The organism is Shewanella sp. VB17, from assembly GCF_013248905.1.
Taxonomy (GTDB): Bacteria; Pseudomonadota; Gammaproteobacteria; order Enterobacterales; family Shewanellaceae; genus Shewanella.
The window spans coordinates 3,803,783-3,861,453 of record NZ_JABRVS010000001.1; the positions used below are offsets into that span (position 1 = coordinate 3,803,783).

General features: G+C 42.1%; 42 protein-coding genes (2 of these 42 running past the window's edge). 17 read left to right on the forward strand and 25 right to left on the reverse strand.

What is annotated here, in order from left to right:
* From HQQ94_RS16440 to HQQ94_RS16500, 14 genes are all read right to left on the reverse strand, one after another.
* Positions 1 to 767 carry the beginning of a prolyl oligopeptidase family serine peptidase gene (locus HQQ94_RS16440; protein WP_173295426.1) on the reverse strand. The gene continues 1,264 nt to the left of window position 1, outside the view, so 767 of the gene's 2,031 nt are visible here — the first part of the coding sequence; the start codon lies at positions 765 to 767; its stop codon lies off the left edge, out of view.
* A 36-nt stretch (positions 768 to 803) separates the two neighbouring features.
* The gene (locus HQQ94_RS22670; protein WP_254304085.1) at positions 804 to 1,034 is read right to left on the reverse strand and encodes a hypothetical protein; all 231 of its coding nucleotides are present in this window, start codon (positions 1,032 to 1,034) and stop codon (positions 804 to 806) included.
* 126 nt (positions 1,035 to 1,160) lie between these two features.
* Positions 1,161 to 1,919, reverse strand: coding sequence for an SDR family oxidoreductase (locus tag HQQ94_RS16445; protein ID WP_173295427.1), 759 nt, complete (start codon positions 1,917 to 1,919; stop codon positions 1,161 to 1,163).
* 4 nt (positions 1,920 to 1,923) lie between these two features.
* Positions 1,924 to 2,841, reverse strand: a complete 918-nt coding sequence (mmsB, locus tag HQQ94_RS16450) for a 3-hydroxyisobutyrate dehydrogenase (RefSeq protein ID WP_173295428.1) — start codon at positions 2,839 to 2,841, stop codon at positions 1,924 to 1,926.
* 28 nt (positions 2,842 to 2,869) lie between these two features.
* Positions 2,870 to 4,015 (reverse strand): enoyl-CoA hydratase/isomerase family protein, encoded by a 1,146-nt coding sequence (locus HQQ94_RS16455; RefSeq protein WP_173295429.1) that lies wholly within the window; start codon positions 4,013 to 4,015, stop codon positions 2,870 to 2,872.
* Positions 4,015 to 4,788 carry an enoyl-CoA hydratase gene (locus HQQ94_RS16460; RefSeq protein ID WP_173295430.1) on the reverse strand — a complete coding sequence of 258 codons (774 nt, stop codon included), beginning with the start codon at positions 4,786 to 4,788 and terminating at the stop codon, positions 4,015 to 4,017. The genes HQQ94_RS16455 and HQQ94_RS16460 overlap by 1 nt, the downstream gene beginning before the upstream one ends.
* Positions 4,789 to 4,822: 34 nt before the next feature.
* Positions 4,823 to 5,980: an acyl-CoA dehydrogenase family protein gene (locus HQQ94_RS16465; RefSeq protein WP_173295431.1), complete on the reverse strand. Its 1,158-nt coding sequence runs from the start codon at positions 5,978 to 5,980 to the stop codon at positions 4,823 to 4,825.
* A gap of 40 nt (positions 5,981 to 6,020) precedes the next feature.
* Entirely contained in the window at positions 6,021 to 7,526 is a 1,506-nt protein-coding gene (locus tag HQQ94_RS16470) for a CoA-acylating methylmalonate-semialdehyde dehydrogenase (protein WP_173295432.1), read from the reverse strand.
* 83 nt (positions 7,527 to 7,609) lie between these two features.
* Entirely contained in the window at positions 7,610 to 8,800 is a 1,191-nt protein-coding gene (locus HQQ94_RS16475; RefSeq protein WP_173295433.1) for an acetyl-CoA C-acyltransferase, read from the reverse strand.
* Between the two features lie 272 nt (positions 8,801 to 9,072).
* On the reverse strand, positions 9,073 to 11,403 hold the full coding sequence (locus tag HQQ94_RS16480) for an immune inhibitor A domain-containing protein (RefSeq protein WP_173295434.1): 2,331 nt from the start codon (positions 11,401 to 11,403) through the stop codon (positions 9,073 to 9,075).
* A gap of 324 nt (positions 11,404 to 11,727) precedes the next feature.
* Positions 11,728 to 12,672 carry a homoserine O-succinyltransferase gene (metA, locus tag HQQ94_RS16485; RefSeq protein WP_173295435.1) on the reverse strand — a complete coding sequence of 315 codons (945 nt, stop codon included), beginning with the start codon at positions 12,670 to 12,672 and terminating at the stop codon, positions 11,728 to 11,730.
* A 94-nt stretch (positions 12,673 to 12,766) separates the two neighbouring features.
* Positions 12,767 to 13,183, reverse strand: a complete 417-nt coding sequence (locus HQQ94_RS16490; RefSeq protein ID WP_173295436.1) for a YbaY family lipoprotein — start codon at positions 13,181 to 13,183, stop codon at positions 12,767 to 12,769.
* Positions 13,184 to 13,382: 199 nt separating this feature from the next.
* Positions 13,383 to 14,030, reverse strand: coding sequence for an outer membrane protein OmpW (ompW, locus tag HQQ94_RS16495; protein ID WP_173296681.1), 648 nt, complete (start codon positions 14,028 to 14,030; stop codon positions 13,383 to 13,385).
* 224 nt (positions 14,031 to 14,254) lie between these two features.
* Positions 14,255 to 14,839 (reverse strand): nucleotidyltransferase family protein, encoded by a 585-nt coding sequence (locus HQQ94_RS16500; protein ID WP_309247254.1) that lies wholly within the window; start codon positions 14,837 to 14,839, stop codon positions 14,255 to 14,257.
* Positions 14,840 to 15,014: 175 nt separating this feature from the next.
* Here HQQ94_RS16500 and HQQ94_RS16505 point away from each other — a divergent pair, with 175 nt between their 5' ends.
* Together HQQ94_RS16505 and HQQ94_RS16510 are read left to right on the forward strand one after the other, a co-directional pair.
* Positions 15,015 to 15,458 (forward strand): CesT family type III secretion system chaperone, encoded by a 444-nt coding sequence (locus HQQ94_RS16505; protein ID WP_173295438.1) that lies wholly within the window; start codon positions 15,015 to 15,017, stop codon positions 15,456 to 15,458.
* Positions 15,455 to 16,585 (forward strand): hypothetical protein, encoded by a 1,131-nt coding sequence (locus HQQ94_RS16510; RefSeq protein WP_173295439.1) that lies wholly within the window; start codon positions 15,455 to 15,457, stop codon positions 16,583 to 16,585. Before HQQ94_RS16505 ends, HQQ94_RS16510 begins: the two co-directional genes overlap by 4 nt.
* Positions 16,586 to 16,687: 102 nt before the next feature.
* On the opposite strand, the gene HQQ94_RS16515 is transcribed toward HQQ94_RS16510, so the two are convergent.
* Positions 16,688 to 17,077: a YbaY family lipoprotein gene (locus HQQ94_RS16515; RefSeq protein ID WP_173295440.1), complete on the reverse strand. Its 390-nt coding sequence runs from the start codon at positions 17,075 to 17,077 to the stop codon at positions 16,688 to 16,690.
* 33 nt (positions 17,078 to 17,110) lie between these two features.
* A complete protein-coding gene (tesB, locus tag HQQ94_RS16520) occupies positions 17,111 to 17,983 on the reverse strand; it encodes an acyl-CoA thioesterase II (RefSeq protein WP_173295441.1) in 873 nt (290 codons plus the stop codon).
* 253 nt (positions 17,984 to 18,236) lie between these two features.
* On the opposite strand from tesB, the gene HQQ94_RS16525 reads away from it, so the two are divergent.
* Together HQQ94_RS16525 and HQQ94_RS16530 are read left to right on the forward strand one after the other, a co-directional pair.
* Entirely contained in the window at positions 18,237 to 19,109 is an 873-nt protein-coding gene (locus HQQ94_RS16525) for a 1,4-dihydroxy-2-naphthoate polyprenyltransferase (RefSeq protein WP_173295442.1), read from the forward strand.
* Positions 19,110 to 19,211: 102 nt separating this feature from the next.
* On the forward strand, positions 19,212 to 19,472 hold the full coding sequence (locus tag HQQ94_RS16530; protein WP_173295443.1) for a DUF3624 domain-containing protein: 261 nt from the start codon (positions 19,212 to 19,214) through the stop codon (positions 19,470 to 19,472).
* A gap of 48 nt (positions 19,473 to 19,520) precedes the next feature.
* Here HQQ94_RS16530 and HQQ94_RS16535 read toward each other — a convergent pair whose 3' ends face one another.
* From HQQ94_RS16535 to HQQ94_RS16545, 3 genes are all read right to left on the reverse strand, one after another.
* Positions 19,521 to 20,354, reverse strand: a complete 834-nt coding sequence (locus tag HQQ94_RS16535) for a class I SAM-dependent methyltransferase (RefSeq protein ID WP_173295444.1) — start codon at positions 20,352 to 20,354, stop codon at positions 19,521 to 19,523.
* Positions 20,355 to 20,443: 89 nt separating this feature from the next.
* Positions 20,444 to 21,175 carry an ABC transporter substrate-binding protein gene (locus HQQ94_RS16540; protein ID WP_173295445.1) on the reverse strand — a complete coding sequence of 244 codons (732 nt, stop codon included), beginning with the start codon at positions 21,173 to 21,175 and terminating at the stop codon, positions 20,444 to 20,446.
* A 393-nt stretch (positions 21,176 to 21,568) separates the two neighbouring features.
* Complete coding sequence (locus HQQ94_RS16545) at positions 21,569 to 22,114, reverse strand: hypothetical protein (protein ID WP_173295446.1); 546 nt, start codon at positions 22,112 to 22,114, stop codon at positions 21,569 to 21,571.
* A 641-nt stretch (positions 22,115 to 22,755) separates the two neighbouring features.
* On the opposite strand from HQQ94_RS16545, the gene HQQ94_RS16550 reads away from it, so the two are divergent.
* On the forward strand, positions 22,756 to 24,300 hold the full coding sequence (locus HQQ94_RS16550) for a winged helix-turn-helix domain-containing protein (protein ID WP_217274050.1): 1,545 nt from the start codon (positions 22,756 to 22,758) through the stop codon (positions 24,298 to 24,300).
* A 107-nt stretch (positions 24,301 to 24,407) separates the two neighbouring features.
* Here HQQ94_RS16550 and HQQ94_RS16555 read toward each other — a convergent pair whose 3' ends face one another.
* Positions 24,408 to 25,154, reverse strand: a complete 747-nt coding sequence (locus tag HQQ94_RS16555) for an ABC transporter substrate-binding protein (protein WP_173295448.1) — start codon at positions 25,152 to 25,154, stop codon at positions 24,408 to 24,410.
* A 610-nt stretch (positions 25,155 to 25,764) separates the two neighbouring features.
* Here HQQ94_RS16555 and HQQ94_RS16560 point away from each other — a divergent pair.
* The 5 genes from HQQ94_RS16560 (at position 25,765) to pfaD (ending at position 44,313) form a co-directional block, all read left to right on the forward strand.
* Positions 25,765 to 26,631, forward strand: a complete 867-nt coding sequence (locus tag HQQ94_RS16560) for a transcriptional regulator (RefSeq protein WP_173295449.1) — start codon at positions 25,765 to 25,767, stop codon at positions 26,629 to 26,631.
* Entirely contained in the window at positions 26,631 to 34,496 is a 7,866-nt protein-coding gene (locus HQQ94_RS16565) for a type I polyketide synthase (RefSeq protein ID WP_173295450.1), read from the forward strand. The genes HQQ94_RS16560 and HQQ94_RS16565 overlap by 1 nt, the downstream gene beginning before the upstream one ends.
* On the forward strand, positions 34,496 to 36,760 hold the full coding sequence (locus HQQ94_RS16570) for a PfaB family protein (RefSeq protein ID WP_309247255.1): 2,265 nt from the start codon (positions 34,496 to 34,498) through the stop codon (positions 36,758 to 36,760). Before HQQ94_RS16565 ends, HQQ94_RS16570 begins: the two co-directional genes overlap by 1 nt.
* Positions 36,757 to 42,558: a beta-ketoacyl synthase N-terminal-like domain-containing protein gene (locus HQQ94_RS16575; protein WP_173295451.1), complete on the forward strand. Its 5,802-nt coding sequence runs from the start codon at positions 36,757 to 36,759 to the stop codon at positions 42,556 to 42,558. Before HQQ94_RS16570 ends, HQQ94_RS16575 begins: the two co-directional genes overlap by 4 nt.
* A gap of 126 nt (positions 42,559 to 42,684) precedes the next feature.
* Positions 42,685 to 44,313, forward strand: coding sequence for an eicosapentaenoate synthase subunit PfaD (gene pfaD / locus HQQ94_RS16580; RefSeq protein ID WP_173295452.1), 1,629 nt, complete (start codon positions 42,685 to 42,687; stop codon positions 44,311 to 44,313).
* 1,340 nt (positions 44,314 to 45,653) lie between these two features.
* Here pfaD and HQQ94_RS16585 read toward each other — a convergent pair.
* Together HQQ94_RS16585 and HQQ94_RS16590 are read right to left on the reverse strand one after the other, a co-directional pair.
* Positions 45,654 to 46,403 carry an SDR family NAD(P)-dependent oxidoreductase gene (locus HQQ94_RS16585; protein ID WP_173295453.1) on the reverse strand — a complete coding sequence of 250 codons (750 nt, stop codon included), beginning with the start codon at positions 46,401 to 46,403 and terminating at the stop codon, positions 45,654 to 45,656.
* 99 nt (positions 46,404 to 46,502) lie between these two features.
* Positions 46,503 to 46,907, reverse strand: a complete 405-nt coding sequence (locus tag HQQ94_RS16590) for a DUF4440 domain-containing protein (RefSeq protein WP_173295454.1) — start codon at positions 46,905 to 46,907, stop codon at positions 46,503 to 46,505.
* Between the two features lie 292 nt (positions 46,908 to 47,199).
* Here HQQ94_RS16590 and HQQ94_RS16595 point away from each other — a divergent pair, with 292 nt between their 5' ends.
* Positions 47,200 to 47,802, forward strand: a complete 603-nt coding sequence (locus tag HQQ94_RS16595) for a TetR/AcrR family transcriptional regulator (protein ID WP_217274051.1) — start codon at positions 47,200 to 47,202, stop codon at positions 47,800 to 47,802.
* A gap of 116 nt (positions 47,803 to 47,918) precedes the next feature.
* Entirely contained in the window at positions 47,919 to 48,047 is a 129-nt protein-coding gene (locus HQQ94_RS22895; RefSeq protein WP_302051854.1) for a hypothetical protein, read from the forward strand.
* A 1,463-nt stretch (positions 48,048 to 49,510) separates the two neighbouring features.
* Here HQQ94_RS22895 and HQQ94_RS16600 read toward each other — a convergent pair.
* From HQQ94_RS16600 to HQQ94_RS16610, 3 genes are all read right to left on the reverse strand, one after another.
* A complete protein-coding gene (locus HQQ94_RS16600) occupies positions 49,511 to 50,263 on the reverse strand; it encodes a hypothetical protein (RefSeq protein ID WP_173295455.1) in 753 nt (250 codons plus the stop codon).
* 520 nt (positions 50,264 to 50,783) lie between these two features.
* On the reverse strand, positions 50,784 to 51,701 hold the full coding sequence (locus tag HQQ94_RS16605) for an IS5 family transposase (RefSeq protein WP_173293111.1): 918 nt from the start codon (positions 51,699 to 51,701) through the stop codon (positions 50,784 to 50,786).
* Positions 51,702 to 52,175: 474 nt separating this feature from the next.
* Complete coding sequence (locus tag HQQ94_RS16610) at positions 52,176 to 52,808, reverse strand: class I SAM-dependent methyltransferase (protein ID WP_173295456.1); 633 nt, start codon at positions 52,806 to 52,808, stop codon at positions 52,176 to 52,178.
* A 228-nt stretch (positions 52,809 to 53,036) separates the two neighbouring features.
* Here HQQ94_RS16610 and HQQ94_RS16615 point away from each other — a divergent pair, with 228 nt between their 5' ends.
* The 5 genes from HQQ94_RS16615 to HQQ94_RS16635 form a co-directional block, all read left to right on the forward strand.
* Positions 53,037 to 54,329 (forward strand): motility associated factor glycosyltransferase family protein, encoded by a 1,293-nt coding sequence (locus tag HQQ94_RS16615; RefSeq protein ID WP_173295457.1) that lies wholly within the window; start codon positions 53,037 to 53,039, stop codon positions 54,327 to 54,329.
* Positions 54,326 to 54,598, forward strand: a complete 273-nt coding sequence (locus HQQ94_RS16620) for a hypothetical protein (protein WP_173295458.1) — start codon at positions 54,326 to 54,328, stop codon at positions 54,596 to 54,598. The genes HQQ94_RS16615 and HQQ94_RS16620 overlap by 4 nt, the downstream gene beginning before the upstream one ends.
* A gap of 209 nt (positions 54,599 to 54,807) precedes the next feature.
* A complete protein-coding gene (locus HQQ94_RS16625; RefSeq protein WP_173295459.1) occupies positions 54,808 to 55,812 on the forward strand; it encodes an NAD-dependent epimerase in 1,005 nt (334 codons plus the stop codon).
* Between the two features lie 265 nt (positions 55,813 to 56,077).
* A complete protein-coding gene (locus HQQ94_RS16630; RefSeq protein WP_173295460.1) occupies positions 56,078 to 56,956 on the forward strand; it encodes an N-acetylneuraminate synthase family protein in 879 nt (292 codons plus the stop codon).
* 36 nt (positions 56,957 to 56,992) lie between these two features.
* A protein-coding gene (locus HQQ94_RS16635; RefSeq protein ID WP_173295461.1) for a transketolase crosses the window boundary here: on the forward strand, positions 56,993 to 57,671 show its 5' portion. Its footprint extends 158 nt past the window's final position; the window shows 679 of its 837 coding nt (coding positions 1-679); it begins with the start codon at positions 56,993 to 56,995; its stop codon lies beyond the right edge, outside the window.

Here is a 57,671-nt window from a genome sequence, read left to right on the forward strand (position 1 = left end):
GCGCCCTGCAGCTCAGGAATTAAGCGTTTAGGCTGCAAAATACCTCCCTTGGGATCAAGTGTGCCTATCCACAGTTCAGTGTTATCCCACGGCATATTAGGATGTTGCCAGCTAATCCAAGCCAATTGTGAATTATCGGGAGACACACGCGGTGAGGAATAAAAATCACGACCGGAGGTTAGCACTTCCCCACCATTGGCAAAATTTAAATTCAGCGCGACTAAACTAGAAACAGGCTCACCCTCACCACGGTGATCTTCTCTGATGCAAATAATACGCGAACCTTTAGAATAAGTGACACAGTCAGCGTGACGAGTCCCTGCACTGGTCAGAGGAACAGGTGCCTGATTTGGGGCTATTCTATACAGAAGTTGATCATCGGCTTTAGAAACAAACAAACTAGAACCAATACCAAGAAAAGGTGAGCCTCCGTATCCATTAACAGTCGATTTAACATCAAAATCAGCCTTCACCACATCAACAATATTATGGTCACTATCAAGGCGCTTAATACCCACTTTCCCACCGAGTTCAGCTTGAGACTGAATAAAATAGAGTCCACCATTGACACTTTGTAGCTCGCCAAATTTATCTGCAGGCATCACGACATCTTGAGCGGTGATAGGAGAGCGCCAGCTACCATAAACCGCTATCTGACGACCACTTGTCTGGTCAATTTCTTGTTGAGGTGCTGCAGGCTCACAAGCTGTCAATAGTGATAGTATTACGACACATATGAGATATAGCATCAATAAAGGGGGTTTCATCACGCTCACCTTACGTTTCTTCCTTTTTATATTACCCTATTTCCTCCGAAAAGACCGCCGTTTAAACCAGTCAATAACAGATACTTGCCTATGTGTAGGCAAACCAAAAAAAATGCACACCCAAGGAGCCAATAAAGCATACCAAGGGATCACAGAGGTATTCAGTCCACTAAACAACAGAAAAAAGAAGCCTACATAAATAATAATGACACCTAAAACCCCCACCAATAGCAGTAAGTATTTATTCATTTTATCTAACCAAATCATATTATTCTAGGTTTCATAATAATACATAGCCATTCAATTCAACGGATAATATTACATGACTTTCAGATCAAAAAAACGAGCCTAAGCTCGTTTTTATCGATAGCCTGTATTTATTTAATCTACTTGTTAAATGCGGATCCCCCCATCGACTTCAAATACACGGCCATTGACATAGTCATTTTCAATGATAAATTTAACCGTTGATGAGATTTCATTGGGTTGACCTAGTCGTCCAACTGGCACCATTTTTTCTAAACGTTCAAGCATTTCTGGCTTCATGGCAGCCGTCATATCAGTTTCAATGATCCCCGGCGCAACGGCGGCACTGCGGATATTGTAACGAGCGAGCTCTTTTGCCCAACCAACCGCCATGGCAGCAACCCCCGCTTTAGACGCTGAATAATTAGTCTGACCAACATTACCTGCTTTCGCTAAGCTAGAAATATTAATGATCACTCCTTCTTGCTTAGATTCGATCATGGCAGCTGCTGCTTCACGACCACAAAGAAAAGTACCGGTAAGGTTGACGTTAATCACGGCTTGAAACTGCTCAAATGACATACGGTCCGTTACCTTCCCCTCTTTGGCCTTAACCAACATGCCATCGAACAAGATACCCGCATTGTTAATCAACACATTAATTTTACCAAAATCTTCCATAATAAAACCAAAACCGGCCACCACATCTTCTTCATCGGTAATGTCAAACGCATACCCCTGAACTTCAGCTCTATCACCGAGATCGGCACAAGCACGTTCAAGTTTTTCTTGATCCACATCGATAAGCGCCAACTTAGCACCCGCTTCAGCTAAGTCCAGCGCCATCGCTAAACCAAGTCCGCCTGCCCCACCAGTGATGACGACAACCTTATCTTTTAAATCCATCGAATTACCCTTTGTTTTTAATCTGTTGAAAATTAGTAAACTGTTCAAAAATACTGGAGAAATCTCGTGATCCATGACCTTGCTTTGCATGATTCACATATAAACTGCGCGCTAATGATCCCATTGGCGTACTGGAATTTGACCGCAATGCCGCCTCTTGAGATAAACCGAGATCTTTCACCATTAAATCCACCATAAATCCACCTTGATAATCATTGGATGACGGTGCCATTGGCATGACATTGGGGCAAGGATTGTATTTCTCTAATGCCCAATTGCCGCCACTGCTTACTTTCATGATTTCAGATAGTACGTTAGGATCCAAGCCATGAGCAATCCCCATTTGCAAAGACTCACTCGTGCCAAGCATTAACACTGACAGCAGCATATTATTGCATATTTTAGCTATCTGACCTGCACCAGCAGCACCAGCATGAAAAATATTGGCCCCCATGTGCCCTAGCACTTCTTTTGCTTGTTCAAAAGCACTGTTTGTCCCCCCACAAATAAACGTCAGCGTGCCAGCCTCTGCACCAGCTGTTCCTCCAGATACGGGAGCATCGACACATTCTAGCCCTTTTTCAGTCGCAACCTTTGCCACTAACTGAGCACTTGTGGCATCAATGGTAGAGCAGTCTATCAGTAAGGTTCCTTCAGCCACCACCTCAATCAAGCCTTTGTTTTCATCATCTCCAAGATAAAGTGCACGCACATGCTCACCTGCTGGCAACATAGTGATCACCACATCAACACCTGCTACAGCATCACATGCACTGCTCGATGACAAGGCCCCAAGATCAGTCAGCGACCTCATCGCTTGAGGCACGAGATCGAACACTCGCACTGTTAATCCTGCCTTAACCAAATTGGCGGCCATGGGCGCCCCCATATGCCCTAACCCAATAAATGCAACACTTGCCATCTCACACTTCCTATCTTAAAAGTTTGATTTAAAACACCTTTAATGGATGATCATTCTCTTCCCATGGTGATGCGAACATTTTATCAATCAAGGCCTGTGGAACATCTGTAACACTTTGGTAACGCCAGTTAGGCTGCCTATCTTTATCAATAAGTAACGCCCGTACGCCTTCTGAAAAATCCCCCACTGAGCAGCAATTAACACTCAAACCAAGTTCCAATGTAAACACCTCGGTTAAACTCAAATCTGTACCTAACGTGGCTTGTCGAAAGATGAGATGCCAACTGATGGGGCTGCCGGACAAGAAGGTCTCCATTGGGCGAGCTAACCAAGAATCAGTAAAATCTGCCGTACTCACTCGTTCAACAATGTCACTTAAGGATCCCGCCATCAGGTCAGAAATCATGGCTTGCTCTGTCGCTAATTGAGAGTCAGATATGGTAATCATGACATTTTGCTCAAGTTGAACAAGTTCTTGAGTAAGTAGATCATGATTCACATTTGCATCACTACTCCATGGTAAAGTGGCCATGTGATCTAACATCGGCTCCTTGTCATCACTATTAAGATAATGATTGCCTATCCCCACATATTTGGCATCTGCAGCATTCATATTGTAGGCCGTTAAACCGAGAAACAAGCCGGTTTTCCCTGGCATACGGTTTAAAAAGTAGCTGCCACCTACATCAGGGTAAAGTCCAATACTGACTTCTGGCATCGCGATACGAGAGCGCTCTGTCACGACTCGATGGCTAGCACCGGCCATTAAACCAAGTCCACCGCCCATCACAATACCGTCCCCCCAGACCATCACAGGCTTACAAAAACTGTGCAGCAAGTAATCAAGTTGGTACTCATGTTTGAAAAAATCCACGGCCTCTTGAGTTAACTCCCCGACATTGTTCATCGATGCGTCGTAAATAGCACGGACATCACCACCAGCACAGAAACCTTTCTCACCAGCCCCATCGAGCATAACAAGCGCGATATCATCGTCTAGTTGCCACGCTTTTAATTGCTGTATCATCGCTTGAACCATCTCAAGATTAAGCGAATTTAGCGCCTTTTCAACGTTCAATGTAACGACACCAATTTGCTTACCAGACACAGTACCTAATGTTTGAAATACCACATGGTTGTTATTGACATTTTGCTTATACATTTGTGTATTCATTATGCGTTTTTCCAATTAGCACTGCGTTTATCCAGAAAAGCATTGACCCCTTCGGCCTGATCTTCTGTATCAAATAAGCCAACAAACAGCTCTCTTTCTAGTGGTAAGGCATGTGCCCTAGGCATATGCCGTCCAGCGTTAATAAGCTGCTTACAGACAGCTACACTGCTTGGGCTTTGCTTAGCCACTTTGACCGCCAATGCCATCGCAGCACTTAGAGATTGACCCGTCTCAACGACCTCTTCAACCAATCCCAAAGATTCAGCTTTATTAGCATCAAGTCGCTCTGCGCATAAAATCATCCGCTTTGCCCAGCCCTCACCAACCAAGGCGGTTAAATTTTGCGTCCCACCAGCACAGGGCAATAACCCCACAGAGGCTTCAGGCAAAGCCATTACAGCTTGAACCTCGGCGATACGAATATCGCACGCCAACGCCACCTCTAAGCCCCCCCCCATGGCATAGCCGTTGATGGCCGCAATAGAGACACCGCGAAATTGACTTAACGCCTCAAATGCCTCGCCGAAATGATTAGCCATCGAAGCGGCAACCCCCTTGTCGCCATCGGCAAACAAGCTAAGGTCGGCGCCAGCTGAGAAAAATTTTTCCCCTTCTCCGGTGATCACCAAGGCATAAATATCCTTGTTATCATTAAGCTCAGCTACCTTGTTTTTTAGTGCTTGTAAACTCTTTTCTGTCCACGTATTGGCTGGCGGATTGTTCATGGTCAATATGGCCGTATTGCCTTCGAGACGTTGTGTTATTTCTGTCATGAATACTTCCTTAACGAATAAACTTCTGTGCTATTTAACGTATTTGTCCCGCTTCGTCATTGAGTAGACGACGCGCAATAATCAAACGCATAATCTCATTGGTTCCCTCTAAAATCTGATGCACACGCACATCACGTACATGCCGTTCCAGAGGGTACTCACGGATATATCCGTAACCACCATGCAGTTGCAATGCTGCATCGCATACTTGAAAGCCAACATCGGTAGCAAAGCGTTTTGCCATCGCACAATAGGCTGTTGCCTCTGGATCTTGTTCATCAAGTTTAAAGGCCGCCAAACGCACCAACTGCCTTGCAGCCACCAGCTCAGTGGCCATATCTGCTAACTTAAATTGCAAGGCTTGAAACGCCGCAATGGGTTTACCAAATTGCTTACGCTCTGTCATATATTGGGTCGCGCGATCGAGGGCTGACTGCGCTGTGCCAATCGAGCAAGTCGCAATATTAATGCGGCCTCCATCCAACCCCTTCATGGCAAAAGTAAAACCTTGTCCCTCTTCGCCTAACAGGTTTTCCAGCGGAACACGCACTTGAGTAAACGTAATTTCGCGAGTAGGCTGAGCGTTCCAGCCCATCTTATCTTCGGCTTTACCGTAAGTGACGCCCACGGCATCTGCAGGAACTGCAATAGCAGAGATCCCTTTTGCTCCCTCTTCACCGGTTCGGCACATCACGACTAAAAGCTCTGTCGCACCCGCACCAGAAATAAACATCTTAGTGCCAGAAATAACGTATTCACCGCCTTCTTTCACCGCTTTGGTCTTCAGCGCGGCAGCATCACTGCCCGCTCCCGCTTCAGTTAAGCAATAAGATGCTAGCATCTGCCCGGTCGTTAACGGCTCAGACCATTGACTTCTTAACGCTTTTGTTCCAAAACTGGTCACCATCCAGGTCGCCATATTATGAATCGTCAACATGGCTGTTGTCGCCGTACACCCCATAGAAAGCTGTTCAAAAATAATCGATGAATCGAGACGACTCAAGCCCATGCCCCCTTCACTTTCTGGTGAATAAAGAGAGCAAAAACCTAGCTCTCCCGCGCGCTGAATGACCTCTTTGGGAAAATGATGATCGATGTCCCACTGCGCGGCAAATGGCGCAAACTCATCACGAGCAAACTGCTGAGCTAAATCGGCAAACTGACGTTGGTCATCATTCAGATTAAAATCCATCTGCGATCTCCTTGAATACGTTATGGCTATCTCAAGCCCATTATTTTAAGGCTATGGTCATATTGGGCACTGGATGTTCAGCTTCCGAGATCTGCGATTCAAACCACCGTGAGGTAATGGTCTTAGTTTCAGTGTAAAACCGCACTGCTTGCTTACCATAGGCATGTTGATCACCGTAAAAACTGCCTTTCCACCCCGTAAACGAGAAAAAGGGTAAGGGCACTGGGATCGGGACATTAATGCCCACTTGACCAACCTCAATGTCATGCTGATACTTACGCGCCGCAGCGCCACTGGCAGTAAAAATAGAGGTACCGTTCCCGTAAGGACTATTATTAACCAGTTCAATCGCCTCCTCCAAAGTATCCATTTCCATGCAACACAGCACTGGTCCAAAAATCTCTTCTTTATAGATACTCATTTGCGTGGTGACCTGAGTAAACATAGTCGGTCCAATCCAATTTCCAGCCTCAAAACCCGGGACGGTAAACGTCGAACCATCGAGTAAACATTCAGCACCTTCAGATTTACCTTGCTCAATGAGTGACAATACTCGTGCTTTAGCTGCTGGACTTATCACAGGGCCATAAGCCGCGTTCTTGTCATCCCAAAGACCTGGTCTAACCTTGGCAATGGCCTCTTTAAGCGCTGGGATCCACTCTTTCGCTGAACCGACAAAAATAGCCACAGAGAGTGCCATACAACGTTGGCCTGCAGCGCCAACAGAGGCACCAACTAAATTATTAATCACCTGCTGTTTATTGGCATCAGGCATAATAACGCAATGGTTTTTAGCACCAGCAAACGCCTGTACTCGCTTCAAATTATCGGTGCCAGTTTTGTAAATATATTGGCCAACTGCCACTGAGCCAACAAACGAAATCGCTTTGATATCTTTATGATTAAGCAGCACATCAACCGCTACTTTGTCGCCGTGGATAAGCTGAAGTACACCTTTAGGCGCACCTGCTTGTTCAAACAGTTCCACCAGACGTTGTGGGGTCATGGGATCTTGCTCTGAGGGTTTAAGCACAAAGGTATTACCGCATGCAATGGACAATGGGAACATCCACAGTGGGATCATCGCAGGGAAATTAAAGGGAGTGATCCCTGCGCACACCCCAAGCGGTTGAGTGTAACTGTAGGTATCAATATTACGCGCCACATTTTCAACGGTTTCACCCATCATCAAAGTCGCAATATTACACGCATGTTCAGCCACTTCGATACCACGCCATACATCACCTTTGGCATCATCAAATGTCTTACCCGTTTCCTGCGCCAAGATAGTCGCCAGCTCATCATGATGCGCTTTAAGTAGATGTTGATAATTAAACATCACCCTAGCACGTTCAGATACTGGTACCTCTTTCCAACTCCTAAAAGCCTGTTTAGCACTGGCTACTGCACGTTCAACCTCTGAAACCGTTGCCGCATTGATCACTGCAATCTCTTGATTGTTTGCAGGGTTAGTCACCCAAATTTTCTGCAATCCTTGGCCTTCAATAAACTGGCCATCGATATAGTGTTTCACCTGAGTTGTCATATCACTTCCCATTAAAACCTGTTAATACTGAATTAACATATTCACAAAAAAATTAAACGCGTTTGTTCACTTTTTTGTCAATATTAAATCTCTATTGCCATTGCCGTTGCTTCTCCACCACCGATACACAGTGAGGCAATACCTCGCTTTGCACCACGCGCATGGAGTGCATGGATTAGGGTCACTAACACCCGAGCACCAGAACAACCGATGGGATGACCCAGCGCACAGGCGCCACCATTAACATTCACCTTAGTCGCATCGAGACCAAGCTCTGAAATAGCTAACATGGTCACCATGGCAAACGCTTCATTTATTTCAAAAATATCCACATCACCAATACACCAATTCACCTTATCAAGTAACCTATTCATCGCTCCCACAGGCGCTGTAGTGAACAAAGAAGGTTCTTGAGCATAAGTGGCATGGCCTTTAATTGTCGCCAGTACCGGTAAATTAAGTTTGCTGGCTTGCTGAGCTGTCATTAACATCAGCGCCGCTGCACCATCAGAAATTGAACTGGAATTGGCAGCGGTAATCGTGCCTTCTTTAGCAAAAGCGGGGCGCAATGTTGGAATTTTATCTGGACGAGCATTACCCGGCTGCTCATCAGTATCAACCAAGGTATCACCGCGGCGACTTTCAACAGTCACAGGAATGATCTCATCCCTAAACGCACCCGTTGCAATCGCTTTATTGGCTTTTTCAAGCGAACTTAGCGAGAACGCATCCATCTGTTCACGAGTGAGTTTAAACGTGTCCGCGGTATGTTGTGCAAACGTTCCCATGGCGGCTCCCGTATAGGCATCTTCAAGGCCATCAAGGAACATATGATCAATCACCTTGCCATGGCCCATTCGCATACCACCACGGGCCTTATCTAACAAATAAGGTGCCTGGCTCATATTTTCCATACCACCTGCAATAACAATCTCTGCGCTGCCTGCTTTAATCAGATCATGAGCCAACATGACGGTTTTCATGCCTGATCCACAGACCTTGTTTACCGTTGTAGTGCCAACAGACAGAGGTAACCCCGCACCTAATACCGCTTGTCGAGCTGGCGCCTGACCTAAGCCAGCTGGAAGCACACACCCCATCATCACTTCGTCAACAACGACTGGAGATATGCCAGTTTTGTCTATTAAGCTTTTGATGGCAATGGCTGCCAATTGGGGAGATGAAACGGTCGACAAAGCACCTTGAAAACTCCCGATTGGGGTTCGTTTAGCGGCGACTATCACAATGTCTTGGCTTAATTCCTCTGTATTCATATCTACTCCATTTTATTGATTTATTCCAGCCAGATAAGCGAGGTCAAACTAAGGAACCCGAACTGTAATAATGTCATTATCTTTTTAAACAACCTCACTGTGACGTTTACGCTAACGTAAAGCAATAGCGCAGACTTAAATTTTATTACTGTCATGATCCGCTTCTGTCACTTAGAATTTACACTGAAATAATTAAATAAAAATCGAAAAAATTAAGCACCTGTTCAGGTGCTTAAGACAAAAAAAGCCGTGGGATCCCACAGCCAGATAAGTTAACGATAGATTTGGATCGCACCTACACTTCTATCTTCACTTTGGTTAATCACCCGTATTTTTAACCCGTAATTGGTGACATTTCTACCAGAATCAGGAATATCTCTACCGATATAACGTTTACGATCATTGAACATCCGCTGCCCTTTAACATGATTATCTCTAAGGGAAATACCATATAACTCTTCAAGATCTAAGAACATTTTTTCATGTCTATCGATACTAAAAGTGGCATCATGGATCTGGTAACGGCTTGAAGCTACTTCACCGTCACTCCATTTTAGCGTTCGCTGATCTGCATCAACAATCCCTAAAAAGCCATCTCCTGGGTGTATTCCGACCCAATTATCTGCATACTTACCATCAACATACCAGATCAACATCCCTTCTTCATAAACCAGGGTCTCACCCTTGCCGTTAATATAAGCTAAGGCACTGTCGACACCATGATGTGTCCGCCATTCAAGTAAATAATAATGATCGGTATAGTTAATACCTGAGTCTGCAGCAAAACCTGAAAAGGTAAATATTTCGCTATTGGGTTCATCAGCATTGGCAACTAACAATTCGATACCATCGGCTTCAACACTAAAATCATCAATATATAGTCCAGAATTAGAGGTACCTGCATCAGATTCATAAACAAACGCAAGATTGAAGGCTTGACCAGCAAATGCACTCAGATCAAACTCAGCATCAATCCATCCATTTGATTTTCCGGTGATCCCATTGCCTTTATTAATTCCTTGAGGATCATCATTAGTGGTTATATTCCCCTCAACATACACATTACCCGCAGCGGTAGTCACCATCAGATAGCCGTAATCATAATCAGACTCGATATCATACCAAGCCTTAAACTTAGCCACTGCAGAACTTGCAGCGGTTAAATCAACCAGCGTTGACATCTGATTGGTAAGATCATTCGCTGAGCCACTGAAATAAGCATGAGAACCACTGACAGGTGTCGTCACTCGTGATTCTTTAGGCGGAAGATTAACTCGGATGGCATCATGATTGGTGCCTTTACTCGATGCTTGATCCAAAAGCCCTTGTACACCAGAATCAGTAATGTCATCAAACTCAACCGTGGCACTTTGCAGCCAATTTCCCCCCATGCTTTTCTGCAACTGCTCCTTTGCATAAGCACTAAAACCTGTCGGCTCTGTACCGCCTAATTTTCCAGTCCAGCTCCCGGCTGACATTAATGACCACGCGGAAACAGGCTCTCCTCGCCCACTATATTTAGTATCATATTCATCGGGCAAACCTAAATCATGACCATATTCATGACTTATCACACCAACCGCGCTATCAATGGGCGCGATGGTGTAATCATACACCGCCATTTCTCCGCCCCAATTAGGTACATTTGACGTAGAACCTGGTATTGGAAAAACATTACCTAAATTCCAACGGTGAGCCCAGATAGCATCTTCTCCAACCTGACCACCTCCTGCTTCTTCACCCACACTTGAATGGAAAATCATGACGTGATCGACCACCCCATCAGCTTCCCAATAATTACCGTCCCCATCAAGATCATATCGATCTTCAATATCAAACTGAGAAAGATCGACAGTCGTGTCTGCAGCCGCTGCTGTTAATGCCTCACGTACTAAGGCTCTTGCATCGCCATCGATATTATTACCATAAAAAGCTGCAGGTTGACTTGCCATATACCAGCCAGCCACATCACCGGAGACTGAGTAGCTTCCCCCTGATTGGATCTGATAGTTTTGTCTGAAAGAATGAGCATGGAACCCATTTGGCGCTAACCAGCCGTCATCACCAAAGAGGATCTGACGATAATGGTTTTGGTTGTAATCTTCATAATACATCCCCGAGTCTTCAGGTTGAATAGAGTTATGCGGAAAATCTGGAAACTCCATTAAGATCGCTAACACTCTCCCTTCACGAGTCATGCCATTATACGCTTCTAATTCTATGTTCTCTGGACGATGTCCGCGTCCTCTACCTAACGTTTTATGCTGCTGTCCTTTAACATATCTAGGCTTCTTACTGTTGGCTTTAAGCTCTCTATTTTTAGCAAATTCAGTGCTCACTTGCTCATCGAGTTCTACAGCCTTTAGCGCCTCCTCCTGCTGACGGATTTTCAAGTAACTTCTCAGTGCGACTTCCGCTTCTTTAATCGACGCTCCCTGAGAGATCTTGCCCGATTTTTGTAGCATCTGTATTAATTTTTGCTCATCGGCAATCACAATATCAAATGCACCAGCATAGGTACTTGGAGTATATTCAGCAGCAATAGCACTACTGGACAATCCAGCTAATACCAAGGCAAGTGGTAACAACGTCCTTTCAACCATATAAACCCCTTAATTTCAATTAGTTATAATTTATTGGCTATTTTTTATAATAATTATTTATTACTTTGCAATGTCGTTATTTTCACAAAGCAAGAGACTGAGACTAACTGACCGAATAAGGAGTAAACAACCAAGTAAACACAGTGCAAACTAAAGGGCTAAGCTTAAAGTGCTAGTCACTCAAACTGTTGTTAGCAAATAACCTAGAAATATAGGATTTAGTCTTATTAGAGAAGTAACTGAGTTTAAGGCCATTAATTGAGGATATTAATAAGCCACCTACTGGTGGCTTAACGGTAGAGATGAATGCTGATATTGAACAATCTAGTTATCATTCTCCCAAGGCGTGATCCCTGTCATATCATCTAAATTATAAGGCGTAAGCTGATAAACATAATAATTGAGCCAATTACTGACTAACAAGCTACCATGACCATGCCAGCGAGCGATTGGAATGAGGTCTGGATTATCTTGAGTAAAATAATTTTGCGGCACTTCCGGATCCATGCCTTCAGCCAAATCGCGACAATATTCATCTTTTAACGTCGACTTTTGATATTCTGGATGACCCATTACAAACAAATTACGGTTATTACGGCTCAAGATCATGTAGGCCCCCGCCTCTTCAGATTCAGTAAGCACTTTCAAATCAGGGTGGCATTTAAGCTCATTGATATTCATTTCAGCAAAACGTGAGTGAGGTGCAAAAAATTCATCGTCGAACCCCCTTAACAAAGGAAAGTGTTGACTGGTACGGCGATGAAGAAAAACACCTGTTCGTTTCTTATTAAGCAGCTTTCGGTTTAAACCGTAAAGATGAAATAGCGCAGCATGGGCAGCCCAGCATAAAAAAAGCACCGAAGTGACATGTTGCTGTGACCAATCAATAATTTCACAAATATGGTCCCAATAACTGACATCTTCAAATTCAATTTGACCTAACGGTGCACCAGTAATAATCAAGCCATCATAATTTTTTTGCCGTACGGTCTCAAAATCACGATAAAAATCATTCATATGATCAGTAGAAGTGTGTTTTGATTCCTTGTCATGGATCCTTAACAGATCAACATCAACCTGCAGAGGTGTGTTTCCAAGTAATCTTAATAGTTGAGTTTCTGTTTCAATTTTATTCGGCATCAGATTCAAGATAAGCACCTTCATGGGGCGAATATCTTGATTAGCTGCCCGAGTTTCGGACATGACAAAAATGTTTTCAGATTCTAAAATCTCTGCAGCAGGCAGATCATCTGGGATTTTAACTGGCATACTGCGCCTCTTCCATTATCTATTCATTATATTCTATCAATTCAAGCCTACAATTTAGATACGAAATTGGCACATTATGGTTAATCTAGTTCACCTAATGACCGACTTTTTGTACCAAAACAGACATAGGAACACTTGAGTCCAAATCTATCTTGTATGCTTGAGCGTTAATAAACATCAGTTTGCCATTAAGACTAATTTTGGCACCAATGTGATAAGTATGCCCCTCTTCAAACTGATCCCGGTTGATCAAAAATTGAAATGGTGCAGGTGTTGTCACATCGCCTCTTTCTATTTCAGCAATAACAACAGCAGGCACATCCATCAGCGACACGTCCTTAACTTGAACCGTTAATACAGCTTCAGGTGGTAGAGCAATGCGCTCTTTAAACCAAACCTCTCCCTGAATTTCGATCCCAGCATTGGGCGTAGCACAAGCTGAAAGCAAACTCACTGACACCAATCCTATTACCCACATTAATGGGGAAACTGGCTTTAACCATTTTTTCATATTCTTAATTCCTAATCATACATCAAGACTTCTAGATGTCTACATGTCTACTGCTAATAATTACCCTATAATACTACTTCATTCTGAGCATAAACTCTTATTTCTCTTCACCAATTAGTTCTTGATATCAAAATATATGATATCACTTAGCAATAAAAAAGGAGCCGACGGCTCCATTTTTCTGCTTTTATTCAATGTATTAGAATATATAACCTACACTAACCATATAAACCCATGGATCAATATCAGTGGCTATTTTTTGAGGGCTATCACTTAAATTAAAGGTCACATCGGTACTGATCTTTGCATACCAAACCGATGCATTAACAAGCCAGTTGCTATTCACTTGATAATCAATACCCACCTGAGCTGCAAGGCCCCAAGAATTTGTAAGACTTAAGTCAGACAGACCTGCTTCTTTTCCACTTTGAGTAAACTCATTATCGTAAAAATTCGTGAAATTAACACCAACGCCAACATAAGGACGTAATGTCTCGTCTGCTGAACCAAAATAATACTGAGCCACTAATGTCGGTGGTAATTGCTTAGTTTCAGCAATCTTACCAAGTGAGCCTAATGAAATATCATGGCTAAATGGTGACGCCGCAAGTAATTCAATACCGATATTATCAGTCAACATATAACCAAAATTCAAACCAAGCTGAGTATCATTAGACACGCCAAATTCTGCAATTCCTGCAACAACTGGACTAGATTCGTTTGGAGTAACAGTGGCAACACCGACACGAACAATCACATCACCCGCTTGGTGAGCGAACGCTGAAGCGGTAAAACCAACAGAAAATAAGGCCGAAGTCATTAAACCAACAATTAGATTTTTTTTCATCATACAACTCCATCAATACAACATAAAATGTCGCTATTATTAACATTACAATGATGCGTATCCTGCCTGATCACAGCAGCTTATTTATTGATCCAAATCAACGGAGGTTATAACTCATCATGTTGTCGAGAGTCTGATTTGATCTATCTCACACTTTTTAAAGGAGACGATATAAAAAGAAGGAACAGATAATTGATGACAACAGTCATTACTGAGGATAAACGTTACTCATCTACATTAAGTTTAGGGTAATCCCTTAACCAAGCTTTCTTACTAAGACGTGCCTCAAATACAGCACGTAGGCGCTTAGGATTGGGAGTCAACTGAAGATTAAACAGTGATTCAAGGCCAAAAGCCGAGACAAGTTGCAATTCATTTTCCTCAGCAAATGCTAAGCTCACCCCAATAGCCGTCTCCTGCTCTGGCCAATAACTCATGGCATCTAGCGATGAATGATAGGGCTTATCCCCATTACGCATGTGCATTCTAGCTTGATTTTTAACAGACCAAAGTAAATCTGGGGCTAACTCTCTTAGCTTTAGTTCATAAAGCTTATCGGTTTCGGTTGATAGGTCAGTTGACTCAAAATAAATCACGTCAATGTCATTAAGCGGAGTACATGATGTCATCTTATGTAACCTATCCCACACGAGATTTCTCACAAATCCTGCAGCAATCATCCCCTGAGGTAAATTCAAGCTGTTAACAAGGCTAAGTGCTCGCATTCTCACTGGATCTTGACGTATCCAAGCAATCAGTAATGCTTCATTGCTCACTAAGGTTTGTTCATCATTGCCATAATAAGACACATTTACCTCCAACTGAAACAAGAACAAATGATCAACATGCATTATAAATCACTTATTTTTCAAGAACAGTTATAAAGCTAAAATATATTGACCGTGAATGATATTTGTTCAAACCAATAATTGTTAAGTTACTAATCAAACAATAAGAGATAGCTATAAACTCAGGAGAAATACATTGCGAAGCAACAACGGAGAGCTTGAAATACAAACTTGGTTAACCGCAATCAACCCGAATCTTGTACTCAACAATGGTGTTTGTAACTTCGATGAACCGAGTCTAAACGTACAAGTGGGGATCAGTATCGATGACAACACTAAACTAATCACTTTTTGTAGCCCGAACATTACACTCAACGCCGACAATAAATCATTTTTACTGGAAAAAGCCCTTCTTGTTAATGCAGAAGGCAATAAGATGGAAGGCTGCTGGCTGAGCTTAATCGACAACGAGCTTTTATTAACCCATGTAAGGGACACAAATACACTCGATCAAGTCAACCTGGCCAACTTAATCAACAATTTCACATTAAAAAGCCATGAGTTACAACAAGAGCTCACAGCAGAGGTAGATCTTAACAATCAAAGCAGTAACCATTTAACTTCTGGAGTTTTAGTATGATCCCTTCATCCATAAATCAAGCGCAACCATTGAATATTTATGCCACTTCAGGCTCAACGCACAATCAACCACCAACAGGCAGAACGAGAAATTTTACGCAAAGTCTTGCTCCAGGACGACCAATCACAGCCTCATCTCAACAAGCAGCTAGCGTCAGAGACACACTTTCTGGTTCCAAGCACATTACGGTAAATAGTGGTGGTAACAAAGTGACAATTAACCTAGTTTATCTTGGTGATAATGAATTGGGCGCATTAGATAAATTCAATGTTCACTCTTGGAGATCCTTAGGACATGAAGTCAACATTCATATCCACCCTTTTACTGAAGGCCTGGTACGTTCAGAACAAAGTTTAGGATTAGCAAAAGGAGATGCTAATATCTTATCACTCAAAGATACCCTAAAAGCCGATGTTGAGATCACTGATGCGAACAGCCCTCAAAAAAAAATGTCTGAGGCTCGAGGATTATTAAATGATTGGTTAAATGCCATTCCCAAGCAGGGAAAGCCAACCAGAGAACACATCTTTAACATGGTTGACCTTACAAAATCTTATCTTGGCGCAACACAAAAAGGGATTGTGCTCGATATGAAAGTTGGCCCTAGTCCTCACTTGCAAGCGTATACAGAAAGTTTTAAAGATAATTTAGTCAGTTATACTCGAGGTGGTAACACTGCTGAACTACCTGAAAATCAAGCCATAGGAACAATGCAAGAGTCAGACGTTCTTCGTTCAAAGTATGCAGAAAACTTCAACAATAAAATCAAAATATTTGTATCAGAAGGCACTCCAAACCATAATGATGCTTGGTTTAATAAACTGACGGGTTATCACGGTAAATCTTATAGCCAGAGTAAACAATGGATTGATGTCGCAACAAAGACACCTAACAAAGAACCAATCGAAAAAAATTATCCTGTTAATGAACCAGGCAGTGTTGGGCACGGGCCTTTCCGTGTTTATAAACACCCAAGTGATCAAACTAATAAAGGGATGACTCTCACTAAACCAGCAGATGTCTATTCACTAAGCCAGGACACTTTGAATAAAGAGCTAAAAAATATTGGTGCTGATCCGTATTTCTATGATAAAGCCTCTGAGGCGGCAAATAAGTTGCCTCGTTAATACAGCTAATCATCTAGAAGAAAGAGCGCATAACAAATATTACTAGCATAGATAAAGGAGCCTAAACTCCTTTATCTTTTGGCCATTCTCAAAAGCGAAACTTTATGGCACCGCTTTCATTAAGACGGCTGCAGTGAATTCATCATTGTTGATCACTGGGAAGTGGTCATAAGTTTGATAAAGCAGCTTACCTTTATGTTGGATCATGGCAACAACACCGTAATTAACATCATCTTTAATCTTATCAGGAGAAAGAAAAAACTTAAAAGGGACTGGTGCTCGTGCAATATCAAAACTCTTCTGTGCTAAAATTGAATTTCTGGTATCCAAATCAACGATTGCAATCGTAATTGAACAACCTTGAGGTAAAACGACCTTTTCCAAATACCCTGCAGCTCCATTAACAATCACATGAGGCGTTTCTTCCACTGTTACACATGCCGTCATGAATAAACAAAACACGAGTAATGTACTTTTTATAACCTTAATCATCCAGCATTCCTTTCGATAATTTGACTGTCACACTTATGTGTTCGTTGTGTTTTTCATTCTGATCAAACCTTCCTGAGTTGCCGAAGCAACCAGTTGTCCTTGTTGATTAAAAAACTGCCCCTTAACAAATCCTCTTCCCCCACCAGCATTAGGACTCTCATTACTATAAAGTAACCAATCATTCAAATTCAACGGACGATGAAACCACATTGCATGATCTATCGTCGCCATGCGCATACCGGGCGTTAAATACGAAACACCATGAGGCTGGGCTGCCGTCACAAGAAAATTAAAATCTGATGCATACGCCAGTAAATACTCATTCACTGAATGCTCACTAGGCACACAACCATTCGCACGGATCCAAATATGTTGTTTCGCTTCTCGTGCCCGAGGATTAAATGGATTTTCGGGATTAACTAAGCGCATTTCGATGGGAGCATCAGCCATAAATTTTTCTAACATTTTTGGCGGTACTTTATCCCTTAGTGTCATGGCGAGTTCTTGCTGATTTAATAAACCATCAGGTCCTGGTACATTCGGCATCAAAGCTTGATGCTCAAATCCAATTTCATGCTCCTGAAATGAGCAAGTCATATAAAAAATGGGGCGACCTTTCTGAATAGCTTTAACGTGTCTGGCACTAAAACTTCCGCCATCTCGCATAATCTCAACATCATAGATAATAGGCTGTTTCTCATCACCAGCACGTAAAAAGTAAGAGTGAAGAGAATGCACTTGACGCGTCGGTAAAACAGTCTGTTTAGCCGCACTTAATGCTTGACCCATCACCTGACCACCGAAGACGTGACCAAAACCTAAATCTTGGCTTTGCCCACGAAATAACCCCACCTCTATTTGCTCCAGCGAAAGCAGTGATAATAGATCATCTAATACTTGACTCATTTGACCTCTAAATCCCAATTCATCAGTCTAATAGCTTAACTCAAATAGCGAGTAACAGGCTAGATATTTACGATTTCCATAGGTCTATTATCAGTAAAGCAATCATCCTTTTGAATGATAATAGAGAAGAGGAACAATTCACACGCTTACATCAGTTATTTTACCTACTGCATTCCATGACTTAATGCTAGTTAATGAGTATAATGTGAGATCTATCATGTTCTGAAGCAACCTAAATAAATCGACTCACTCAATGAATCCTTGGATACTGGCCATCAGGCCTCGCACTTTGCCAGCAGCAATTGGACCACTTTTAATTGGTAATATACTGGCATTTCAATTGCCGAAATTTAGCTTAGTCATTGCCGGCACCTCGATGCTGTGTGCCATCATATTGCAGATCTCCGTTAATTTAGCCAATGACTACTTTGACTTCGAAAACGGCATCGATACCAAAGAACGTCTCGGTCCAATTCGCGTCACTCAAGGTGGACTTTTGTCCTCAACCAAAATACGTAATGCCATGATACTGTGCTTAATGCTGGCATTGATTGTTGGATCGTATTTAATTTGGCATGGAGGCTGGCCTATTGCCATACTCGCTGCCCTGTCAATCTTAGCAGCCGTTAGTTACAGTGGTGGCCCTTACCCACTGGCCTCTCACGGGCTTGGTGAAGTCACTGTGTTTATTTTTTTTGGTCTAGTTGCTGTGATCGGTAGTTACTATTTGCAAGCAGGAGAGACTCATTTATCAGCTTGGATTTTAGGCTGCGCCATTGGCTTTCTTAATGCAGCTATCATGCTAGTTAATAATACTCGGGATATGTTAACAGACACTAAAACGGGTAAACGAACATTGGCCGTTCGTGTTGGCGAGGGGCAATCTAGACTCCTTTATCAAACTTTTTTATTCCTGCCTTTTGCTTTTATTATCGGCGGTTTTTTACTTGGTTTTTTACCTGGACTGCCCGTTTTACTGGCGAGTTTATCACTCATCGTCGCGCGCAAGCTCAATGTCGATTTCAGTAACGCCTCAGGTGCTGAACTCAACCCTTTGTTAGCACGCACTGCCATGTTAACCATAATATTCAGCGTTTTATTTAGTATTGGTTTACTATTCACCTAAAATTAATTCATACCACATTACATCGTCATGCAAAAATGACAATGACGGCTCACTCAGACAAAAAGATGACAATGACGGCTCACTCAGACAAAAAGATGATATATGGCATGTAAAAGATGCAATAGCTCAATGTTCAAGCAAAAAATAGGTCGCTGTAAAACCTGTATGTGGCAACTAACCGTTTTGTCACTTATCAGCTGGTCCATTTGGTGGTTTTTATACCGAGATTCACCACAAGCAGTGAACTCTATTGCATTGCTTTTTTTCTGCTGCACATTTTCAGGCTTACTCTGCCTGCATTTGCTGGTATTCAGCTACAATCACCTTATGGCTTTACTCAACAAACACAGTAAACCGACATAATTCACCGTCGTCATCGCATTAATTTCATTATTAAAATCAAATTTTTAACTATAATTTATGAACAAATAGTTCAATGGGAGCAATTACATTATCCCGTATTTTTTTCAGCATATTATTTATTTTATCACCACTATTTGTCCCCATCACGGTATGTAGGCTCAATGGCGCAACCCCACCCTTGGTCAAATTCCTATGTGTTAATGCTGTAAAAAACTCCAACGCGAAATCACGTCGATTATTCACATGAAGAACAGAAAACCCTGCCTGTGTTAGGGTTAACTGATATTCATCAAGCGAACTTAAATAACTGCAGCTCACATCCGTAGCCCAAGGAAGCGGATAAATCAGTTCTCCACTGCCCGCCAACATAATGTCATAAATGGCAAAGCGGCTCCCAGGTTTGAGAACACGATAAATTTCATTGAACAAACCCGCTTTATCTTGGATATTCATGCCAACATGACACAAAGTGGCACCGTCAAACTTTTTGTCTTCAAACGGCATCGACAATGCACTGCCATGATGCAGGGTCACCTGTTTATCTAATCCGACCCATTGACATAAATGTTTACCCGTTTCGATATATTCAGCACTGAGATCAATTCCTGTCACGCGATTATTAAATTTATTGGCTGTATATCGCGCCGTTCCCCCCAAGCCACAGCCCACATCCAAAATCTCTTGGTCTGCAGCAAAGTTAACTTGAGACAGCAGGTGTTCAGTGGCCATACGGCCACCCACATGAAACTCATCAACAGCGGAAAGATCTGCTAATGTAAGCCTATCCATTACATTTCCCTGCTGGATTAACGCCACTTTAATGGCTTCAAGCAGCCCGCCATGACTGTAATGCTGAGATACTAAATCTTCGCTAATCATCATGCTCTCTTATCATTTAACCAATACTCAACAACGGCTAGCATGTCAGCTAAACTTAATATGCTCAATAGTGATTTACAGCTAAACCAAAATCACTCATTTCCTCTCACTTCATCAATGGCTTTTTGTAGTCTATCAACAATTTTTTGATCTGTTTTCAAGCTAAACGCATAGAACAGTTCTGACTCAGACAAGGTATAAATCGATTCAAAGTTATTTGGATCAAGATTATTACGCTCAAAAAATAATTTGGCAGTGTTTTCTTCGTAAGCCCAAAGATCAATACGTTCACGATCTAACATTTTAGCCAAGGAGTTCGCGTAAGGGGAAGTTAAAATATTAGTATTATACCCAAGTAATTCACGTACGAGCTGTATACCAATATCGTCGAGGATCCCACCAATAAAATAATTAGTTAGTTCACAGGTGAACCCAACTCGGATCTTTCTGCTTTTTTTTGCTATCAGTACCACTTTTGTTTTACTAATAGGCCCTGCCCATCTAAATAATGATTCTCTCGCTGGTGTTCTCGTCATTGAGAACAACATGGTATTTTCATCTTTTTCTAATTGCCGATATGATCTAGGCCAAGGTTGGACCTTAATATAAGAAGGATTCAGTTTTATTCCAGCTTTCTTATAGGCCGCTACCAGCAAATCAACGGCAATACCTTTCAATTCCCCATCTTCACTTAAGTAATTATATGGCGGATAATCCTCTGCTAGGACAACTAGCTTTTCTAAACTTACAGCGATAATTTTCTGCGTAAAAAATAGTGAAAACATACAAAACCAGAATACTATAAATACATTTTTATTATGCATAATCTACCTTATTCATTAATTTAACGATTCGATTTCGGTTTCTACAATAACCTCAATACCACCTGTAACAGATTAAGTATTCACGGTTTAATATGTAAACTAAAGGCTTAATAATATGTAGATTCATCTAAAAGATAGACTATTTAGGACTCTCTGACTAAAAGAACGATATTTTCCTGCTACAGTTATGCCTGCGTCATCCAGACAAAGTCTATGACATCATTTTTACACTGATATTGGTATATGGATTTCTAACGAATGATTAGCTTTAAGCCCACGACTGGAAATGTCACAACGGCTAAAATGTACAAACATGAAATTCTACTAATGATACGCACTATGTAACTTAAGGAGCTATCTACACTTGTACCCAACTTGATATTAAAGCCTTGATCATTGTATTAATAAGATCAATTTTTTTATTTTATCTTTAGCATTGCTATTATTGGGTTGCAATTCGAGCACTTTTTGATCCCCTTTAATCGCTTTAGGGTAATTTCCAAGATGCCAATCCCCTTCAGATAAACTAGCATAGGTGTTGTAACTCAATTGAAATAAGTACACATTGAGTTTAAAAACATCTAAAGCCTGTTTGGTTTTCCCTTGACTAATAAGCGAATATCCCCACAGATTTATTTCATCTTCGCTAAAAGAGAGACGCAGTTCTCTTGTCAAAGCTTCAGTCATTTCAATAGCGTGCTTATAACCTTTAGTTTCAAGGTTTTTCGATAGTTTTTTTATATTTTTCGATAGACAGAAGCCATTTTCCTTTTTCATTGCTGGAATATATAATCCAGCAATGTCATCGACGAATTGCGAAGGCAATGCCCCGACTAACTTTGTCAGTACCACTGTGGAAATGTCATCTTGCGTGTAAACAAACACACCTGCTCGATTACCTCCAACAGCAAAAATTGCAGGGTGATCATCTCTTATCATTATAGGCCAACCAAGCGAATAACCAATTCGCTAACTCAATTGCGGTAAAACTCATGCCAGCGGCTGTTTGTAACAGTGGCGAAACGTCTCTTTTTTGATGTGTGAAAGCTCAGATCCATCGTAGATTTCATAACGTCGAGCGGAATGCTTAACAACGTTATTGGGGTTGATTAGTGATAAATTTAAAATTTTTTGACTTGTTCATTCATCACATTGATAGCACGAGCAACATAATAGTTCCAATTACATTTATAAAAAATCATTACGCAACCATATTAAACACCTACTTAATTAAAACCTTAAAAGTCACGACATAAAGATACAGGTGGAACAATAAAGATACCTAAAAAAAACAAAGTACCAACCTATCATCTAATAAAGCTATATTAACAATATTTTTAAAATGCATAATCTTCAAAAATCGACCAAATCAACATAAAAAACCAGCTATAATAGCTTCTATCATTGACATTTTATTGTAAAATCACATTTCAATAGTGATAATGGACGCCGAATTTTCAACGTTAATTTGTAAGAAAATCATTAAAGAAATTTAAATACAACATCTTAGGAGTGAAATGACAAAGGTAAAATATCAAATCGATAACTGGATTTTCATCCCCCATGAAAATAAGCTCATATTGGGAGAGCAAGAGACACTTATCGATAATCGTTTATCAAATCTTTTATTATTTCTTTGTCAACATCCAATGACGATTCTAAGCCGTGACGAACTCATTAACGAAGTTTGGAAGGGATTAATACTCACAGATCAAGTGATCACTCAAGCAATTTTTGAATTAAGAAAAATTTTAAAAACCAACCAAAAACACCTTCATGGGTATATTATTACCATCCCTAAGCGTGGCTATAAACTCGACATAAAAGTCCAAATAATACCTCAACCAATCAATCAAGCGCTACATTTGGAAGATAATTATACGGATAAGGACACTATATGTACGCAAATAAACCAGTACAACATAGAAAATAAGGCTGTAAGTCAAGATGAAATCACCAATGACACACTAAACAAGATAACAGATGAAACCGAACAAAGCTCTCCAAATACACATAACAGTGCAAGCTTCATTAAGATAAGTCATCAGCCAAAAAAAACAGTTAAATTAATCTGGTCAATTGTCATTATCGCCGTCATTTCAAGTACCATCTTGTTGATATTTATTAGTCAATTTTCATTCTTAAAAATTAATCAACCACTAAACAACAATATCACTACACCCAGCACTGATTTTATTTATAATACGTTAGAGCCAAGATCAATTAATGCAATAATTAAGACTGATGTAGATTTAAGTGCTGCGCAAATTGAACATGGCATTATATTTAAAGTCGTTGAATACCTCAAGTATAAGCTCAATCTTCCAGTATCTTTCTATGATGAACCACATAATAATGCCGCAAAAGAGCTGACATTCATAATTACTGAGGAAGATGGCATTCATTATATCAATGTAGAATACTTTAATCGTATCTCACAATCTCAACATTTAGATCGTAAGTATGAAATTGATAAAACTAACTTAAAGCCAACGATTAAACGTATCCTTAACGATATTCTTATATCGTTAAATGTAAAAGTAAACCAAGAAAAAATTAATGATTTATTAAGCTCAATACCTAATGAACCTCAAGTATTACTTTATGCACTTGAAGCATTATCTACTCAGAAAACAACACAAGATAAATTAAAACCAATTAGCTTAATGAAAAAAGCGTTAAAACTCACCCCAAACAACCCTCATTTGCTCTCAAACAATTATATCTACAGCATGATAGTCATCTACCTAGATAAAAGTAGACAAATTCAAAAAGAAGTTAGCAAACTCAATCAGGATTTCGAACACATCATTCCGATTTTAAGTCAGGGAACCCGATCAGATAAAGCCAATGAAGCACTGGCCATGAACGCATTATCTAGAGGTCGCCCTATCGATGCCATAAAATACATAACAGACATACCGTATACACAACAAACGGTGATCACCTATATACTCAAAGCTAAACTATCAGAAAGCTTAGGCAATCCAGCTTTGGCTGAAGAGTATTATTATCAGGCAATATACGAATCTAAGATGCCAATGGTATTGGAAATAGCCGAAAGTTTATTCTTTCACAGCGATCTATCTAAAATGAAAAATAAACTTGAGGCTCAAATCCAGTAGAAGTATGCGCTATCTCCTAACCACCTCAAAATTCGTACAATGAGGTGGTTAGGGCACACTGAAATATCATTGATTCATAGCAGGCTTTATCATTAACAACCTGATTGTTACTTAATAATATAACCCCCTCTAAGTGACTCTGCGACGTATTTATCATAATTCCCACTATCTTTTAGTTCTTGCAAACCTTCATTGAACCGTTTAAGCATATCTTTATTTTTGGCTATTTTTTTTGTTAATATCATATGAAAAGTAGTATTAAAAAATGGCTTTGAATGATGGGTGATTAATTGAGCTTCTTCAGAAAATAATTTGTTATTCATTACGTCATAGCCTATTTCAACCGTCAGTGGGATGACGGTGATGCGTTTTTTTATTAACATTTTAAAAAGACGCTCAAGATTTTCTATTCGTGTCACCTGTATTTGTCCCGATTTCTCGGCTTTATCAAAGACTGCACCAAAATTAAATCCAATCACAGCTCCCATTGTAATACCGTTTAAATCATCGTAGGTGTTCCAGTCAAATGGCTCACTTTTCAAATGAAAGAAAACCTTACTGCCACTAAAAATAGTATCGCTATAATAAAAATCTTGTTTAAATTTATCAAACATGCCGTAGCCAATACTACCATCAATCTGTCCTTCTCTGGATTTCACTTCACCTCGTTTCCATGGCATGAAATGGTACACAACTCGCACCCCTTTTAACGCAAATGCATCAGATACTATGCGAGAAAACACCCCACCGTATTTTAATTCTTCTGACACAAAAGGTCGCCACTCACCATTGGCCAAATGTATCACCTCTTCAGCAGGGCTTAACGGCACTATGCTTAGAGAGCAAATAACCACACAAATGCTCCTAAGAAATGGCTTAACCACCCCAAAATTGAACAAGGAACAACCAACGCCATCACCTCTAGATTGATTCACCATATTAAGGGGTCTGTTTAATATTAAACATCATGTTTTTCGGTACCCCATATTTGGGACATCCTGTTACCCCTGCAATTTTAGACATAAACTTAAATTATAAGACGTATTGAGCAACCCGCCAATATCTTAGCGTAAAAACACCTTAACAGCCCAGCATGTCTAACCGCGTCAGAGCTCCTTGATAGATCCTTAATTCATCATCGATAGCTTCCTGTGGATTATCAACATTAGTATGTCTATATTTATAAACTTGTATCCAAACTGTTACTTTACCTTATTTGAGCTAACTCACTGCTAGTACAATTTAAACATTAAAGAGATATATCAATACACGCGTAAGCTCAAACTGGTCGGAAGAGAGACAATAAAGTCCCAGGTGATTGTGTTGTCACTTAAGGTCAGGTAATCTGCTAAAGTACTCGTTAAAAAACACTGCGCATTAAGATAAAAAGGATTGTTTGCTGTTTTCCTAGTCATAAAGTCGCAATAAGTCCCAATAGATTATTCACGGATAAATGCTAAATCGATGACTGAAGACGCTCCTAAGAAGGTAGCTCCGGCACATATAAATCCGGCTAAACGTGCGCGAAGTGCGACAGAAACTCGGCACCGCAATGCCACCACAACACCAGAGATGCGTCGATTTATTCAAGCATCTGATCTGAGTGTATCCCAACTGGCTAAAGTCCTTAATATTAGCGAAGCGACTACACGTAAATGGCGTAAGCGTAACTCTGTTGCAGATACCTCAAACACGCCTCACAACCTCAATACGACACTCACTCCCTTGCAAGAATATGTGGTCGTCGGCCTGAGGTACCAGTTAAAGATCCCCTTAGACAGATTATTGGTGGTAACACAGCGCTACATTAACCCCAATGTTTCCCGTTCTGGTCTAGCGCGCTGTTTGAAACGCTATGGTGTATCACGCATCCGTGGCATTGAAAGCCCACAGGTTCCCAGACGTTATTTTAACCAGCTTCCCATTACTCAAGGTAGTGACGTGCAAACTTACACGCTCCACTACGAAACACTCGCTGAGATGTTGGCCTTACCAACACCAGAGAGTCACAATGTGGTTCAGGTCGTGTCCTTAACGATCCCACCTCAACTCACTAACGAAGACGCTTATTCAATTCTTCTCGGTGTCGATCCTGACAGTGATTGGATCTATTTAGATATTTATAAAGATGGTAATACCCAAGCCACCAACCGATATATCGCCAATGTGTTAACGCATGGGCCGTTTCATCTGCGTAAGTTGCTCGTTCGCAACTACCATACCTTTTTACAACGTTTTCCTGGAGCCAGACTTAGTCATACTTCTGCCATGGAATACGTTGAAACTCATAACAAGACACCTGATAATCAGGCACCCAGTGGAGACTCATAATGAGCCAAACCTCTAAATCGTCAAAAAAAATTCCAACGAGTGATACAAAGTCAACACAAGGATCTGCACCCGATCCTAAAGCGGATTCAAGACTGAATAAACGCCTTAAAGATATGCCTATCGCCATCGTCGGCATGGCCAGTATTTTTGCTAACTCTCGTTACTTAAACAAATTCTGGGATCTCATCAGTGAAAAAATTGATGCCATCACAGAACTGCCATCAACACACTGGCAACCAGAAGATTACTTTGACGCCAATAAGAGCACCCCAGATAAGAGTTACTGTAAACGTGGTGGTTTTTTACCGGATGTCGACTTCAACCCAATGGAATTTGGTCTACCGCCAAACATTCTTGAGCTCACTGATACCTCACAGCTTCTGTCTTTGATCGTCGCAAAAGAAGTGTTAGCCGATGCTAATCTGCCCGAAGGTTACGACAGAGATAAAATAGGGATCACCCTTGGCGTCGGTGGCGGACAAAAAATTAGCCACAGTTTAACAGCCCGCCTTCAATACCCTGTACTAAAAAAAGTATTTAAAAACAGTGGCATTAGTGACACCGATAGCGAAATGTTGATTAAAAAATTCCAAGACCAGTATGTCCACTGGGAAGAGAACTCATTCCCTGGCTCTCTCGGAAATGTGATTTCTGGCCGTATTGCCAATCGTTTCGATTTTGGTGGCATGAACTGTGTGGTCGATGCTGCCTGTGCTGGCTCACTGGCCGCCATGCGCATGGCACTCAGTGAATTGGTCGATGGCCGCTCTGAGATGATGATAACAGGCGGTGTATGTACCGATAACTCACCGTCTATGTACATGAGTTTCTCTAAAACCCCTGCATTCACCACGAATGAAACCATTCAACCTTTTGATATAGATTCAAAAGGCATGATGATTGGCGAAGGCATTGGCATGATTGCGTTAAAGCGTCTTGAAGATGCTGAACGTGACGGTGACCGCATTTACTCTGTTATTAAAGGGGTCGGATCGTCATCAGATGGTAAATTCAAATCCATCTATGCACCACGCCCTGAAGGCCAAGCAAAGGCACTTAAGCGCGCTTATGATGATGCAGGTTTTGCCCCCCACACCCTAGGGTTAATTGAAGCCCATGGCACTGGAACGGCAGCGGGTGATGCGGCAGAATTTGCCGGTCTTAGTTCTGTATTTAGTGAAGGTAATGACACTAAACAACACATAGCCTTAGGTTCAGTGAAATCACAAATCGGCCATACTAAGTCTACGGCAGGCACAGCGGGTCTGATCAAAGCCTCTTTGGCACTGCATCATAAAGTGTTACCGGCGACCATTAATGTCAGTGAGCCGAGTCCAAAACTGGATATCGAAAACTCACCTTTTTACCTTAACACTGAAACTCGCCCTTGGTTACCTCGTGTTGATGGTACGCCGCGCCGCGCAGGGATAAGCTCCTTTGGGTTTGGTGGCACTAACTTCCATTTTGTGCTCGAAGAGTACCAAAATGAGCACAGCCGTATTGACAGCGAAAAGGCAAAATATCGTCAGCGTCAAGTGGCACAAAGTTTCCTTATCAGCGCTGTCGATAACGATGCACTCATAAAAGAACTCAACATACTTGCAGCATCAGCCACCCAAGCTGAATTCAACGTAAAAGAGGCGGCAGTTCATTATGCCCTACGCGAACTCGATGCTACATCACCGCGTATTGGCTTTGTGGTTAACACCAATGAAGAGCTGTCAACGTCAATCAAGCAAGCTATTGCTAAACTGGCCAACAAGCATGATCACTCAGCTGTCAATGACAGTTGGCAATTGGTAGACGGTACCAGCTACCGCGCTGCAAGTGTTAAAGGTAAAGTGGCTGCACTGTTTGCAGGACAAGGTTCACAGTATCTTAATATGGGCCGGGATCTCGCTTGTTACTACCCTGAAATACGCCAGCAATTAGTGACTGCAGATAACGTCTTTGCCGCTAATGGCAAAACGCCACTGTCACAAACCTTGTATCCTAAACCTGTGTTTAATAAAGATGACTTAAAGACGCAAGAAGCGGCATTAACCAACACTGCTAATGCACAAAGTGCCATTGGTGCTATCTCTATGGGTCAATACGATCTCTTGACTGCTGCAGGCTTTAATGCCGACATGGTTGCTGGCCACAGCTTTGGTGAACTCAGTGCCCTGTGTGCTGCAGGAGTGATCTCAAGCGATGATTACTACCAATTGGCGTTTGCTCGCGGCCATGCCATGGCAACCAAAGCTGAGCCGAACGCCGGTGAGAGTGAAGCTGATACAGGTGCCATGTATGCCATTATCACTAAAAATGCTAGCGATTTAGCCACACTTGAAAGCACGATTGCTAGCTTCGACGGTGTAAAAGTCGCGAACTATAACGCCCCCACCCAGTCAGTCATTGCAGGCCCTACAATGTCAACGGCTAATGCAGCAAAAGCATTAAGCGAACTGGGTTATAGAGCCATTAACTTACCCGTTTCCGGCGCCTTCCATACTGAACTTGTGGGTCACGCTCAAGCCCCCTTTGCTAAAGCGATTGATGCAGCTAAATTTACTAAAGCCAGCCGCGCCTTATACTCTAATGCGACAGGCACGCTTTATGACAATACCGCAGCTAAAATTAAAGCATCATTCAAACAACATATGTTGCAATCGGTACGTTTTACCACCGAACTGGAATCCATGTATGACGCTGGTGCCCGTGTATTTGTGGAGTTTGGCCCTAAAAACATCCTACAAAAACTCGTTCAAAGCACGCTTGCCGCTAACAAGCATGAACTTTGTATTATCTCGATAAACCCAAGCCCTAAAGGTAATAGCGATCTTCAGCTTAAACAAGCGGCTATACAGTTAGCCGTTGCAGGGATACAACTGGGTAATGTCGATCCGTACCAAGCTGATATAGCAAAACCGGCCAAAGCATCACCAATGAATATCACCCTCAATGCAGTCAATCATATTAGCCAATCAACCCGCGCTAAAATGGCTAAGTCGTTAGCAACTGGCATGGTGACAAGCTCAACGATTATTGAAGAAAAAATGATTGAAGTTGAAAAAATAGTCGAGAAAATTGTAGAAGTGCCAACGATTGTAGAAAAAATTGTGGAGATCGCAGTACCAATGTCTAATGCTCACCCCCAACACGCAACAGAAACACCAATAGTGAAAGAGCCTTCATCAGCGCTCAATCATAGTGCACCAACCAACACTGATACACTGACCCACTTTTTTGCCGCGCAGCAACAAGCTGCAGAGCTGCATCAACAGTTTCTAGCGATCCCTCAACAATATGGGGCGACCTTCACAAGCTTAATGACGGAGCAAACTAAGTTAGCAGGAAACGGTATCGCCATTCCAGAGAGCCTGCAACGCTCAATGGAGCAATTCCATCAGCTTCAAGCACAAACAGTGCAAAGTCACACTCAATTTCTTGAACTGCAAACGGGCAGCAACATTGCCGCACTCGGTCTGCTAAATGGCACGCCAGCAGCGATCCCCGCTCAGCCGGTACAAACGATGACACAGGCCGCGCCTGCACCTGTAACGCAAACTCCTGCAATAACGTCAGTGGCCGCTCCTATCGTTACCCACACTCCACAACCAGTAATGCAACATCAAGCAGCGACTGTCGAGCCTATTGCACCTATTGTTCAACCAGCACCCGTTATTAATATCAGTACCGCTAAAAGCTCACTCAGTGTTGAAAAAGTTCAATCAACGATGTTGGCAGTCGTGGCTGAGAAAACGGGTTACCCAACTGAAATGCTCGAACTTGAGATGGACATGGAAGCCGATTTAGGGATTGATTCTATCAAACGTGTTGAAATATTAGGCACGGTTCAAGATGAGCTTCCTGCATTACCTGAGCTAAGCCCTGAAGATCTCGCTGAGTGTCGTACATTAGGTGAAATTGTTGCCTACATGAACAGTAAATTGCCAACTGAAGGCACTCATAACACAACTGCACCAATAGCACCTTCAGCCACCACGACTGATGAGCTATCAGCTGAAAAAGTGCAAGCAACCATGATGTCGGTCGTCGCTGACAAAACCGGTTACCCAACTGAAATGCTCGAACTTGAGATGGACATGGAAGCCGATTTAGGGATTGATTCTATCAAACGTGTTGAAATATTAGGCACAGTGCAAGATGAGCTTCCTGACTTACCTGAACTAAGCCCTGAAGATCTCGCCGAGTGCCGCACATTAGGTGAAATTGTGGCCTACATGAACTCGACATTGGCTAGCAGTGCTGCTGAAAACACCAATAACGCTGCAGCCGCTCCTCACATCAGTGCCGCTCCAGTTGTAGCGCATGGATTAAGTGCAGCGCAAATCCAAAGCACCATGATGTCAGTGGTTGCCGACAAAACAGGTTACCCCACTGAAATGCTAGAATTGAGCATGGATATGGAAGCCGATTTAGGGATTGATTCTATCAAACGTGTTGAGATTTTAGGCACAGTGCAAGACGAATTGCCCGGTCTGCCTGAGCTAAGCCCTGAAGATCTCGCCGAGTGCCGTACATTAGGTGAAATTGTGGCCTACATGAACTCGACATTGGCTAGCAGTGCTGCTGAAAACACCAATAACGCTGCTGCGGCTCATCACATCAGTGCCGCTCCTGTTGTAGCGCATGGATTAAGTGCAGCACAAATCCAAAGCACCATGATGTCAGTGGTTGCCGACAAAACCGGTTACCCTACTGAAATGCTAGAATTGAGCATGGATATGGAAGCCGATTTAGGGATTGATTCTATCAAACGTGTTGAGATTTTAGGCACAGTGCAAGACGAATTGCCCGGTCTGCCTGAGCTAAGCCCTGAAGATCTCGCCGAGTGTCGTACATTAGGTGAAATTGTGGCCTACATGAACTCGACATTGGCTAGCAGTGCTGCTGAAAACACCAATAACGCTGCAGCGGCTCATCACATCGATGTCGCTCCAGTTGTAGCACATGGATTAAGTGCAGCGCAAATCCAAAGCACCATGATGTCAGTGGTTGCCGACAAAACCGGTTACCCCACTGAAATGCTAGAATTGAGCATGGATATGGAAGCCGATTTAGGGATTGACTCTATCAAGCGTGTTGAAATTTTAGGCACAGTGCAAGATGAACTGCCCGGTTTGCCTGAGCTAAATCCAGAAGATCTCGCCGAATGCCGCACATTAGGTGAAATTGTTAACTACATGAACAGTAAGCTTTCAGTCAGTAGCGCTGATGATTCTTCAAATACGAATACTGCTTCAGCAAAACCCTCCCCAATCTCAGCAAAGATGGCTGTAGAACTTCCTCCTCACAGTGAGGTGGCGCTAAAAAAGCTTAATGCGGTAGACAAAATGGAAGCTCACTCTTCTGGACAGTTTGCCGCACTTTATTCAAAGAATACCAATATTGTGATCACCGATGACGGTCATAATGCAGGTGTTTTAGCTGAAAAACTGACAAAGATAGGACTCAATGTTGCCGTTGTGCGTCTACCGGAAGGCAATGCACAATCACCGCTGAGCAGTGATGTCGCCAGCTTCCAGGCAAATAGCACTGATGCAGCAGGAATGACCGCCGTTATTGCTCAAATTGAGCAGCAACTCGGTCACATTGGTGGTTTTATCCATCTACAACCTGAAGCTGGAAGTGGCAATCAACAAGATGCTGTCAACCTAAGTGATGATAGTTTCACTCATGTTAGTCAAGCCTTCCTTTGGGCTAAATTGTTACAACCACAGCTGACGACAACCAGTGAAAAACGCCAATTTTTTATTACTGTTAGCCGTATCGATGGTGGATTTGGTTACCTAGACACCAAACAACTGCACAGTGCAGAGCTAAATCAAGCTGCATTGGCAGGGTTAACCAAAACATTAAGCCATGAGTGGCCAAATGTGTTTTGCCGCGCGTTAGACATCGCTACAGATGTTAATGCTACTGACTTTGCCGACGCGATAACTCTTGAGATTTTCGATGTGCAAACACATCTAGCTGAAGTCGGAATCTCCACCGATATCCAAGGTGATTTGGCTCGTGTCACACTGATTGCCGCTGACGCGAGTATCAAAACCGCAAAAGCTGAGTTAAATAACACTGATACGATTTTGGTGACCGGGGGTGCTAAAGGCGTTACATTTGAATGTGCACTCGCACTGGCTAGCCGTACTCAGTCCCACTTTATCTTAGCAGGACGAAGTGAGCTTAAGAGTATCCCTAAATGGGCTACCGGCAAACAAACTAGCGAGCTTAAACCTGCTGCCATTGCTCATATCATCTCTACAGGACAAAAACCAACACCGAAACAAGTGGATGCCCTCATCTGGCCAGTGCAAAGCTGCATTGAAATCAATGCAGCACTTGAAGCCTTTGATCGTGTAGGGGCAAGTGCTGAGTATATCAGCATGGACGTTACCGACACTGTTGCCATAACAGCATCGCTATGTGGTAAAGGTAAACAAATAACCGGTCTTATTCATGGTGCTGGTGTCCTTGCCGACAAACATATTCAAGATAAGACCCTTAACGAACTCGCGCGCGTATACGGGACTAAGGTTAATGGACTTAAAGCTGTACTGGCAGCCCTTGATGCTAGCAAGCTTAAATTGCTAGCCATGTTTTCTTCTGCCGCTGGTTTCTATGGCAATACTGGCCAGAGCGATTATGCCATGTCGAATGACATTCTCAACAAAGCTGCTTTACAGTTCTCTGTTCGTCACCCACAAGCCAAAGTAATGAGCTTTAACTGGGGCCCTTGGGATGGTGGCATGGTGAGTCCCTCACTGAAGAAGATGTTTACCGATCGCGGTGTCTACGTTATTCCACTCAACGCAGGGGCTGAGCTATTTGCCACACAGCTATTGAGTGAAACCGGCGTACAACTACTAATAGGCACCTCAATGCAAGGTGCTAACACTTCAGAGTCTAACAATACTGACGGTGCTAACAAGGACTCTTCTGTAAAAAAGCTTAATGCGGGTGAGGTGCAAACTGCATCGCGCCCGCTAATGCCTATAACAGTAACACGTAGCCTAAACCCTCATACTTTGGTTTTTATTCAAGACCACTGTATTGGGGGTAACCCAGTGTTACCGACAGTGTGTGCGATACAATGGATGCGTGAAGTGGCCAGTGAAATGCTCGGCTCTCGCGTAAAAGTGCTTGATTACAAACTACTCAAAGGCATTGTCTTTGACAGCAATGAGAACCTAGAGATGACGCTTGAGCTGACACCATTAGCGAGTGCTGCCAGCGTTAATCATGCACCCCTTAAAATGAGTGCGTTAATCAGTAGCCAAGGTCGCCCACAATATAGGGCAATACTTGTCAGCGATGAATGCACTGAACTTGCTGAGGTAAAACAGTTTATCGACTCAGGTGATCAAATCATCACTTCAAGTGAACTTTACAGTAATGGCACCTTGTTTCACGGACCACGCTTACAAGGCATTCAACATGTCTCTAAGTTTGATGATTCAGGCTTAGTCGCGAGCTGTAAAATACCACTGGTGAACAATGGTGATTGTGGCCAGTTTTCGGCTCAAATCCACCTAGGTGGCAGCCAGCCTTTTGCTGAAGATCTGTTACTGCAAGCCATGCTAGTATGGGCAAGGCTTAAACATGATGCTGCCAGTTTACCTTCTAGCATCGATGAGTTTATCTCAAATACACCAATGGTTTTTGGTGAAACTGGCATCATTGAACTGGAAGTGATTAAAAGCAATTCACGCTCACTTGTAGCCAATGTGGCGCTTTATCATGAAGATGGCCAATTAAGTGCGATAATGAAAGGCGCGAAAGTCACCATCAGCAAAGGCCTAAATGATGCCTTTTTAGCCAATAAAGCACCGTTGCTCTCAGTAAAAAATGGGACTCTATAGTGAATAAAACGCTTAATGTTCCAGCGCAACAACACGCGATGCCACTTCGCATCGCGCTTTTGGTGCTGCCTTCAACCAAGCTCAATGCTTATTCAAGCGAACTTGCTTGCCTGTTACCTGAACTCAGTGCATCGGGTCTATTAACGACTCAGTCATGGGTCCATATTGAGATCAATGATCTTAAACATAGCAATCAAATCAGCTTTGAAGAGCACTTAAACACCACCATTAAAGCAATTGAAGAAGGTAAACTAGTACAGTTATCTACCGCCACTCACTCTCTTTTAATGATGCCTGCACTAAAAGCGGCACAATTGAGAATACACCCTCACGCGCAGCTATCCGCCATGCAAAGACATGCTGGTTCGGGCGAAGAAACTCTGACACTTGCGCTCGGGCAGGCTAAACGAGAACTGAGCACTGTGAGTAAAATTGAACACCATCATGGACTCAATAATCAGCAGCAGTTTGCCGCCGTTTATCAGTTGATTATCCAGCTTGCAAGTCGCACCCACTTTCGCGATCTCAATATTGAATTAGGTCCTAAGCAAGCTAAAAGTCATTACTGGTTTACCGATAGCCATCAAGCCAGGGTCGCGGCGATTAATTTTACTCACGACACTCTCACGCAAAGCGCCACCAGCTTTATCTTAACGCAAGGCACGGGATATATTGCGCCCAAGTCAATGCTGAACTCTCAGCAACTGCAGTTTATTCTGTCCGGTGATAACCAAGGTCAATTGCTCAATGCCATTAACAAACTTACTGTGCAGCTCTCGGAAACCGGCCTAGAGCTGCTGCCGTTAATGCAAGCAAATCTTAGCGACTATGTGTCTTATCACAGCAAGTCGGTTTTTGCTGCGGTATTACAAGCTAGCTCGGTTGAGGCCATGTTGCTTGAAATCAGTTCACTTAAACAGGTATTGCCTCAAATGTTCCTTGAGCAGGATCAATACAAAACGCCATCTGGTAGCTACTTCACCACCTATCCTCTTGGTAATGAAGCCGCCTGCGGTTTAGCGTTTGTTTATCCGGGCGTTGGCACCGTTTACGCGGATATGCTCAGTGCACTACACGAGTACTTTCCCGCCCTTTATGCTCGCCTTGAACGAGAGGGCTCTCTAAAATCAATGCTGCAAGCGGACAGCATCTATCACTTAGATGCCAACACCACACCAGCCATGGATTTAGGCGCGCAGGCCATAGCGGGTGTCGGTAGCAGTTATCTACTCACCCAACTCTTGATTCACGAATTTGCTATCACACCCGACTTTGCCTTAGGTTATTCCATGGGCGAAGCCTCGATGTGGGCCAGCCTTGGTGTGTGGGACAACCCTCATGCCTTAATCGATAAAACCCAAACAGATCCCCTGTTTACCTCAGCGATATCAGGGGCGCTCACCGCAGTCAAAAAAGCATGGAAACGGTCGCTAGATGACAGTGATTCTGATAATGATATTGTGTGGAATAGTTTTATCGTGCGCAGCGCACCAGAGCCGATACAAGCGCTGCTGGGTGAATTCCCACATGCTTACCTTGCTATTATTCAAGGTGATACCTGTGTGATCGCCGGTTGCGAAGCACAATGCAGGGCACTGTTAACTCAGTTAGGTAAACGAGGTATTGCTGCCAATCGCGTCACCGCAATGCACACGACTCCAGCAATGGAAGAACATGCTAATGTCATCAAGTTTTACACGCAACCGCTCACGCAAATAGCGCTCGCAAACAGTCAAGACACTCAGGGAAGCATCAATCCAAATACAATAAAGTTTATCAGCGCAGCGAATCTCTGCGGTAAGACTCCACGCCATAAAGCGGTTAATGACGGTAGGCCCCTTAACAGCCAAGAGATCGCTAACACGATTGCCGATACCTTTTGTCATACCTTGGACTTTACCGCGCTCATACACAGCGCGCAAAAACAAGGTGCTAAACTTTTTGTCGAGCTAGGCGCAGATAGACAAAATTGTACGCTTATCGACAAGATAGCAAAACTCGACAGACGTTGCGAAGCGACAAATACATCCACTGCCGACTCCCCCTGCTGTACTGTACCCATTAATGCCAAAGGCGGAGATGATATCACCACCCTACTCAAAGCATTGGGACAACTGATCAGCCATCGAGTGCCACTCTCAGTGCAGCCACTTATCGAAGGACTTAACCGGGAGGTAGCCATGCACCAGTTACATCGTGCGCATAAAAGAGCTCCGCTCGACCACTCCAGCAAAAACACATTAGTTAAAGGGGAAGTCGAATGACTTTCACAACCAAGTCGTCAGATCACTCAGGTAATAAACAAGGTAAGCAGAGTAAAATCGCCATCGTCGGTTTAGCCACGCTTTACCCCGATGCAAAAAGTCCACCCGCGTTTTGGCAAAACCTACTCAACAAACGTGATTCTCGTAGCACCTTAACCAATGAAAAATTAGGCGCTAACAGTCTGGATTATCAAGGTATTCAGGGGCAATCAGATCGTTTTTATTGCAATAAAGGCGGCTACATCGAAAATTTCAATTTCGATGCTTCAGGCTATAAATTACCAGCGCAAAGTTTGACCGGACTCGATAACAGTTTTCTTTGGGCATTAGACACCAGCCGCAAAGCGTTAGAAGATGCTGGGATCAGCCTTAACAATGATGCCTTGCTACAACGTACCGGTGTCATTATGGGGGCACTTTCTTTCCCTACGGCCCGCTCAAACGATCTGTTTTTACCTATTTATCACAGTGCAGTAGAAAAAGCATTACAAAATAAATTGGCATGCAGCAGTTTCACACTAAGCCCAACCAATGCACAAACAAATCGAGCACACAATGAGACGACACTGGACAGTGCCAATGGCTCAATTGCCCATAACACCTCTAAGGTGGTGGCCGATGCACTTGGTTTAGGCGGTGCGCAATTAAGCCTCGATGCCGCTTGTGCTAGCTCTGTTTACTCACTCAAGCTTGCTTGTGATTACCTAAGCACAGGCAAAGCCGATGTCATGTTGGCCGGCGCAGTGTCTGGAGCCGATCCTTTCTTTATCAATATGGGATTCTCCCTCTTCCATGCTTATCCCGATCACGGTGTATCTGTGCCATTTGATGGTGACAGTAAAGGCTTGTTCGCTGGTGAAGGTGCTGGAGTGCTCGTCCTTAAACGTCTCGATGATGCTGAACGTGATAATGATAACATTTACGCCGTAGTGAGTGGCGTCGGTCTATCGAACGACGGTAAAGGCCAGTTTGTCCTCAGCCCGAATCCAAAAGGTCAAGTAAAGGCGTTTGAGCGAGCCTACGCTGCCAGTGATATTGAGCCTAAAGATATCGAAGTGATTGAGTGTCACGCTACAGGGACACCGCTGGGTGATAAAATTGAACTTACCTCAATGGAGACCTTTTTTGCCGACAAGCTTCAAGGCACAAATGCACCACTTATTGGCTCAGCTAAATCCAATTTAGGTCACCTACTCACCGCGGCGGGTATGCCAGGGATCATGAAAATGATCTTTGCCATGAAAGAGGGAATACTGCCGCCAAGTATTAATATTAATGATGCGATTTCATCACCTAATGGCTTATTTGGTGCATCTACCTTGCCAAATCAAGTGCAAGCTTGGCCAGCAAAAGAAGGCAATACTCTGCGTCATGCTGGGGTATCGGTATTTGGTTTTGGCGGCTGTAATGCCCATTTGCTACTTGAATCTTATTCTGGGCAGCAATCGACGTCCGCATCCATACCCGCCACACCAGCGGCATTAAAAATCGTCGGTTTAGGCTCGCATTTTGGCCCTCTTAGCAGTATCAATCAACTTAACCTTGCTATCGAAAATAACACTAACGGCTTTATTACCCTGCCGAAAAAACGCTGGAAAGGCTTAGATAAACACACAGAACTGCTCGCCAAGTTTGGTTTAGCATCAGTCCCTAAAGGTGCCTATGTCGACAGTTTCGAGCTTGATTTTCTACGCTTTAAATTGCCACCCAATGAAGACGACCGTTTGATCTCACAGCAACTGATGCTAATGAAGGTCACAGACGAAGCCATTCGCGATGCCAAGTTACAACCCGGTCAAAAAGTGGCAGTGTTGGTCGCGATGGAAACCGAACTTGAATTGCATCAATTTCGTGGTCGCGTCAACCTACACACTCAGCTGCAGGACAGTTTAACGGCCATGGGCGTCACCTTAAGTCATGATGAATATCAAGCCCTTGAAGCCATGACCATGGACAGTGTCCTCGATGCCGCTAAGCTGAATCAATACACCAGTTTTATCGGCAACATCATGGCATCAAGAGTGTCATCACTTTGGGATTTCAATGGGCCAGCATTTACCCTATCAGCTGCCGAGCAATCGGTCAGTCGTTGTATTGATGTCGCCCAAAACCTCATTGCTGAAGATAACTTAGATGCTGTCGTGATTGCTGCCGTTGATCTGTCTGCCAGCTTCGAGCAGGTGATCTTAAAAAATAGCATCTCTCCTGTCGCCATCGACCCAGACTCCTCTACAGAGAGTCTGCACTGGAACGTGGGGGAAGGCGCTGGCGCAATGGTGTTCGTTAAAGATGAAAGCACCGCCGGTCGATCATACGGGCAGATAGACGCCCTCGCCTTTGGTCATGCTGAGCATGTTTCATCGGTGACGGATACACTGTTCACCCAAACCGGCACTGACGTCAGTGATATTGGCATCCTTGAAACCAATATTGCACCTGGGAGTCTAGTGGAGGGAGCTGCATTTCTATCAAATAGCAAGTTTATTGAAGCAAGTTCCACCAGTGCTGACAATCGTATTGGCCACTGCTTTGCAGCGGCTGGAATGGCCAGTTTACTGCATGGATTACTGCATCTCTCTCGTAAAAATCATCAGCATTGCCATAAAGCATTAGTGAGCAATATCAGTGAAAATCAAGTGTCTCAATTGCTGCTCAGTCAGACCGCTAGTGAGCAGCTGGCATTGACAGCCCGATTAGGCACTGAGCTTAAATCCGACGCTAAGCACCAACTATTAAAGCGAGTGTTCTTAGGTGGACGTGATATCTATCAACACATCATCGAAACACCGTTAATGAAGTTAACATCGATTCAAGACAAGCTCGCTCAAGGCACGGCATCGACAGTGGTTAAACAACAAAAGACATGGGTAGCAAGAGCTCAGCAGAGCACTCTGTCAAACATTTTGTCAGTGAACACGACTCCAGTATTAGGTAGCACTATGACCACCAAAGTGATAAAAAACAACGCAATGAAAACAACAATGACCAATACACCCATTGTTTTATCCGCTGATAATCTAGCCGCATTTCAGCAAAACCAGCAACTGACTCAACACGCCCATCTGGCATTTTTAAAGAGTCGCTCTGCGGGGATGAAAGTCGCTGACGCACTATTGAAACAGCAATTGACTCAGATTACTGGTCAACCGAGTACTCAACTGCAACCTACTGCACCATTAGCGCAAAAAATGGTCTCATCAGCACCGCTTAGCGCAGTATTGGTCGATGAGTTGACCCCTGATCATGCTAACGTGCCACCTTATATTGCACCGACCCCCGCACTTAAGCCTTGTATTTGGAATTATGCCGATCTGGTCGAGTATGCCGAAGGCGATATTGCGAAGGTATTTGGCTCAGATTACAGCATCATCGACAGCTACTCTCGCCGTGTACGCCTACCGACCACTGACTACCTCTTAGTCTCTCGCGTCACTAAGCTAAACGCTACCATGGGACAATTCAAGCCCTGTTCAATGACCACGGAATATGATATTCCCCTTGATGCGCCGTATTTAGTCGATGGTCAAATCCCCTGGGCTGTTGCAGTCGAATCTGGCCAATGTGATTTAATGCTCATTAGCTATCTCGGTATCGACTTTGAAAATAAAGGCGAGCGAGTTTATCGCCTGCTTGATTGTACCCTCACCTTCCTTGGCGACCTACCTCGTGGCGGCGATACCTTACGTTACGATATAAAAATCAACAACTATGCTCGTAATGGCGAAACATTATTATTCTTTTTCTCTTATGAATGTTTTGTTGGCGATAAGATGATTTTAAAAATGGATGGTGGCTGTGCAGGTTTCTTCACCGATGAAGAACTCGCTGATGGTAAAGGCGTCATTCGCACCGAAGATGAAATTAACGCGCGCAGTTTAGTGGTTAAACACACCTTTAACCCACTGTTGGATTGCCCCAAATCTCACTTCAACTATACCGATATACATAAACTGTTAAGCGCCGATATCCAAGGCTGTTTCGGCCCCAGTCACGCAGGTCCTTCACAGCCGTCGCTTTGCTTCGCCTCTGAAAAGTTCTTAATGATAGAACAGATAAGCAAACTTGATCGCAATGGGGGAACTTGGGGGCTTGGCCTTATCGAAGGCCATAAGCAATTAGAGGCTAATCACTGGTATTTCCCTTGTCACTTTCAGGGTGATCAGGTCATGGCAGGCTCATTAATGGCCGAAGGTTGTGGTCAACTGCTGCAATTTTATATGCTGCACCTTGGCATGCACACTCAAACAAAAAATGGGCGTTTTCAACCATTAGAGAACGCCTCACAGCAAGTACGCTGTCGCGGACAAGTGCTACCACAATCAGGCGTGCTGACTTATCGTATGGAAGTCACAGAAATTGGTTTCAGCCCTCGTCCGTACGCGAAAGCCAACATCGACATTCTGCTTAACGGCAAGGCTGTGGTTGATTTTCAAAACTTAGGCGTGATGATCAAAGAAGAAGATGAATGTACCCGCTACCCATTACAGACCTCTGACTCAAACCATGTTACCGCTAACACTGCAAGCACAGTAAAAAGAGTCCGCCCTAACGCCCCCTTAATGATGCAAATTGCAGATTTAACCAAAGCGCCAAACAAGGGCGTTATTCCGATTTCTCATGTTGAAGCCCCTATCACACCAGACTATCCAAACCGGATACCTGATACCGTGCCCTTTACACCGTATCACATGTTTGAGTTTGCCACGGGGAATATCGAGAACTGTTTCGGCCCTGAATTTGCCATCTATCGCGGCATGATCCCACCCCGTACCCCTTGTGGCGACTTACAAGTCACCACCCGCGTGATTGAAGTCAACGGCAAACGCGGTGAGTTCAAAAAACCGTCATCGTGTATCGCTGAATATGAAGTGCCCGATGATGCTTGGTATTTTGACAAAAACAACCATCAAGCGAGCATGCCTTATTCCATTTTAATGGAGATCTCACTGCAGCCAAATGGTTTTATTTCAGGCTATATGGGCACCACGCTTGGCTTTCCTGGTCTTGAACTGTTCTTCCGTAACCTAGACGGTAACGGCAAGATGTTACGCCATGTCGATCTACGCGGCAAAACCATCCGCAATGATTCATGTTTACTTTCCACTGTCATGGCTGGCACAAATATCATCCAAAGCTTCAGCTTCGAACTGAGCACTGATGGTATTCCCTTCTATGAAGGTAAAGCAGTATTTGGTTACTTCAAAGGCGATGCACTAAAAGATCAACTTGGACTGGATAACGGTAAAGTGACTCAGCCTTGGCATGTGACAAAAGGCATATCAGCCGATCACAAGGTGAACCTACTTGATAAGCAGGCTCGCCACTTTACTGCACCCACACATCAACCGCACTATCGCTTAGCAGGCGGTCAACTGAACTTTATTGACAGCGTTGAAATCGTCGACAATGGCGGCACAGAAGGACTTGGTTACTTGTACGCCGAACGGACTATTGACCCCAGTGATTGGTTCTTCCAGTTTCACTTTCATCAAGATCCTGTGATGCCCGGCTCCTTAGGTGTTGAAGCCATTATCGAAACCATGCAAACTTACGCCATCAGTAAAGATCTGGGGGCTGGATTTAACAATCCAAAATTTGGCCAAATATTATCAGACATTAAATGGAAGTACCGTGGGCAAATTAACCCACTGAATAAGCAAATGTCGATGGATGTCAGTATCACCTCGATTAAAGATATCGATGGCAAAAAAGTGATCACAGGTAACGCCAGTCTAAGCAAAGACGGTCTACGGATCTATGAAGTCACCGACATTGCTATCTGTATCGAAGAAGCCTAAAAAAACGCGTTTTTTACTTAAGTTTATGGCTAAAAAGCTAAATTCTTTAGCCATTAACAACGCTGACAATAAGCAAGTATTAATTAAGAGCAACAGCTCAAAAAACAAATAACCTAAGGGTCAAGAATGAATCCTATTACTACCAATGAAAAACTGTCTCCTTGGCCTTGGTCAGTGACCGATAATCACATTAGTTTTGATCTAAAAACCATGGAGCAACAGCTCAAAGATTTCAGTCGTGGTTGTTATGTCGTTAATCACGCTGAAAAAGGTGCCGGCATTGCACAAGAAGCCGACATTGCATCAACTCAAGGTATTAATGACAATGCACACCCAGTCAGTGCATTTGCACCCGCGCTTGGCACAGAAAGCCTAGGTGACAGTAATTTTCGCCGCGTTCACGGGGTAAAATACGCTTACTATGCTGGCGCCATGGCCAATGGGATCTCATCTGAAGAGCTGGTTATCGCATTAGGAAAGGCCGGCATTCTCTGTTCATTTGGTGCAGCTGGCCTTATTCCAAGTCGCGTTGAAGCGGCCATTAACCGCATTCAAACAGCCCTGCCTAATGGGCCATACATGTTTAACCTTATCCATAGCCCAAGCGAGCCAGCACTTGAACGTGGCAGTGTCGAACTGTTTTTAAAATATCAAGTGCGCACCGTTGAAGCTTCGGCATTTTTGGGGTTAACCCCGCAAATTGTTTACTATCGCGCAGCAGGATTAAGCCGTGACACCCATGGCAACATCGTGATAGCGAACAAAGTTATCGCCAAAGTCAGCCGCACCGAAGTCGCCGAAAAGTTTATGAGTCCTGCGCCTGTGAATATGCTGCAAAAGCTGGTCAATGAAGGCGCCATTACCCCTGAGCAAATGACACTTGCCCAGCAAGTGCCGATGAGTGATGACATCACCGCAGAAGCGGACTCTGGCGGCCATACCGATAACCGCCCATTAGTGACTCTTTTACCGACCATCTTAGCGCTTAAAGAAGAAATTCAAGCGAAATACCAATATGACATTCCGATCAGAGTTGGCTGTGGCGGCGGCGTGGGTACACCCGATGCCGCTTTGGCCACCTTCAATATGGGCGCAGCTTATATTGTCACAGGCTCTATCAACCAAGCCTGTGTTGAAGCGGGCGCCAGTGAACATACTCGTCAATTACTGGCGACCACTGAGATGGCCGATGTCACCATGGCACCCGCCGCCGACATGTTCGAGATGGGGGTTAAGCTGCAAGTGGTCAAACGCGGTACGCTGTTCCCTATGCGTGCTAACAAACTCTATGAGCTTTATACCCGTTACGACTCTATCGAAGCCATTCCGGTTGAAGAGCGTGAAAAACTTGAGAAACAAGTCTTTCGCTCAAGCCTTGATGATATTTGGGCCGGCACTGTCGCGCACTTTAATGAGCGCGATCCTAAACAAATTGAGCGCGCGATAGGTAACCCTAAGCGTAAAATGGCGCTAATTTTCCGCTGGTATTTAGGCTTATCTAGCCGCTGGTCAAACTCAGGTGAAGTCGGCCGTGAGATGGATTACCAGATCTGGGCGGGCCCAGCACTCGGTGCCTTTAACCAGTGGGCCAAGGGCAGTTATTTAGATAATTACCAAGACCGCAATGCTGTCGATGTAGCCAAACATCTAATGTACGGCGCGGCGTACCTTAACCGCGTGAACTCATTGACCGCGCAAGGCGTTAAGTTACCCACCCAGCTACTGCGCTGGAAACCAAGCCAGAGAATGGCATAAAGATCAGCCTTGAGTGATGAGATTAAATGAAAAGCCATTGAGGAAACTCAATGGCTTTTTTAACGGATATACCGCAGCAAAATTCACTTGCCGGATAACAAATTGCAAATATCTTCAAAAACACTAGATTCACTAAACCATATTTACTTTTCCTCCATTGAATAGCATAACCTAAATGGTATTAACCACCTGCCGTGGGTGCCGTGCAAGGATGCACCAATGTCGTGTAGGCAGGATGCCTAAGAACGACCTTATGTGCGGCTACTTCTACGAGACGCTGGCTCTTGATTTCATAAGAGTCATCCATGTAAGCTCGACGATGGCATCTGATGTGAATGGATTCACAAATGCCGTGATAACAGTGATGTTATAGAACGGCCATGCCATCAACGGTCGAAGCTTCATCTACACCTGCTCTTATCAACAAGAATAAAGCAAAGCATGGTTTCTTCGATTGATATTTTATGGTTGCTGACTCGATTATGGACAATTATTGGTTAGTGCTTAAGCTCTAATTAGGTCGGTTCAGGTTAGAAAAAGTATCTTATATTCTTTGTAGGACCAAATTTGATCAGTCCCCTTTATCCTCGTAGGGTTAACCATGAATGGCAGAGACTAAACTTTGCTTTCATCAACAATACCCAGCAGACTAAAGATACGCCTGTCCTATCTTTTCCTTCGTAAATATATTATTTAACAAAAAATACAGGTTAAATATGACAATTTAGCAGATAAAAAAGATGCATAGGTGTTTACGAGGTCTTCATAGCACTTTTATATATATTACAAACTATTGATAATAATGAGTTAATGTTTAACCGTTAGTATTATCGATGCGCCAATCCAACGATTTATACATCTTTTTCATAGCAATTATCTCAACTTTAACTATAGCTGTGTATAAACACAGTGCGTTGGTAAGATAACGGTTATGGGGCAATTAACATTTTTGGAGGCTATACGGACAGATATCAGGTACGCCATTACAGCTATCAAACAGAAAAATCCTACCTCTATTGGAACCGCTATTTCATTCGATTATCAAAAGATAGTAACAAAAGATTGAACAAAAGATAGGACAGGCATAACTTCTAGATTATGTAAAACCTTCCACATTAGATTTTATAAAGTAAGAACCTTATTAAGCTTATTCGCCTTTTAATGAGATAAACTGATTTTGGGGCAGAACCGTGTCAGCACCGACTCGCTGACACGCCTATGGACATAAATGTGTTACGAGTTATGAACTGAATCCATCTTTTAGATAACCTCTGGTATCCTAAAGCATCAGAGGTTTCAATCTAGGTGGTCAATTAATCATGTTCCAATCGTTGTATTTTCTAGTACGCTGAATTCAGTCCAAATCCACCATCAATACCAATGACCTGACCCGTAACCCAAGCACTTGCAGGGTCTGCTAAGGACACAATCCAACGACTAATATCTTCAGGAACACCACGACGACCTAACGGGATCATCGCTGTTTCCTGCCTTTCCACTTCCGCAGCTTGTTCTTCACTAAGTCCCATAATTCCAGTTAAAGCACCAGAATAAGTTGGTCCAGGGGCAACTGCATTAACACGGATATCAGGTGAGAGCTCAAGAGCCCAAGATTTAGTTAAGTATTCTAGTGCAGCCTTACTCGCACCATAATGTGAAAGATGTGCCGCTGGCATATGGCCAATAGTACTAGAAACATTAATGATTGTTCCCTTGCTTTCCCTTAGATATGGAAGGCTGGCTTTTGCAAGTAAACTTGGGCTGATAACATTGACCACAAACATATCAGAGATACGCTTTTCGGAAATATCTTCTAGATCTGCATTAGCACCCGCCCCTGCATTATTGACCAGCACATCCAACCTTCCCCATTTTGAAATTGCGGTATCAATGATCAGCTCAGCACTTGCTAGATCACTACTGTCAGCGACTAAAAAGGAAATATTTCCATGCAATGCAGCGGCTTCGTCGAGCGCAGATTTGCGACGACCTGTAATAAGTACTTTTGCCCCTTTTTCGGCAAATTCTAAGGCTGCAGCTTTGCCAATCCCATTGCTGCCGCCTGTGATAATGACGGTTTTGCTTTTCATAGTAACTCCTTTATCAATCTACTAGTCCAGAATACACTGAAAATATCTCCAGACTCTTTTCCGTTATAGAACGTTCGTAATCACGTCCTAAAAACCAACTTAACCTTCGGCAAGCTGGCGAAGAAAAATTTGCTCACGGATCACTTGCCAGCGTTCATCTTCAAAACGAAACTCAATATTACATAGGAGCTTCATCTCTTCTCCGTTCATTCCGCTATGGATTCGGCTTAGGACACAAACCGCGGTGTCACCCAAAACATGAAAATCATGCCAATCTGCCCATGGATTAAGTTTTGCATTGCTCTCTTTAGCTTGCTTAGCAAAATGAGCTTTAAATTCGTCCTTGTTATATGTCATTACAGTGCTATCAGGCATAACTAATGTTGTATGAAAATCTTTGTGGTAAATCGTTTCTAATGCCTCAACGTCAAAGTTGGTTGCGCGATCGATAAGGTTATCCATTGCTGCGCGGATAGCTTTTTTAGTATGTGTAACTTTAGTCATGTTTTGCCTCATTAATGCTGTTTATGTTTTGATTTAAAGAAGCAAGTGCCATAAATTGGATAGCTGCTGTCTAGATTCTTGATGACTTTAAGCTCTATCAATAGCGCTGCCGACTTTTGTAACGATCGCTATTAAACGCGTAAGTGAAATTAAAGTCAATATATTTTGTAACGATTAATACAAAATGTATTGGGAATATAATTTACAATGAACCATTAAAAAGATTAATCTTGCATTTTGTAATGATCATTAATAAACTACCAAGTTTTATATCACTAGGGTTTCGTATTCAATGGCACAAAAGAAGATAGGGCGTCCAAGAGGTTTCGATAGAGACCAGGCATTACAAGCGGCCATTAATGTATTTTGGGCAAAAGGCTTTGACGGCGCGTCAATGAAAGATCTTACCGCAGCCATGAATATAAATGCGCCTAGTTTATATGCAGTATTTGGTGACAAACACCAATTATATCTAGAGGCTATTGACCGTTACTCAAATGATGATGGCTGTGCACCGTTAGTTGCTTTTGAGTCTGAACCTGATATTGAAAAGGCTGTTGTAGCTTTTATGAAAGCAACAATAGATTACGCGAGTAACCAGCCAGATAGTCCTAAAGGATGTTTTTTAGGCTCCTGCGTTTCAACAACAGTAGGCCAAGTAGATGGTACTCTTGAACGACTTCAACAAGCTATTACTGACACAGATAAAAAATTAGCTCAACGTTTCGAACAAGAAAAAAAACTCGGCAATCTATCAAAAGATTTCCCCTCTTTACAACGAGCAGAGTTGATGTTCGACCTACGTCAAGGATTTGTTCTAAGGGCAAGAGCTGAGTTGGACAGTACCGTTATGGAAGCTGATCTCATATTTCGTGCTCAAATGATTCTTGCATAACCAAATCTATGGTAAATCAATACGAAAGTAATATTAGTGAGTTAAAGCTCTAAGCTGTTTTGGGGCATAAACGAGTTAGTCAACTCACCCTGTAATGGTCAATCGAAGAAACACACTTGCTTGAAATAACGGGTGTAGATACAGCTGTGGCCGTTGACGGCATGGATGCTGTCGTCGAGCTTACAAGGACGTACTTGCAGCGAGCCACAGAAGTGCCTACACAGATCCCGCTGAGCAAGCGATAGATAACCAATAAGAGATGGAATAAGAGATGGGACAGGCATAACTTTATAGACTATACGAAAGCCTTTTACATTAGCTTTTATAATGCAAATACCTTATTCGGTTTGATTGTCTTTTAGACTGCAAAAATAATAAAGGGGCATAAATAAGCCCGAAAACTAACTAACAAAACCAAATTGAAGAGACACACTTGCTTGAAATAGCAAATGTAGATACGACTGCGAGCTTCCAAAACAAGGCCGGAAATGTTCCTTACATTTCTAGGCATTTCCCACATCCTTGTAGGTCAGACGTTTTGGCAGAGCTCACTGGCCTATTCAGTTCCTACTGAATTAGGCATTTCCACCGTCCGTGGCGGTCAGATGTACTTGCAGCAAGCCACAGAAATATCTGCACATAAGGTCATTCTTAGGCATCCTGCCTTCACGACATTGGTGCATCCTTGCTCGGCACACGCTGCAAGCGATAGATAACCCTGAAGGTTCCGACCTTTAACAATCCAGTCCAAGCCCAATACCAACTCAGCCAGAAGCTCAAATTCAACTAAAAAAATGTGACCAGTCTTCATTCGAAGGCTAACTAACTTTTGGGCAGAAATCAGATAGTGATTATGCTCTAATTAGCGCTATTCAGATTAGAAAAGAAACCAACTGTAAAAATCATTGTAAAAATCATAGCCAGCCATTGTTAATCAATAACATATCTGTATTCTAGCGTGCGCTCTATATTTTGTAGTTATCAACTCTGAAACGAAGAAGTGTTAAGCTGATCTGACAGAGTACTCTTAACAAAATAAGGTTTTTTGTCGTAAAAAGTTGATTTTCAGGCAAAGAAAAAAGATTTACAAAGCCACTCATTATTATTTATCTTTATTGAGGAGCAGGTTCTATCTCTCCGACTCAACATTATTTACATCTTATCGACTCATTTTTGATGACTAATTCTTGAGGTCATATACTATGAATGTTGGCTATTGATATTTGCAGAAGGATATACGAAATCGAATAACAAAAAACCAGATGCTGAAATAATATAAATACGCCTCCCTTTGAAAAAATCTAGTTTCTAGGGAGATTTATACTCTATGGGGTTCATTTTTAAATGTCATTTATTAACATTAACTCGAAATGAAAAGTTAACATCACACTAAAATCAAAGTCATGATGACTAAAAACATGACAATTCACACCTGAAATACCTTGCTGTAAATCAGAAAATATGTATTTAAATAAATATTATTGTACATTAATCAGAGATGATAATTAATGGTATTCTTGTGCTGACTTAAACCTGAATAATTTACGTTTAGACGATAATTTAAATCAAAGAGTATTAATGAATATCACCGTTCCTTTCAAGAAACGGTGATCGAAATAACATCAATAACAGTACCAATAACGATACCAATAACAGTTAACTTAGCTGATACCTCATGTCATTTACTAGAACTGATTAGCTCCGGAATTTACTCTCCGTAAATACTCCAAGCTTGATCCCAATTACTTCCAGCACCTGGTGCATAGTAGTCTGGATCTCCGTTACACCAGTTAGTCTGCTCACATCGATATAGGCTCTCAGTTTCTTCACTGAATGCGATATCATTCTTAATCCAAACTTGTGATCCGGCCTCTACAGACGCAGCATCATAGTGAGGATACCCATGATCAGGATTGCCATCAATTTGAATTTGTGGTGTAAAAATGATCTTAGCCGTATTTTCATCTGGTATATTATTGAACTGATTACAACCAGTCAATAATTGGCCATGCTTGTCAGTGGCTCTCATCATTACACCATTGCCGTTTTCATCACTCGTTGAGCAGCGGCCTTTTTCAGATAGATCCCAATTATTACTGGCACCGTCACCATCAAAAGTTGAATACGAAGAAAAAGTATCCATAATATTGCCTGATTGTTTTATTGTAAATGAAATACCCACTTGACCACTACGGTTTATGTTTCCTTTTATTGTCGAATCTCCGCAATATTCACCTGCAGAAGAACCGGCTGGAATAGTAAAATCTTCATTTAATGTAACTTCTACACCTCCATTACCTGTATCATTGATTTCTTGATACGTTTCTACAAAAATATCTTTATCAGGAGCAGTTTGAAGCTGAACACACGCTTGTTGTTTAGGCGTTCCCTTTAGGCCAGCATGTGCATTCAGTGACATCAGAATCGAAAAAGCAATAATGCTCGTTGTTGCAATCTTCATATTAAATATCCTTCAATAATTTATCTTAGTTACTTAGGTTTGGTAATTCCCCATGTATGGTAACTAGCAACCATAAATCCATTCGATATTCCGAACGAGGAACTTTTGTATATGATTTTATCTCATTAAACTTAATAAAACCCTATCAATGACAACGCTGTCATTGGTAGCCAATATATTCAATACCATTAATAAAATCAAAGGTTATAGTGCATCAGTTTGTAACTGGAAAATAAATTAACGATAAAAATAAAAAGTCACCACCTTAATTTTTACCGTACCGAAAAGCATAAAAACACATCTAAACTTTAATATTTAAGCCACTAATATTAAGTAATTATATATTATATTTACTTACTAAAAATAGGATAACCTAAGATTAACACCCTACCAAAACAGTGATTAATAAACGAGCATGAAAGTTTGGACGTGAGACTAGTATCTTATTTTTTACTGAATACAACGGCGTTGTTGCTCAAATCTCGACTCTAAACGCAGCACCCCAAGGTGTTTCACCCAATTAGGCAGCGTGTTTCCTAACTGGCATTCCTAACCCTATGACTTTATTCATTGCTTTAACACCCGCTAACGCTTCACCTACCTGAGCGTTATAATCCCGAAGACTCAGTTTTGGACTAATTAACTGTTTATATCGATACATCGCTGTTTCTGATAGTGATCTCTGATGATAATCATTATCCTGTTTCCATTGCGCTAATTGGTTAGCCTTGAGTGCTTTTACTGCTTCATTTCTGGGGTGGTCATCCTCCCAATATCCAGCATGACTTCTCGGAGGGATAGTTGGCTTGCATCCTTTGCGCTGAAGTAGTTTATGACATGCCTTAGTGTCATAGGCACCATCAGCTGAGACTTGAGTTATATTTCTTCTTAATGGGTTAAGTAATGTGGGAAATACTTCATTATCGGCAACGTTAACTAAGCTTATTTCAGCTGACACAATTTCATGGGTATTACTATCCACTGCAAGGTGTAGCTTTCGCCAAGTACGGCGTTTTTCTTTACCATGCTTACGCGTTTTCCATTCTCCTTCTCCATAAACTTTCAGACCTGTTGAATCAATCACAACATGTGCCGCAGAGCCACGACTCGGTGCTCGATAGTTGATCTCAACAGTCTTAGCTCTTTTGCTTATACAGCTATAACTTGGTGAGGTCAGTGGCACATCCATAAGTTGAAATACAGAGTTGGTGAATCCTTCAAGTGCTCGTAATGACAAGTTAAAAACGCCTTTCACAACGAGTGCTGTTTCAATAGCAACATCAGAGTAAGTGAACCCTCGACCACGACGCCCGTGGTGTTCACAACAATACCAAGACTTAATTGCTTGCTCATCAATCCAGAAAGTGAGTGAGCCTCGATTAATCAACGCCTTATTGTACTGAGACCAATTGGTTATTTTATGTTTAGATTTTCCCACTTTTCAGCTTCCGTATAGCTATCTTTAGGGATCAGATCACGCTAACGGCAAAAGGTTCCCTCGATTTAGGAAACAAGGCTGAATACAACTCCTGTTAAACCAGAAGTTTCAACAAGGTTTTTTCAGCAACTAGCTGCAATAGCATATTGGCTTGAGCCACTTATAATCGCATTAGCTTCAAAATCTGAAGATGGCTTAGGCATAACTGAAATCGGCATATGTTTACCTAATCTAGGTGGAACATGTCTTTCTTTTAGCAATTGTGGGTTACTCAACGTTTTAGCTTTTATACGGTATTCTAACTCATATATTTGAGTACCATTTACACATGTAATTTTTTTAATTTACATGCTTAAATAGGTTTTAATCCATTTAAGTCAGGTATCCCTCACAAAACCGTACTGATATCAATCCCTAGTGGCATGATGAAGACACCTTCTGATTCGCTACTATTTAATCGACTCGATCATCAAATTAGCTAACAGAGGACTTCAGTTTGTAACGGTAAATAGGCGAGCTATAAATATCATCTAAGCGGATATCTTGCTCGGCTTTGAGGGACGGGAAGGCGAAATTATTACTAATGATAAAGTCAGGATGACATCCACATTGAGCATCGGACATATGACTTAATGGCTTGGGATCAAGCTGACTTGCTGCTGATACTGATGATGAACAAGACTCATTTTTTGCTGGTACATGAATTAAGCTAGCCAATTTTGACATACCATCAGGGTACAAATAACACAACAGCACCGATGCACCAGATAAATCCACTTTCATGAAATCCTGTCGGTATAAGGTTAAGTTGTCGACTCTTAAAATAAATTTAATCAATACACTAACCAAATAAGGCAGCAATGAGATCTCATAGCCTATAATCTTGCGCTTTGGGTACTTGATTGCCATGCGGATGACTAAGGTGCCCCAACCCGAACCAAGATCATAAATCGCTCCATCACCGGTATCTTCAGTCAATGTTAACATGGCTCGATATGCTTTCGCAGAACTCGGCATTGGGGAGATCCCCACCCGTAAGGTAGTCCAAACGATTGTCATCGCCAAAAAAGTAGCGATGAGCAATATACTCATTTCAAATACTGACATGATATGTCGTCCAGATTAGTAAAAGATTCATTAGGATAATAACAGCAATTCATTATATATCTTTACTCAAGGTGTTAACTTAACAAAAAAACAACAATTAACATCGTCAAGTATTGTAATTATTGGACAGTGCCTTATAGTAATGGTCATCTATTAGTCGAAGTGCTTACAATCCAATCGATAAGCATAGGGTATTGAATAATAAAGGTCCGTTTAAAGGATACGTTTATGACTGAATTACTTAATGCTAATCTCGAGATCATTAACCAGCGTTGGCCAATCCTTGCATCGGCGTTAAAATGTGCTTCTATTGAGCATTTGGATGCAAATCTTGTCACTGGCCACAATCAAACCATCAGTGTTAACGGCATACAATTAAGCAGCCGTTATGATCGCATCGCTGAAGCACAATTATTCATCAATCAACTGCCATTAGACTGTACGCATGTCACAGTGTATGGCGTTGGCATGGGCGACGTAACCAGCTTATTGATTGACGATAAAAAAATGAAAAAAATTGACGTTTGTCCGCTTAACCTGAATCTTTTTAAGCTTTTGCTCTCTTATACTGACCAAGCTGAATGGCTCATTGATAATCGTATTTCCATCGTTGAGCTCTCCAAGCAAGCTCACATCCCTGACTCCTATATTGCTATCACCTCAGATCTTCATCTTGCTGACAATGAAAATGCAAGATTAAGGGATTTGTTAGTACTAGAAAACAATCGAGAGTACGCTAATAAACGACATCAAGCTGATGATCCTAAGTTGATTGCACGTTTTAATGAAAATAGAAAATACTTAGTAAAAGATCCCGATGCGGCGACTTTGAGACTTACCCATACCCAACATCACACTCTAGTGATTGGATCAGGCCCCACGTTAGAAAATCATTATGATTATTTAATAGCACAAAGAGCACTGCCCATCGGTCAGCGACCATTAATGATAGCGGTAGATACAGCATTAAAAGCACTATCAAGTCAATCTATTACTCCTGATATATTAGTCTGTATTGATCAACAGATCACTCTGTCATATCTACCAGAAAACATTCCACAGTCAGTGACACTTATTTATTTTCCCCGAATTCATCCAAGTATTATTGATCATTGGCCTGGACCCAGATTTAATGCCTACTCAAAAGGGGCTATCTACGACACGCTTGATGCAGAACTCCCAAAACTTCGTTTGTTTACCAGTGGCAGTGTGATCCATCCTGCCATTGATTTTGCTGCCTACCTCAATAGCTGTGAAATCACTCTCTTTGGGTGCGATTTTAGTTATCCCTATAATAAAACCCATGCTTTTTGGAAAGATAGTTCGCTTGGGATCAAAGCCGAAAATGCCAAACACTGGGTGATAAATGGTCATGGGGAAAGAGTCGCTACGGATCTCAACTTTAGAGCATACTTAAGAAGCTTAGAGCATTATATCCGCTTCAAACCACAAATAAAATTCTATCAATCAAGCCTAGATGGTGCTCGTATCCACGGTGCTCAATACAGGGAATGTAAATGATGAACATGTGTAGCCCAGAGACATTAACTGAAAAATTAATTAGTACCGCACACAAATTGCGTATGGGACAAGAAGCTGAAGGCGCCAAGAGATTAAGAGAATGCCTAGATCATCTTGAGTCCATGTTACCCAATCTTATTAATTCACCAGCAATTCTAGCTAAAGTACCCGATATGCTGGCTGCACAAAAAAGACAAGATTGGCTAGGATTAGCCGACACATTAGAATTTGAAATCACAAATTTAGTGAAGGACTCAACATCAAATTAATCCGTTTTTATTGGCATCGAAATGACTTTTAACATTAATTAATCGTTCTTTTTTTAAAAAAATATCGTTTGCGACACTAAGATATATTTACCAAACCTGTTTCGATTATTCAGTACAGAGTATGTCTTTTGACACTGAGGTATAATGTTCTACATCTCACCCATTATCATTTCCCCTTTCATAAGTGGGATTGAAATTAAGGTTTTCACATGAAATACTTAGTAACTGGTGCTGCAGGATTCATTGGGAATGCCGTTTGTAAAAGGCTATGTGAGCAAGGAGAATATGTTATTGGGATTGATAATCTTAATGATTATTACGATGTTAATTTAAAGCTTAGCAGATTAGATTTACTGAAAAACAATTCACACTTTACCTTTTATAAACTAGATCTTTTTCAACGATCTGATATTAATTCACTGTTTAAAATTGAAAAATTTGATAGAGTTATCCACCTTGGTGCTCAAGCGGGAGTTCGATACTCCATTGAAAACCCTCATACATATGCTGATAGCAATTTAATCGGTCACGTAAATATACTAGAAGGGTGTCGTCATTATAATGTTGAGCATTTAGTCTACGCCTCAAGCAGCTCTGTTTATGGATTAAATACTAAGCAACCATTTAAAGAATCAGATCCAGTAGATCACCCAATCTCATTATATGCCGCTTCAAAACGTGCTAATGAATTGACTTCACATACCTATTCTCATTTATACGATATTCCTACAACAGGATTACGATTTTTTACTGTATATGGCCCGTGGGGTCGACCTGATATGGCACCTTTTAAATTTGCTAAAGCTATCACAACTGGTAAGCCTATAAATGTATACAATTTTGGAGACATGTTTAGAGACTTCACTTACATAGATGATATTGTCGAAGGCATAATTCGAATTCAAAACGTCATACCAACGAGATCTCAAAATGTAGACATAAAAAATCCGAATCAAAGTAATGCACCCTATTCAATTTATAATATTGGCAATGGCTCACCAGTAAAATTAATGGACTTTATCTCTTGTCTTGAAGAGGCTCTAGGTATTGAAGCCGAAAAGAACTATCAACCAAAACAACCAGGAGACGTACTAACAACATGGGCATCTACTGAAGAATTATACCAAGCTACTGGTTACAGACCAAATATTGATATTAATACAGGCGTTAATCGCTTCATTTATTGGTACAAAGAATACTACCGATTAGGATGATAAATATGAGTATTAAACATCCCTATTATCGTTTAAAACTCAGAAGGTAAAAAACACTTGCACTAATGGCTAGTACATTATAACTATATTTAAATTTAATATCGACTAAAATCTGATTAACAAATGACGAAACTACTGTTTTACTTCAATAAAAACCTCTATGATTACTAGATAATTTAAGTATGTAGATTAGCAAGCCTACTACTGCAGTTTTTAAACTATTAGGGTCGATAATTAAATATATGACGAATTAAATAAGGTAACCATGAGCACACAACCATTATTTATCGCAGAAGTATCCAGTAACCACCATAAAGATCTGCAGCGATGCCTTCATTTTATCGAAACATCATCTAAAATCGGTTGTGATGCAGTTAAATTTCAACTTTTTAAGATTGATCAACTATTTGCCCCAGAAATTTTAGCCAAGAGTGAGATCCACAGAGAACGAAAAAATTGGGAGCTTCCAATAGAATTTCTACCTGCACTAAAACAGAGCTGTAAAAATAACAACATTATGTTTTCATGTACTCCTTTCTATTTAAAAGCTGTCGAAGAATTAACGCCTTTTGTTGATTTTTTCAAAATTGCTTCATACGAACTCCTATGGACTGACCTACTCATAGAATGTGCTAAATCTAAACTGCCCATTGTATTGTCTACCGGCATGGCGACGACCGAAGAGATAGATACAGCGATAGACGCATTACAAAATAATGGCGCAGAGGACATTACCTTGCTGCACTGTGTATCGGCTTATCCAACACCAGAAGACCAATGCAACCTGTCAGTATTACAAAGCTTTAGGGATCGCTATCAAGTAAAAGTAGGCTGGTCAGATCATACGGTCTCTCCCGCAGTTTTGAATCGTGCTATTCATAAATGGCAAACCGATATGATTGAATTCCATCTAGACCTTGATGAGCAAGGTGCTGAATATTCAGCAGGTCATTGCTGGCTACCACATCAGATAGCGCCAATTATCAGAGGTTCAAAAATGATGGAGAGTATTGACGGTAACCCGACTAAACAATTTGTTCCTTGCGAAACCGCTGATAGAGAGTGGCGAGCAGATCCCCTTGATGGGTTAAGACCATTAAAACATATGAGAAATCTTTTTAATTGCGACTTAAAAAGTAACTAGTCTATGTATTGACCTCAAATAAAAAAAGCGACCTATATGACTGAAAATATAAATCAACTCGCAAATCAAATACGTAAAGATGCTGTTGCATCTATTTATCATGCACAATCGGGACACCCTGGAGGAGTACTATCTTGTATTGATATCTTAACCGTATTATTTCATCAGATAATGACCCCACCTAATATCCGCAAACAAAATTATAGTGACGATTATTTTATTCTCTCTAAAGGCCACGCGGCTCCCGCACTATACGCCGTAGCCGCGAGTATAGACTTGCTTAAAAGATCTGAACTAAAAACATTACGTAAATTAAATTCAAAACTTCAAGGCCATCCAGATGTTACTCATCTGCCATGGGTCGAAATCAGTACAGGTTCTCTTGGTCAAGGACTCTCTGTTGCAACAGGCATAGCTAAAGCTCTGAAGTTACAGAATACCAACCAACAAGTTTATTCACTCATTGGTGATGGTGAAATGCAGGAAGGCCAAGTTTGGGAAGCCGCAATGTTCGCATCTCACCACCAATTAAATAATCTAACTGTGATTGTTGATTATAATAAATTACAAAGTGATGCAAGTAATGCTGACATTTGTACACTAGAACCATTACAAGACAAATGGAGAGCCTTTGGTTGGCACGTAATAGAGATTGATGGTCACAATATTGATGAAATTAATCACTCACTCAAGCCTCAAAATAATACCACTGCTC

Bases quoted from the DNA above. Each gene is read 5' to 3' on its own strand.
- HQQ94_RS22670 (WP_254304085.1), bottom strand. From the start codon at position 1,034: ATGATTTGGTTAGATAAAATGAATAAATACTTACTGCTATTGGTGGGG.
- HQQ94_RS16445 (WP_173295427.1), bottom strand. From the start codon at position 1,919: ATGGATTTAAAAGATAAGGTTGTCGTCATCACTGGTGGGGCAGGCGGA.
- mmsB (WP_173295428.1), bottom strand. From the start codon at position 2,841: ATGGCAAGTGTTGCATTTATTGGGTTAGGGCATATGGGGGCGCCCATG.
- HQQ94_RS16455 (WP_173295429.1), bottom strand. From the start codon at position 4,015: ATGAATACACAAATGTATAAGCAAAATGTCAATAACAACCATGTGGTA.
- HQQ94_RS16460 (WP_173295430.1), bottom strand. From the start codon at position 4,788: ATGACAGAAATAACACAACGTCTCGAAGGCAATACGGCCATATTGACC.
- HQQ94_RS16465 (WP_173295431.1), bottom strand. From the start codon at position 5,980: ATGGATTTTAATCTGAATGATGACCAACGTCAGTTTGCCGATTTAGCT.
- HQQ94_RS16470 (WP_173295432.1), bottom strand. From the start codon at position 7,526: ATGACAACTCAGGTGAAACACTATATCGATGGCCAGTTTATTGAAGGC.
- HQQ94_RS16475 (WP_173295433.1), bottom strand. From the start codon at position 8,800: ATGAATACAGAGGAATTAAGCCAAGACATTGTGATAGTCGCCGCTAAA.
- HQQ94_RS16480 (WP_173295434.1), bottom strand. From the start codon at position 11,403: ATGGTTGAAAGGACGTTGTTACCACTTGCCTTGGTATTAGCTGGATTG.
- metA (WP_173295435.1), bottom strand. From the start codon at position 12,672: ATGCCAGTTAAAATCCCAGATGATCTGCCTGCTGCAGAGATTTTAGAA.
- HQQ94_RS16490 (WP_173295436.1), bottom strand. From the start codon at position 13,183: ATGAAAAAATGGTTAAAGCCAGTTTCCCCATTAATGTGGGTAATAGGA.
- ompW (WP_173296681.1), bottom strand. From the start codon at position 14,030: ATGAAAAAAAATCTAATTGTTGGTTTAATGACTTCGGCCTTATTTTCT.
- HQQ94_RS16510 (WP_173295439.1), top strand. From the start codon at position 15,455: ATGATCCCTTCATCCATAAATCAAGCGCAACCATTGAATATTTATGCC.
- HQQ94_RS16515 (WP_173295440.1), bottom strand. From the start codon at position 17,077: ATGATTAAGGTTATAAAAAGTACATTACTCGTGTTTTGTTTATTCATG.
- tesB (WP_173295441.1), bottom strand. From the start codon at position 17,983: ATGAGTCAAGTATTAGATGATCTATTATCACTGCTTTCGCTGGAGCAA.
- HQQ94_RS16525 (WP_173295442.1), top strand. From the start codon at position 18,237: ATGAATCCTTGGATACTGGCCATCAGGCCTCGCACTTTGCCAGCAGCA.
- HQQ94_RS16530 (WP_173295443.1), top strand. From the start codon at position 19,212: ATGGCATGTAAAAGATGCAATAGCTCAATGTTCAAGCAAAAAATAGGT.
- HQQ94_RS16535 (WP_173295444.1), bottom strand. From the start codon at position 20,354: ATGATGATTAGCGAAGATTTAGTATCTCAGCATTACAGTCATGGCGGG.
- HQQ94_RS16540 (WP_173295445.1), bottom strand. From the start codon at position 21,175: ATGCATAATAAAAATGTATTTATAGTATTCTGGTTTTGTATGTTTTCA.
- HQQ94_RS16545 (WP_173295446.1), bottom strand. From the start codon at position 22,114: ATGATAAGAGATGATCACCCTGCAATTTTTGCTGTTGGAGGTAATCGA.
- HQQ94_RS16560 (WP_173295449.1), top strand. From the start codon at position 25,765: ATGACTGAAGACGCTCCTAAGAAGGTAGCTCCGGCACATATAAATCCG.
- HQQ94_RS16565 (WP_173295450.1), top strand. From the start codon at position 26,631: ATGAGCCAAACCTCTAAATCGTCAAAAAAAATTCCAACGAGTGATACA.
- HQQ94_RS16575 (WP_173295451.1), top strand. From the start codon at position 36,757: ATGACTTTCACAACCAAGTCGTCAGATCACTCAGGTAATAAACAAGGT.
- pfaD (WP_173295452.1), top strand. From the start codon at position 42,685: ATGAATCCTATTACTACCAATGAAAAACTGTCTCCTTGGCCTTGGTCA.
- HQQ94_RS16585 (WP_173295453.1), bottom strand. From the start codon at position 46,403: ATGAAAAGCAAAACCGTCATTATCACAGGCGGCAGCAATGGGATTGGC.
- HQQ94_RS16590 (WP_173295454.1), bottom strand. From the start codon at position 46,907: ATGACTAAAGTTACACATACTAAAAAAGCTATCCGCGCAGCAATGGAT.
- HQQ94_RS16595 (WP_217274051.1), top strand. From the start codon at position 47,200: ATGGCACAAAAGAAGATAGGGCGTCCAAGAGGTTTCGATAGAGACCAG.
- HQQ94_RS16600 (WP_173295455.1), bottom strand. From the start codon at position 50,263: ATGAAGATTGCAACAACGAGCATTATTGCTTTTTCGATTCTGATGTCA.
- HQQ94_RS16610 (WP_173295456.1), bottom strand. From the start codon at position 52,808: ATGTCAGTATTTGAAATGAGTATATTGCTCATCGCTACTTTTTTGGCG.
- HQQ94_RS16615 (WP_173295457.1), top strand. From the start codon at position 53,037: ATGACTGAATTACTTAATGCTAATCTCGAGATCATTAACCAGCGTTGG.
- HQQ94_RS16620 (WP_173295458.1), top strand. From the start codon at position 54,326: ATGATGAACATGTGTAGCCCAGAGACATTAACTGAAAAATTAATTAGT.
- HQQ94_RS16625 (WP_173295459.1), top strand. From the start codon at position 54,808: ATGAAATACTTAGTAACTGGTGCTGCAGGATTCATTGGGAATGCCGTT.
- HQQ94_RS16630 (WP_173295460.1), top strand. From the start codon at position 56,078: ATGAGCACACAACCATTATTTATCGCAGAAGTATCCAGTAACCACCAT.